The organism is Pseudanabaena sp. FACHB-1998 (genome assembly GCF_014696355.1).
Classification (GTDB): domain Bacteria; phylum Cyanobacteriota; class Cyanobacteriia; order Pseudanabaenales; family Pseudanabaenaceae; genus Pseudanabaena.
Genome location: NZ_JACJQA010000054.1, coordinates 1 through 45,237, shown reverse-complemented (window position 1 = coordinate 45,237; position 45,237 = coordinate 1). Strand labels below are relative to the sequence as shown.

Here is a 45,237-nt window from a genome sequence, read left to right as displayed (position 1 = left end):
AATTCATCTAGCAATTCTTTGCGAATATTCATCGGTTTTTGTGTTAGTTATTGTGTGGCTAGATTATCTCTCTGCATACATCCCAGACTTTACACATTTCACTTTACACTCTCGTCTGGGATTAGAAAAAAGCGTATCAATATGATTGCTGGCTATCGGGATGGACAAATAATTGCTCCCTTCACTATTGAAGGAGCCTGTAATCGCAACGTTTTTGAAATTTGGCTAGTAACTTGTTTAATCCCAAAACTCCAACCCAAGGAGTGGGTAATTATCGATAATGCTACCTTTCATCACGGTGGTAGAATTCGCGAATTAATTGAAGCGGCTGGATGTAAATTAGTCTATCTACCTGCTTATTCTCCTGACCTCAATCGCATTGAAAAATGTTGGGATTGGTTGAAGCATCGAATTGGCAAACTTTTACGCAATTCTGACAATTTACGTGATGCCATGGAATCTGTTCTGGCCGCTTCTGCGTCCTAATACACTTGGCGACAGCTATATAAGGAGGATAGTGGGCTACTCTAATTTCAATACCGATTTCAGTTGCCAATTTCTGTAGAGGCTGTTTTCAAATATTTCTTGACCTTGTTTCCGAGAAATTTGCAGACAGCATCATAATCATGCAAGTTGATCAAGCTGGTTGTCATCGGGCTAAGCGCTTACGTTTGCCAAGCAATATCATTTTTATTTTTCAGCCTGCACATTCTCCCCAATTAAACCCCATTGAGCGAGTTTGGCTTCACTTGAAGCAAGGATTGCGGTTTGCTTTGCCAAAAAATATGAATGAGTTACAGCTTTTTGTTACCATTCGTCTCTCTGAAATGTCTAAATCTGTTATTGCTTCTCTTGTCGGCTGGCTTTCCATTCTTGATGCTCTATCTGTCGCCTCTATTTTGTGATTTGGTATTAAACATTTCTACTTGCTGCTGCAAATCCCCTGATTCATTGAAGTTATCCCAACTGAGATGGTCGAGAAAGGCATGACCATCCACACAACTAACTGAGAGTTTAGCGCCAAACTCCACAGGTGTTCCTGACTTACCTCTGACGATTGGACGCATATGAGGTTGCGTAATGCTGACGATGCGGTCGTCTATGCGATGACAACCTTGCTCGTACATCAATTGTTGTTGCCGATATACTTCACTGACGACTAGTAAGTTCCGATAGAGATTCTTCTTCAATTCTGATAGCTTTGCCCCTGCGGCAATTAGGGTGTCGATATGGGCAAGATTGCGACGGACATATCCCAACTGTGGGTTAGTTGCTTGGGGACTGTCCCCAATAACTTACAGGCTAAGTCAGAGGGACTGGGGTATCCTTTACCGCGCCATACTCTAAAGCTCCATGGTACGCGCCACTCACCATAGACCAAATACAGTACAACCAGATTTAGTCCGCGCTTGCCGTTTAGTATTCTCACCCATGGGTCGGGTTCGTCTTTAGTGGGATTACTCAAATGTAAAAACTTGCCGCATTTTTCTAGGGTGGTCAAGTCTATCAGTATCTTTAATGACCCTCTCTTCGATGGGCGATGCTTGGCGATTTGTGCCAAAATAGCCTGCCTTGTTGCTCGAATTAGTCCTCTGGTTGACCAGTTATAGTGATTGAGAAATCGACTGAGCGCACTTGCTGATTTTATCTGTGTATGTTCTGGATAAGGATGCCCTTGTGCTTCCAGAAATAGCCCTAATATTGCATTAAGACTTGCTTTTTGATACACACTTGGCATCAAACACAGAAGACTATACACTAGCCATTAGGCGTGCTTAACGATGCTTTCCATAATCGTTATTTGAATTTACTACTACGCCCTTTTTTTCACATTTCTGCTCTTTCTACAACCCCTTTTCTTGAATGGTGCAAGATCTCAGTTATACCTCCATGTCCTAGCTTTTTTGCTTCAATAGCTGCATATCTGCGTTGATCTTTCTCGTGCAGTGAATCGTAAAATTTCAACATCTCTATCTCAAGTTCTTCGCTGTAATATCCCAAAATCATTCCTTTTCTTTCTTTATCTGAGCTTATCCTGATTTGCACAAGTTATTTGTTTTTCATTCCTTACACAGATTTTTGGAGGGCTTATGCTCTTGTATTCCCTTCTCAGCGTCACAAGACTGTGGGGAAGGAGTCGGGTAAAACCAATTATATTGAGCGCTTTAACTGTACGATGCGGCAACGTGTCTCTCGCTTAGTTCGTAAAACTCTCTCCTTCTCTAAAAAACTAGAAAATCACATTGGTGCTATCTGGTTCTTTATTCATCACTACAATTCATCCTTACTTGTTTAGGACTACCCGAATTTCATATAGGATCAAATATACAGCACAAGGCGCTATGTAAACTTGATCGATCCACACAGAAGATACTATTGCGCCAATTCAAGGATAAAGTGCAACAGTTTCTGATGAAGCAAAGAATACTTCGTAAGGAGTACGATAGTCAAGAGATTTTCTCGGTCTATGATTTATTAAATTCACCACCTTCTGAAAGTCCTCCTCTTTCACGATTTTAAAGTTCGTACTTTTGGGATAGAACTCTCTAATTAATCCATTGGTATGTTCATTCAATCCACGCTCCCATGAATGATATGGATTCGCAAAGAATGTGTCTATTTGTAGCCTTTTAGATAGCTTCTCATGTCCACAGAATTCTCTTCCATTATCAAAGGTCATTGTCTTTCGAGATGTTGACTCTATAGGCTCAAACAGATTGAATGTCACTCTGTTTATCTCGTACATCGTCTTGTTCTTAGCTAGTCCAGCCAGTAAATACTTCGAGGCTTTATCAACATGTGTAACTACGATACCTGTGTGGTTACAGCCGATTACCGTATCACTTTCCCAATGTCCTATCTCTGTTTTTAAATCTGCAATCTTGGGTCGATTCTCTATCCCAATCCGATTTGGAATCCCACCTCGTTTCTGATTGCGACTTTTGCGTCGTCGTTGTTTTTGCTTCTGCCTCAGATATTGTTGATATATTCCCATCTCTTGATGGTTTGCGTAGATCATCAGATAAATTGTCTCATAGCTGATTTTATCTAGTCCCTCCCTTGCCATTCTCCCTGCTAGTTGCTCTGGGCTGTGGTGTTGCTCTAACCGTTGTTTTACTTCGGCGATCGTCTCAGCACTGAGGCTCTGAAATCTTACCTTTGCTTTCTTCCGCCTTGCTTTCATCAGGGCAACCGCAGTGTCTGGCAAATAGCCAATCTGGCGCTCGTCTGTATTGCGCGATAACTCTCTTGATATCGTACTTTTGTTTCGGTTTAGCCGACGACCGATATCTGATAGGGATAACTTGTCAATTACTCGCAGTTTATACAGTTCACTTCTTTCTATGGTGCTAAGCTGGATATAGCTCATGAGGATCTCCTGATTGTTGTGATTATCATCAGATTATCCTTATGAGTCCCTTTATGCAAAGATCTCTAGGTGTTGCACTTCATCCTTGAATTGGCGTTGTTTCAAGTAATACGATCTAAATACCGAAAAAATCTATGTCTACGAGAGCGATAATTGGTAAACAAATTGATGATGACTCTTATTTATCCGTGTATTTACATCGTGACGGCTATGTTGATTATGCAGGGGTACTCTTGCAAACGCATTATGCAACAACAGAGCAAGTTGATCAGCTTCTAGCTTTAGGTAACATGAGTGTGCTGGGAATCTCGATCAACAATTGCTTATTTTATAACCGCGATACCCAAGAATCATGGGGAACAGAAAAACCCAAACTCAGAAATCTGCAAGAGATTTGTTCCGAAGAGTGGGTATATATTTGGGATGGGACTCAATGGCTGGGCAGTGAATCTAACTCGTTTAATCTTATTCCCATCCAAGAATTATTGGTATCTCAGTTTAGCTAAACCTCTGCATCCTAGTTTTTTATCTACATACTCATGATAGAACAATTATCAAAATTAGCTTTAGTGTAGAGGATGAGAGAAAGATGCCTAGAAAAAAGCCTAAAGGATTTGCAGGAGAAAAATCTAAGCACAACCAAGAAATGCAGAAATTAGATCAAGGCGACAATACAAAAGGCAATAACCCGCCATTCTGGGTTGAGCTTTTCGTTAATGTCATGATGATATCTAAACTCATTTCGGCGATAGCAACATCAAATTTTCGCAAACCCAAAGATCAATAAATGTTTAACTAACAAAGCAGATACCCCTTCAATATATAACAACGCGCCAAGCAAAGCCCTCAAACCTTGAAAACACGTTGGCAACAGTAAGTATAAATACTTATTCGTATAAATCTAATGACAAATAATTGATGATTATTTGCTCTAAGATATTTCTAAGACGAATTGAGGTTTCGATCTTGAAAACGATCGCGTTTGTGATTATGACCATAAGTTTGCCGCAGCGGCAAACTTATGGTATCAACCTCCAAGGCAATGGACTCTAACACATAGCCAGTCTGCATTTCGGTAGTAGATGTCCGCTATATCCAGTCTCCTTAAGCCCTTTAGCCCAGCCACATGCAAAATTTGTCTGTGACTGGAGTGGTAAAATCAGCGATGGGAGTCAAATCTAGATGCAGCAGGCAGATAACACAACGCTACTCAAGGCTTTTGGCAGCTTCTAGAGTTTACGATTTTCGGCAAGCTTATGCTTGTAATTCAAGACTTTCGGCAAACTTATGCTTCCATCTGGGGAGACGAATCTAGGAGAACCCAACGGTAAAATAAGTATTTCAAACTCAGTAGCGGTAAATTTATGGTGCTAATGGCGGCAAGCTTATGGTCATAATCATAGAAGTATCCCCCCTCATTTCCAATATCACTGATGAGGTAGTTGATGAAGTAAAGCAATACGTCCTATAGTCCCCTCAATGCGATCTACACAATCGTATTTCTGGACTGTCTAGTCATCAAAGTCCGAGACAATGGCAGGGTAATTAACAAGTCCCTGTAGGTCGCATTGGTGATGAATATGGATGGATACAAGGAATTACTGGGTATGTGGATTTTCCCCAGGGAGGGTGCTAAATTCTGGTTGTCAGTACTCACCGAAATTTGCAGCCATGGAAAGATATTTTGATTGCTTGCGTCGATGGCTTGACAGGGTTTCCTAATGCCATAGAAACTGTATTTCCTTAGACACAGCTACAGTGAGTTATGTATTGTTCATATGGTGCGTAACTCGGTCGCTTTTGTACCTTGGCAGCAACATAAGCAGGTTTGTGCTGACCTCAAGGCGATTCATGCTAAGGCGACGGAATCGGAGGCAGAGTTTAATCTCGAACTCTTTGCTGAGAAATGGGATAAGCAATATCCATCAATCTCCAAGTGTTGGCACAGTCATTGGGTGAATATTATCTACTTCTTTGCTTTCCTCCTGAGATTCGCAAAGCAATTTATACCACTACCAATGTCATTGAGTCGATGAATAGCAGTTTGAGAAAAGTGATTAAGTCTCAGCAGTTCTTTCTCTCTGATGACGCTGATTTCAAGCTGGTTTATTTAGCGATTTGGAATATTTCTAAGAAGTGTACTATGCCAATTCGTGATTGGAAACCCGCTCTTAATCGCTTTGCTATCCTCTTTGAGGATCATCTTCATATCTAGTTTCTAGACTTTACACACTTTGCTTAACAGTCTCATGGGCGGAGTGAAGCAGCAACCATACTTACATTCTTTCACTACAGAATACTTAATACAACCTGTCTGAAAACTTAACTAATGCATAACCAGTTCTAAACCTTGCTTCGCAGGTTGTACTTGTATTATCTGCATATCTACGTCTTAAGAAATATAGCGATCGCTCGCTACTTAGGATCTATGGAAATGGAGGATTTGAACAAGACGAGATACCAGGATTCTTGACTGACTTTACCCAAGGTAGAAAAGCAAGGTGTCAAACGCTACATGAGAGAAGAATAGTTAAAACTCTCTTTAAATGACATCTATTTCTCAATGCGATCGCAATTCGATCTCTTTATATTTCCGTTTGATCTTATTTGAATTTAAACGTCGTAAACATCATGGCAACTACATCCGTTCGCTTTTCACAATTTAATGCGTCTCTAAATCGCAACGCTGAAGGACAGACAGTTACCGATTTTTCTACACCAAACAATGCACAAGCTAAAGCAGTTGCTGAAATCATTCAGCTTAACAATCCTGACGTGCTGCTGATCAACGAGTTCGATTATTTCGCTGCAAGTCCACTTCAGCCAGTCACACTCCTACAGCAAAACTATCTCGGTGTCAGCCAAAACGGGGCAACACCTGTTAACTATCCTTTCGTTTATATTGCGCCTTCAAATACTGGCATTGCTTCAGGTTTCGACCTCAATAACAATGGCGTTGCGGTTACAACGCCTGGTACAACTGGATATGGTGACGATGCTTTTGGTTTTGGTAACTTTCCCGGACAATTTGGGATGTTGCTATTGTCTAAGTATGAGATCGATACACCGAACATCCGCACTTTCCAGAATTTTCTATGGAAGGATATGCCAGGAAATTTGCTCACAAACGATCCTACGGTTGACAACCCAAATACAACTGTAAATGAGAACCTGAATGGTTTTTATTCTCCTGAAGAGATTGCAGTATTGCGCTTATCCTCTAAGAGTCATTGGGATGTACCAATTAAAGTTAATGGTGAGACTGTCCATTTATTGCTCAGCCATCCTACGCCGCCCACTTTTGACGGTACTGAAGATCGTAATGGTAAGCGCAATGCTGATGAAATTCGTTTTTGGGCAGACTATATTACTCCTGATAAAGGTGGTTATATTTATGATGACAAGGGCAAAACAGGTGGTATTGCGACTGGTTCTAGCTTTGTGATCATGGGCGATCAGAATGCCGATCCTCTGGATGGCGATAGCTTTAATAATGCCATTCGTCAATTGCTACTAAATCCAAACATCAATACCAATTCTGTTCCTGCGAGTCTCGGGGGAATACAGCAAGCTGGATTGCAAGGAAGAGCCAACGTTAATCAAAAGGGAAACCCTGCTTTTGATACGGCTGACTTTGCGGATGGTGCTCCAGGAAATTTGAGAACTGATTATGCTTTACCTTCAACGGATTTGCAAATCACCAATTCGGCTGTCTATTGGCCCCTCAATAGCGATCCTAATTTCGCGCCCGTTGGGACTTTCCCCTTCCCAAGCTCAGACCACCGCTTGATCTATGTAGATGCATTAGTTGGCGCAACTCCTGCGGGCAAGACTGTTACTGAGGCTAAGCTGCTTGGCAATACAACTTTTGCAACTGGCTTTGTACCGACAGGCGCAGCCGCGCAAATTAATGGCGCTAATGTTCCTGTTGGCGGATTGTCGGGCGTGACCTATGACGCGGCTAATAATCGCTACTATGCGATTTCTGACGATCGCTCGTCTAATGCCCGTTTCTACACCTTTACTCTCAATCCTGTAACCAATGCAGTTACCTTTACCAACGTTGTTCAACTCAAGGACATAAACGGTAATCCTTTTGTTGCAAATACCCTCGATCCTGAAGGTATTGCTGTTACCAAGAATGGTACAGTATTTATATCGTCGGAAGGGGAAGCTAATCCTGCTGTCGGTCGCGTTGGTGATCCTTGGATTAAAGAATTTAATCTGGTTACTGGCGTAGAACTGCGATCGCTGCCCGTTCCCAAAAAATTCTTGCCAGTGGTAGTAGACACCAATGGCAGTGGCACTGTCAATGCTGGCGATACGCAGACGGCTGGTGTTCGCAACAACCTTGCTTTTGAAAGCTTGACGCTCGCTCCAAATCAAAAAACTCTATTCACTGCAACTGAAAATGCTCTGTTCCAAGATGGTGTTGAAGCGAATATCAACAATGGTTCGCGATCGCGCATCGTTCAATACAACCTCGTAAGCGGTCAGCCCGAAAAAGAATACTTCTACATCACCGATAAAGTTGCAATTCCTCCAATTCCTGCTAATCAATTTGCTACTAACGGCTTAGTAGATTTATTGGCGATCGACGATCGCGGCACTTTGTTGGCAGTTGAGCGTTCCTTTGCAGTTGGTGCAGTTGGAACCGTTAATAACACTGGCAACACGATCAAAATTTACGAAATCACGCTTCAAGGGGCGACTGACATTAGCTTCAACGATTCATTGTCCAGCTTAACTACCCAGCAACTTGCGGCGATCGCCCCAGTTCAGAAGCGTTTACTGCTCGAACTTGATGATCTTGCCTTGCCAACTGGTACGGACAACATCGAAGGTATTACCTTTGGTCCTAAGCTTGCTGATGGTCGTCAGTCAATTGTGTTAGTCAGCGACAACAACTTTAGCAGCACTCAATTTACCCAAATCCTCATCCTCAGCGCTGATGTGATTCCATCTGTAACGCCTACAGTTGAGACTCGTCCAGCCCTTTTAGATGACGACACTAAGCCATTCAGCCAACGTGCTGATGCTGACGATCCTGCGATTTATGTCAACGCTACCGATTCAAACAAGAGCTTAGTTGTCACTAGCGTCAAGAATGGCGGCTTGCGGATTTACGATCTCGCTGGCAATTTGTTGCAGACGATCAATCCTAGCAATCCTGACATTCGCTACAACAACGTTGACTTGCAGTATGGCTTTACCCTCGGCGGTCAAAAGGTTGATATTGCTGTCGCTAGCGATCGCAATAACGACAAATTGGCGATCTTCAAGATCGATGCCAATGGTACTGGCGGAAATTTCCTAACCAACATTACCGATACCAGCGCTGCTACGATTTTCCAAGGTGCGCCATTTACAGGTTCTTTCTCGGCTTCTTCTCGGAGTGCCTACGGCTTAACGATTTATCGCAGCCCCGTAACTAACGATTATTACGTTTTCACAAGCCGCCGTCAAACTGGGGACATTGCCCAACTCAAGCTTGTAGATAAAGGTAACGGTACGATTGGCTATCAGTTAGTCCGTAACTTCACCGTTCCAACCATCAATGGCATCGACCCTCAAACGGAAGGAATTGTTGTCGATCAAGAGAAAGGCTTCTTGTATATCGGTCAAGAAAACGTCGGTATCTGGAAGTACAATGCCGAACCTAACAGCAGCAATACAGGCACGCTCATCGATAAAGTCAAAGATTTGGGCGGCAAGAACCTGATTGAAGATGTCGAAGGTTTGACTATTTACTACGGTAAGGATGGCACTGGCTATCTGTTTGCTTCGAGTCAAGGTGACAACTCCTTTGCTGCATATGCTCGAGAAGGCAGTAATGAATTCATCGGAAGATTCTCAGTTGGCAACAATGGCAGTATCGACAGCGTTCAAGAGTCTGATGGTGCTGAAGTGATTAACGTACCTTTGGGTAATAACTTCCCATTTGGTGCATTCTTTACCCAAGATGGTAGCAACGATCCTGCTGTATTAGTTGAAGATGATGGCGAACTAGAAAATATCAGCAGCAACTTCAAGTTTGTTCCTTTTGAGAACATTGCTAATGCCTTCTCGACTCCACTTAAAATCGATACCACCAGTTTCGATCCTCGCAATCCTAAAGCAAACTCCTTGTTGAATGGTGTTGCAAGCGGCGATACGACCCAAACTTCCACCGTACTTTGGACTCGCAGCAACTTTACGGGTTCTGTCAAGTTTGAATATTCCACCAAGGCTGACTTCAGCGCGATCGCTGGCACAAAAACAGCTACTGTGACTGATGCGCTTCAACCCGTTAAGGTTGATATTACTGGGCTAACCGCAGGAACTAACTACTTCTATCGCGTCACCGATGCGGCTGGAGATATTGCGACAGGTAAATTCAGTACTGCTGATGCGATCGGTAAGCAATCTGGATTGACCTTTGGTGTCACTGGTGACTGGCGCGGTGAAATCGCTCCTTACCCAGCGATCGCCAACGCAGACGAACGCAACCTCAAGTTCTTCGTAGCACTAGGCGACACCATTTACGCTGACTTCGCATCTCCAGCGCTGAAAGATGCTAATGGCAACGAAAAAGCCCAAGCAACGACATTACAAGATTTCCGTATTAAGCAGGACGAAGTCTACGGCAGTCGCTATGGTCAAAACTATTTTGCCGATTTGCGCGCTTCCACTTCAGTTTTTGCCACCATCGACGATCACGAAGTTGTCAATGACTTCCAAGGTGGTGAGAATCTTGCCAATGCCTCTGCTGAAATCAAGGCTCTGTATGGTGCTACGAGCGGCTTGGTGAATGATTCGCCACTTTACAACAATGGTTTGCAAGCGTTCCAAGAGTACAACCCCATCCAAGATCAGTTCTACGGAGCAACTGGAGACGATCGCACTGCTGGTGAACGCAAACTCTATCGGGCAAATACTTACGGTAGCGATGCAATCAATATCGTTCTTGATGCTCGTTCCTTCCGCGATCCTGGGCTAACTAACGTCACAAACCTCGGCGATCAAGTTCAAGTTGGCAATTTCTTGGCGCAGTCATTCAATCCCGCTCGAACATTTTTAGGCCGAGTCCAAGTTGAAGACCTCAAGCGTGATTTGCTACAAGCGCAAAAAGATGGCGTGACTTGGAAGTTCGTCAACCTTCCAGAACCTGTTCAAAATATTGGTGTATTTGGAGCAAGCGATCGCTACGAGGGCTACGCCGCCGAGCGCACCGAAATCCTCAAGTTCATCAATGAGAACAAAATTAATAACGTTGTCTTCATTGCTGCTGATATTCACGGAACATTGGTAAACAACCTCACCTATCAATTAGGTGCTGGACAAGCCCAAATTGCTACCAATGCTTTTGAAATTACCACTGGTTCTGTCGCATTTGATGCTCCATTTGGCCCTACCGTCGCCGAACTTGCTCTTTCTGCTGAAATCATCACTCCTCAAAGCAAAGCCTTCTACGACTCACTGCCTGTGGCAAATGATGCTGATAGCGCGGTCAATGATAAGGATGACTTTATCAAATCCATTGTCGATGGTGGTTTAGCACCTCTCGGCTACGATCCGCTCGGTCTGAACAACAACCTCGCTCAAGCCAATGGCTTGATTAAGGCAAAACTGTTGCAAGGCGACTATGTTGCAACTCAAACCTACGGCTGGACTGAGTTTAATATCGATCCAACCACTCAGAAACTGACCGTTACCACCTATGGTATCAAGCCTTACACCCGCGCTGAACTCGAAGCCGATCCTAGTTTGATTACTAGTCGCGTGCCTGCGATCGTCAGCCAGTTTGAAGTCGAAGCCAATCAAGTTGTTGCTGATTCTAAACTTGTATCCACAGGTGCAACTCCTAACGACGATCTATTGATTGCCACTAATGGAAACACCTTTGATGGACGTAGCAATATTCTCTTTACTGGAGCAGGTAAAGATGAAGTGGATTTACAGTTTAACGCTTCCTTTGCTGTTGGTAACAACCGAGTAGATCTTGGCAGTGGAAATGACACTATCTTTGTCAGCAAGGACGATCGCGTATTTGGCAGTGAAGGAAATGACACCTTTGATGCAAAAGAAGGAAAAGGCGGCAACCGTATGTCTGGCGGCGCTGGTGATGATACCTTCTTCTTAGGATTTGGCGATCGCGCTCTTGGAGGCGACGGTAAAGACAAGTTCTTCGTTGGTAATGGTGGCAATAACTTGCTGTCTGGAGGTGCGGGTACTGACCAGTTCTGGATTTTTAATAGTTCCGCCCCAACTGCTACCAACACTATCTTGGATTTCCAAGTTGGGACAGATGTAATTGGCTTAAATGCTTCTGGAGCTACCTTCGCTCAATTGACTCGTTCTGGCAATACCATTAGTTTGAATGGCTCAACCCTTGCGACTTTAACTGGCATTGACACGTCTAGCTTGACATCTTCTAGTTTCGTTTTCTTGGGTTAATCTTTCTCGCGTATTTGATTTTGTTATGAACAAAATCAAATACCTTAAGTAGCTAGACATAATTAATTACAAACCAAAACCCGTAAAGTTGCGCCCCTTCGGGGCGCAACTTTACGGGTTTTGGTAATTTATTTTGCACAAGCACTTAGATCGTGTTTTTGTTCCCATCAATACCAACAGATTCGGGAGATGCTTCATGCTTTTCTCAAATTCTGTCGACAACAAGGTGAGCCATTGTTCAAGAGTGCCAACTATCCAGAAATTGTCCCCATCTGGTGATGATGGCATTAAGTATTTGTCGGGGTTGAGTTTGGATATTGGTTAGTTGGTGATCTTTGATCGCTGTTCTGGTTTGTCGCCGATTAGCGATCGCACCACAACTGAGAATGTAATTAGTCCCGCAGGACGTAAAATCATCGTCATTCGGGGATAGATAATGTAGTTGATACTTCTAACTTTTTTCTAGAGCCAACTTGCACTAGTTGTTACATTCAAAATATTATGATCGCAGAGCTTTGGCATCACGATAGGATTGATACGAACGGGATAAAACTGCACTATGTTACCGAGGGTAAAGATGCGCTGTTGTTGTTGCTGTCGATCTGCGCGGTTATAACGATAGTGATAAGCCTCAATCTCAATCTGCTTATGTGATGTCAGAGTTCGTGGAAGATATTAGAGGCTAAAGGTTAGGAGATCGCACTGCAAACTGAAAGAGAAAATCCTAAGATTAATACCTTTATTGCTGTATTCACCTTGCTAGAAACCTTCTGTATCATGACTTTCTGTGGGTAACTTTACAAGCTCATCATCAATAAAAGTATAAGTGCTTGTGCAAAATAAATTACCAAAACCCGTAGATTTGCGCCCCTTCGGGGCGCAAATCTACGGGTTTTGGTTTGTAATTAATTATGCCTAGCTACTTAACTATCAGGACACTATAGCTCCTTAGTACTTTCGCCACTTTATCATTTACTTGGGATTACTTTTAGGATTGCTGTAGATCGTGCGCCAAGCCGTAACTGTGTTTGGACTGACTTCGGCAATAACAGGACTATTTAAAGCCATGCCAGTGTTGCCAGAGGCTACAGATGCCATGTCCTTGACTTCAGAGTTGAGAGTAGCTCGTACAAACACTGATTTTGGTTGAGCCGTCCGAAGTTCCTGCGAGATTTCAGGAGGTAGGGCAAATCCTTCTTTATTTTTAGTCAACTTAAAGACTTTGGAACCAACTTTCAGTTCTAAGTCTTGAGTTGGAACTTGAAATTCAGAAGTAGAAGTTTGACAAGATATTTTAGGGGATGGGGGTTCAGGAGTTGCGACACTACCGACGATACCGCTAAACATATCTAAAGCGCCCCCAATCATGCCGATTGATTCTGCACCAGGAATCATCGAAGCCATAGAAGTTAATGAGGAGAGCGAGCCGATCGCATCAAGGGGTGAGCCACCAGAGTTAACGTTGTTGGGCATGGCGATTTGTGGCATACAGGTGCTGCTAGAGACAAGCACATAGGCTTTTACCAAGGTGGGCGACCATTCCGTAACTAGTACATTTTCACTACTAAGCATTGGCGCTCCCATAACGTTATCTTCCGCATTAACTTCTGGATTAGTATTCTTAGAAGTAGAAACCACTTGGCGCTCGAATACTTTGGTTACATCTCCATCAAATGGATCGCGGATAATGACGACTTTTCCCCAAGGAATTTGCACCTTACGATTTTGTAAATCGAGGGTAGTGATTATACTGGGTGCATTTGCCATACTTGGCTTATTTGTGGCAATTTCTGCTGATTCAGTCTTTTCTAATTGGTTTTGAGATTGTACGGGTTGCGCTAAGGCAATCGTTACACTTCCTACAGAAAGGATGGTAGCTAACTTGGTTAGTTTAGTTAGCTGAGAGAACTGTGACATAGTTATTTTTACACTTACCTATATTCAAGGCGAATAAGAAGTGAAATTTTAGCACAAAATTTTAGCGATCAGCAATTTTTATCTATCCCCCGATAGGGTTATTTATTTTTCGGCTTGTGTTACAAAATGCTAATTTTTTGCTCAAAAAAGCTCCTGCGATCGCAATACCAATAAAGCCTCCGCCAATCGGTACAGGACGAGGTTGCAACCCAACAAAGCGATTGTTCACAATCTGCCCATCCTTAGAATTCACTGTCCAACCTTCTGGCAAGTTGAAGACATTACCCGACTGAGCAAATGACAGGGTATTGAAAAAGTTAGCCACACTAAAAGCATAGGTATTATTGCGTTCTACCGCTTGACCTTGCAACCCAAGACTTAAACTTACACTTTGAGATTTACTGGGATCAAAGGTAAATTGAGGCGTAGTGATCAGGTTGTAGATATTGGGATCGTAATTGGCAAGCAATCCTTCCCGAAAAACTTCGCCATTGACCCGACTAATCCTGCCCTGAGCAGTGACACCATCAAAACCACTGCCCCATTTAAACCCTAAACCAATAGATACAAAATTAGAAGGGAAAGGATTGCTAGGAGCGCCATTGCTATCAAAGCTCCCATCCATAGTGAGATTTAGGGAAGTAGTAATTGTTCGCAAAGTACTAGTCCCTGAAAACACAAGGTCATCTAGGGTGAAAGCCGCACCTGCAAAAGCTCTAGCATCAACTTGATTTGCCAAGGCATAAGCCTGATACTCGGCTTTGAGAACACCAAAACCCGCATAACTCCTTGCACTAGCGCTTCCATTTTGATTGCTAATATTCGCAGAGAAAAGAATAGGATTATCGGCAGTGTTGTTAAATGATTGCCCAAGATTTACGCCATCACGATTGAAGAGAGTCGCTTGGCTTGTCGATGTAAAGCTACTGGCTTCGACGGGTTTAATTGGAGCGATGAGGCATGGAAGATTAATAGAGACGATCGCAGCTATCGCTACGTGATAATTAGCTAATTTGGTAAGCATAGAAAGACCCTGATACGGGAAAGAATATTAGGCTGTGGCTTTAATTTCGTTAAGGAAGGCGGCGTAGGTGCTAGAACGCATAAACTGCAAATAATTTGCTGCCATCTCTTCTGTAATCAATTCGATCATCAAGTTGTTTTCTAGCCAGAATTCAATGAGTTGAAAAGGTCCGCGATCGCAAAATCTCACCAGCCAACCTTCACGAATACCGATTTCCTCAATTTTTGCGCGACTGATGGGAACAGAGATAGCAGCATGAACTGAGTGCAAGGCTGGAGCTTGTTCCATCTCTTTGACCTCACCTTCCGCCAAGCCGGCAAACCATACGGCTTTGTGCGGCATAATTTCGATCGCAGTGCCATAGGCATCATCTGCGATCGAAATGTATGTACCTTGATGAATGGGAAACTCAAAAAATTGTCCATTCATCAATTCCGCAAATACTTTGGCAACTCGAAAGGGATTCGCAACTGCAATGGATAAATGATGAATCATGGTGATTTTCTCCGATATATTAGGTATTAATTAGTAGATATTGTCTAACTCCTCACGTTTTTTAGTATTGCGGAGATCGCTAAATAAAGCTAGGGAAGATAAGGTAACTTAAGAGCTAAAAGTGGTAACTTAAGCAGTAAGTTAATGTTATTTTGCGCCAAATGCTAGAAAAGCGTAATTTGCGGAAAAGAGGTGTCGTCCTTACTCCGCATGGTCAAATTAAATTGCAGCAAGCAAGGCGAGAAAAGGAAATCGCGGAAAATTTTGCCGATCGCTATACCCTTGAAGCAATTAGCGATCGTACAGGTTTATCAATTAAAACCATTACGAAAGTATTGGAAGCAAAAGTGCCTGTTGATAAGCCTACTTTAGAAACTTTTTTTCATGGATTTGGCTTACTTTTAGAGATAGATGATTATCAATTGCCCAATCAGACTAATCAATCTAATCAGGCTCTCGAAAATTTTGATAATGATGAGTTGGTAAGGCCTGACAGTCAGGAACGCTTGTCTTTATCCAAACCCCAAAACTTTACAGAAGTTGATTTTGGTGAATCTCCTGATGTCTCCATGTTTTATGGTAGGCAGCAGGAAATTCAACAATTAATGCAATGGCTAGGTTTAGCGTCAAAGGATCATCTAGCAAAGGATCATCTGGCAAAGAGAGAATCAGTCAAACGCTTAATTGGGATTTTTGGTATGGGTGGCATAGGCAAGACCTCTTTAGTCACTAAGCTTTTACATGAAGTGATCCCACAGCAGCAAAATTCCTCCGAGCCATTTCGTTACATCATTTGGCGATCGCTACGCAATGCGCCGAGTTTCGATACGATTTTAGGAAATTGGCTCGATATTTTATCTGCTCATCAAGAAATTCAGCCTAATTTACCAAAACTATTGGCATATCTGCAAAGGGAACGTTGTCTATTAGTACTAGATAATTTTGAGACCATTTTAGATGGAGGTATTGTTGGCGCTTATCGTCAAGGCTATGAGACTTATGGAGAAATGTTACGGTTAATCGGGGAGACTCCGCACCGCAGTACTCTGATTATTACTAGTCGCGAGAAGGCTAGTGAATTTAATCTTTTAGAAGGAGAAGATCTGCCCGTATGTTCACTCACAATCAATGGTTCAGATCAGGCAAGTCTGGGTTTATTGCAGTCTAAAGGCATTAAGGGAACTCCCGAAGAGTCCAAAATTCTGGGCGATCGCTATGGCAATAGTCCCCTCGCTATAAAAATTATCGCCGCCACAATTCGCGATTTATTTGATGGAGAAATTGCCCTTTTTCTTAAAGAAGATGCCATTCTATTTAGTGGGATTCGCCGCCTCTTAGATCAGCAATTTGCAAGGCTTTCCGCCTTAGAACAAGCGATTATGTTTTGGTTGGCAATTAATCGGGAATGGACAGATATAGATACACTCTGCACCGATTTACTGCCCAAGGTTTCGCGCTCAAAAGTATTAGAGGCGATCGCAAGTTTGTATTGGCGAAATCTCATCGAAAAAAGTTTTGAGAATAATTCAGGACTTTACACCCAGCAACCCATGCTAATGGAATATGTGACCGAACGATTTACCGAACAGGCGGGCAGTGAGCTATTAGATCGGCAGGATTTGACGATTTTGCATCATTACGCCTTTCTCAAAACTACGGTCAAAGAGCATATTCGCTGTAGCCAGAGTCGCCTCATCCTTGAACCAATTGTGCGTCAACTGCAAGCGCGATTAGGTGCTGCCGAAGCGATCGCCCAGCATTTAAAATCCATTCTCCATCAAATTCGTCCGCAAAATCCTACCTCCAATCATCAACCCTTTGCCAGTTATGCCGCAGGCAATCTGCTCAATCTGCTTTGTCATCTCAAACAGGATCTCACGGGTTGTAATTTTGCAGGATTAGCCGTATGGCACGCCTACGCCCCCAACGTGCCGATGCCCCACACCAGCTTTGCCTATGCGGATCTGCAACATACCCAACTAACGGAAACTTTTGGTGCAGTCTTTGCCGTTGCCTATAGTCCCGATGGGCAATTTTTTGCTACAGGAGAATTAAGCGGTTATTTGCGCCTATGGCGGCTGGCTGATGGGCAGTTGGTATGGATGGTGCGGGGTTCTCTCAGTTGGATTCGGACTGTCGCTTTTGCCCCCGATGGACAGACCTTAGCGATCGGTACGGGTGAGCATTCTATTGCTTTTTTTGAAGTTGCCACTGGTAGAGCCTTACAAACCCTATATGGTCATACTGATCAAATCCATGCGATCGCCTTCCATCCGCATCACCCCATCCTCGCCTCCGCCTGTGGCGATCACAGTATTCGCCTCTGGAATATTCAAAAATTTGAATGCTTACATCTTCTCTCTGGACATACCGACCAAGTGCAGAATGTTTGTTGGAACTATGCAGGTGATTTGTTACTTAGCTGTAGTAGCGATCGCACGGTGCGAATTTGGCAATTAGGTTCTCAATGGCAGGAAGTACCCAAGCTAGTCCAAACTATTACCCAATCAACGCATGGAGGGCATAGCGATCAGATTTTTGGCGTAGCTTTTCATCCTGATGGTAACATTTTTGCCAGTGGCAGTGCCGACAACACAGTTAAAATATGGCAGTTGCTCACAAGTCTTTCTCCATCTCCATCCCTAACTCAATCTCAAGATCAATCTCAATCATCAAATCTCTCTATCCAACTTCTCCATACACTCAAAGGACATACCGCCCACATTCTCTTTGTGCAGTTCAGCCCCGACGGGGAAATGTTAGCGACATCTAGCAGTGATACCACGATTCGACTATGGGATACAGCCACAGGAAAGTTATGTAAAACCCTCACTTCCCATGTAAATTGGGTGCGGGCTGTGCAGTTCAGTCCCGATGGGCGCACCCTTTTATCGGGCTGTAGCGATTACACAATTCGCCTATGGGATTGGCGATCAGGCTTAGTTCTAAGAACTTGGATAGGTTATAGCAATTGGATTTGGGACGCGAAATTTAGCAAGGATGGGCAGATGATTGCCTGTGGTGGTGGGGATTGCATGGTGCGGCTATGGGATATAGCGACAGGCAAATGTGTGCGATCGCTAGAAGGTCATAGCACTTGGATTTTAGGAATTGCCTTCGATCACGATCAGGACTTGGTGGCAACGGGTAGCGGTGATAATTCGGTGCGTCTATGGCAAGCTAGCACTGGCAGACAGTTAAAGGTTATGAACGCTCACAAGAGCCAAGTTTTAGCGGTGCAGTTTAGCCCCACTGAGCCAATCCTTGCCAGTAGCAGCAGTGACTACACGATTCGGCTTTGGCAAGTTCCAGAAGGAAACCTATTACGAGTTTTGGAAGGACATCAAGACTGGATTCGTTCGATTGGATTTAGTCATGATGGAATGTGGTTAGCCAGTGCGGGACAGGATGCTACTGTAAAGTTATGGAATGTGGCTACAGGTGCTTGTATTCATACCTTTAGCGATTTTGAAACTTGGGTTTGGGGTGTGGTCTTCCATCCCCATGGCGAACAGCTAGCGATCGCCTCCGCAAATATGATCACCATTTGGAATCTGACCTCTAAGCAATGTATCAAGACTTATACAGCCCTATCAAAATGGATTCGTAGTATTGATATTAGCAACGATGGCAAATGGCTAATTGCAGGGGATCAAGATCGTCTCATTCATCTATGGAACCTCCAAACCGATCAGTTAGTTCGTACCTTGACGGGACATAGCGATCAGGTTTTATCGGTGCAAGTTAGTGCCGATAGTCGCTATATCATCAGTGGCAGTGCTGATGAAACCACAAAAATTTGGGATCTGAAGACGGGGCAATGTTTACAGACTTTTAAAGCTCCTAGGATGTATGAGGGGATGGATCTGACGGGTGTGAAGGGACTCACTCCTGAAGCGATCGCGATGCTGCAATCTCTTGGAGCCTTGAAATCATAATTTGGCATAATTTGGGATTGCTTTAGGCTTACTGACATCTTTTCCCAATTTTTACGAATGCCTCACAAATGAACTCCGATCGCATCACAATTTCAATGGAACAAAGTACATTACTCAGATTCTAAACATCCTGTTATGGCATTCAACTCAGCTATTCCTCGAACTATGCGATCGCGCAAAGCATCGTCAAGCTTGGGATTTTGTAAAGCAACCTCTTGGATGGCGGCTAACCATTGTGCGATCGGGACATTGCTAACGGCGGCGCGTAGTCCCATATTGGTGAGTATGGCAAGGTGAAAGCCTGTCATGTCTTGATCTCCATAGTTATAGAAACCATCCCATAGCTCTAGTTTTTGGGGAGTGTATTCATCGTATTGCTCGAAGGTGATTGGAGTACGATCGAGTTGGGGTTGAGGGAGAGGAGGTTGTGTCATTGTAATCAGTCCGTTTGTTAGTTTGAAATTAGTTGCTAAGTAAAAGAATTAAAGGAATATAAAAAACTATTGCAACCCTAAGCCTTTTATCTCTGAACGCCAGTCTTGGTCATAGCGGAGAGTTATCACATAAAAATTTGCTGTATCTCTTAGATTTTCGCGATCGCGCCGATCTTTTTTTCGTTGTTCGGGAGAGTCGTGAACGGAACCGTCACAGAAAACAGCAATTTTTTCATTTAAGTAAACGAAGTCAGGTTTGATATTTGCTTCTTCAATGAAGTATTGGGCTGCATCAGGTAACTTGTAATGCTGGTCGTAAATTTCCTGAAGAACTTGTCTTTCAAAATCGGAGTTTGGATCTGTTTGGGAAAGTAGGGATTGATATTGTTCTTCTCTGCTGATATCTGAAGAATGACGCTCGATTAGGCTAGTTGTTAACTTATCTAAGTAGTTATGAATTAGATGGCGATCAAACAAGGCATGATCCAATTGGTTACTATAGGACAATAGACATTCATAACAGGCTTTCACACAGTCAGGCTTGTCTTTATCTTCGGTAAAGTGGCAAATATCTAGCGCCTCTCTAGCAATACGTTGGAATGCTTTGGGGTCACTAATGATTTGAGATAGAACACCTGCACCACCTTCGGCAGCTTCCCAGAACAATAAATATTTACCATTCCCAAGACGTTCGGAAGACAACTCATTCTCTTCGAGCATATACACCGCTTGAATAGCTCTCTCTAAGGCATATTGCAAAGTAGCAAGAAATGCCTCCTGCCTTTCTTTAGGCATATTCTGGGGTTCGATCACGAGAATATTGGAGGTTTCTTGTACCTTGAGTAGAACTTGATTATGGGGTAAGTCTTCAGGGTTATTAACCTGATTTTCTTCTGCTTTAATATCACCCCATTCACCTGTTTTAGGATTTAGTTTAAAACCAATCTCTTCGCGGTTATTTTTTAATCCTCGATTGACGCGCCATAAATTGGCAGTTTCTCCATAACTAAGTTTTATCAAGCATTCCCTAGATTGATCGCTTTGAACTGAGACTTTAGCAACTTCGCGCTTATTAGCGGCATAGCGAAAATGGGAAGTCATCGTGTAGCCATATTTTAGGCGTTCTTCTTCATCACAGGTAATGCGTTGACGGCGTTTGGTTGATTCCGTATTCATTTCCAGTAAACGCTGGGTTTTGGCATTTAATCTACCTTTATCTTCAAGTTTTGCACCGCAATTTTCACAGGTTTCTCTTTCCCAGCCAGCTTGTCCTTCGTGGAAGTAACCGCAGGAATAGCAAAAAGCAGCTTGTGTATATTCATCTTGAATGCCACCAACAGATATTTTGGTTTTAGCAATTTGGAATTTACTGCCTTCGTAATAGACAATATTAGAGGGTGCAAACTCACGGATTGCAACACTACGAGGGCGAGAAATGAATCTGCCGCCATCAAAAGGAATGTAGGTGCGAATGGGGCGGCGAGGGAAGTTGTATCCAGGGAGAAAGCCTTCCGTAGCAAAGTATCGGTAAGGTGAAAACTCCTGTTCTGATAAGTTGCGATTTTGGTTACTAGTTGCCCCTATTAGTAAGTTTATTTGTCTTTTGGCTTCAATCTCTAAATTCTCAGCATTGTCTCTCTCGGCATTGCTAATTCCACCTGCGGCAAAGCGATCGCTAATCTTTCTGGATTCTTCCCTTTGCTTGACTGCGGCGGCATATAGATCTCGCCAACGTTGGCAAGCACGGTCGAAGGCGTTAGGGGCATCTTCAAGGGTACGCCGTATCCAGTCGTCATTGTACCAACTAGCACGATTAATATCGGCTTGACAGAATTGATCGGCTAGGACTTCTCGAACAGATTCAATGCATTGTTTTAGCGAATTGCCTGTACTTGTGGATTGAAATCTGGCTCGAATATCGTCATTGAGAGGATAATTTGGCGCATCCATGTTTAGTAACTGATTCATGGAATTTTGCAAATCAACACCAGTTTGTGCTAACCAAATCGCATAAACATGGGACTGCATGAGATCTTGGTTAGCAAGTTCTAGTTTGGGAGGCTCAACTACCCCTGAAACCATTTGTCCTTGACGTTGGTAGAAATATTGATCGTGTCCACTGCCAACGGAGGCATAGCTAATTACGAGAGCTTCTTGATTGCTCCGTCCTGCTCGTCCACTACGCTGAGCATAGTTAGCGGGACTAGGGGGGATATTTCGCATATGTACAACATTGAGGTCAGAGATATCAATTCCTAGCTCCATCGTTGGCGAGCAGAATAGAGCCGCAATTTTGCCATTTCTAAAGTCTTCTTCTCGCTTGGCGCGGTTTTCATTAGTAACTTGTCCTGTATGCTCCCGACCTTCGAGATTTTTAATGCCGCTTGCGTTTCTTGTGTATAGGGTTTGGAAAAATTTATTGGTGTTAGTTTGGTTAGTAGTGCTGCCTTGAAGCCGCTTGGTAGTGAGTAAGCTAACAGGAATTTGATCTAAGGTGACAGCGTGCCATTCAATTTTAGCGAGACAAAGCTGCACGGTTTTAGTATCTCCAGACAGAAATCCTGAAGCTCGTAAAGCTGTGATTAATTTTTCTAGTAATTCTTGATAGGCTAGCTCTGAGAGTGATTCAGTTAACCATGACCATGCAGCACTGCTGCTCAAGAATCGCCCGATCCGACTGCGTTTACTCAGGGCGATCGTCTCCCTTGTATTTGATTTGCTAAATGATTTGCTTTTTGCTTTGCTAGTTGAACTAGTATCATCCTTATCCTTGATGAAGATTGCCGATTTTGCTTTGTAGAGATTTTCATCTAGTTCAAATTTCCAGCGATCGCTAATCGATTGAGTAACTTCTTTGTATAGGCGTTCTACTCGTTCTGCATCTAATAGCTCGGCATCGATCGCTAGTTCGCGCCGCAATAAATCGAGAAGTTCCTTAATCGCAATAAAGCGCTCTTGAGGTGATGCTTTACTGAGGATAGGATGATCAATAGTTTGCCATAGTCCTTCATCATTACAATTTTCTCTTAATCCTTGATATTGAATTTCTAGTAAGCCACATTGTTCTAAGTTCGGTTGTAATAATCGCCAGCCGCGTCGTAGGTCTTCGTAAAGTCGATATTCCAATAGGTTCCGAAAAACTCGCTCATTTCTTTTACTGGTATCAAAGGGGGCTGGTTCTTTAGCATATTCCTCTTCGGGCAAATTCATTTCCTTGAATACAGCTTGAGCCAGAGCCTCATGAGTAAGTAGTTTGGCTTTAGCCAAAGCCGCACATAGAGACGATCGCAGAAATGTAGTTTGCACAAAATCATTGAAATGTCCTGCTTGCAATGAAGCATCTTGACGATTATCGGTAAAGCTCAGAACTTTAGCAGCGTGATTATTTTCACCTAGACTTGCTTTAAGTTCTTCAACAGTGGAAAGACAGAGCAAAGTGGTGGCACTGCTGCGCCCTTCACTGCTGAGTCGAGAGAGCTTGGTAAATTCGGCTTTGCGTCCATCATGCAGAATTTCACAGTTGAGACAAAAGCGAAAAGGCTTTTTGACAAACCAACAGGGAATACCTGCGGTTAATTTATCGGTAATCGTTCCATTGGATAGAATCCGCAGCTTTTGCGGAATGCGATCAATATATTTTTGTTGGGGTTCCCGTCCACCTCTTTTGGTAACTTTAAACCAACTATCAGGTAAGCGATCGCAATCTTCCTCTCTCCATAAATCAGGCTCATCAAGGGTGATATAGCCTTCTTGAATTTCGGTGTTATCGGGGTCAAAGTCGATCGCATTGGGGAGTAGCGGCGTAATTTTATGATTTTCGCGATCGCAACGCACCATGTAGTAATCATGTCCGCATTCGCGACAAAAGACGATGGGGAACAGCAAGCGATCTCCTGTGGTGCTGTATTGTCCGTCAAGGGTAAGGTATCGCTGATCTTTTGGCTCAAGGGTGGCATAGACACTGCCACCTTGGGAGATAAACTGATGCAGTCGAAAAGTTAACCCTTTTGTACGGCTGCCCCATAGCAATACATCGGTAAGTTTTTGTTCGCATTCAGAGATCGGATGTCCTGTCAGTTCAGCGAGTTGCTTTGCACCAGTAGAGATGGCTATCGGGGTACGACGTATGAAATGTCCACTGTCATTTTTCAGTCCAAAGTTCATCTCAATCCAAGCGGGGAGAGGATGTTGGCGAAAGAGGGTTAGATCGATTTGCGGATCTGATGGTTCGGGGAAGGGATTGGCGATCGCCGCTTTTAATTCTTCAAGGTCAGGTTCGGGGCGATCAATGGAACGTTTGAGGGTTTCATCGATCACATGATTGGGTTTGACTTCCGAACCGAAAAGTTTACTGGCGACATCTGAGATCGTCTTGCGGATATCATGGCGATCGCCTTGGGTGGACATGGTGGCGCTTGTGCCGATGTAGATCAGCTTTTGACCGCACCGTTGCTTCAGTTTTCGGATTAGCATTGCTACATCTGCGCCTTGACGACCGCGATAGGTATGCAATTCATCAAGGACAAGAAATCTTAAATTTGGGGATTTGACAAACTTTGCTTCATGGGTACGCGAAAGCATCAGTTCGAGCATTACATAGTTTGTGAGCAGGATTTGCGGCGGATCGTTTTGGATGGCGATCTTTTGAGCTTGGCTTTCCTGACCTGTATATTTTTCAACGCGAATATGGGTATCTGGGACATTTTTGAGAAACTTCTTTAACTCTTCTTCTTGGGAATTAATTAAGGCATTCATGGGATATACCAAAATTGCCCTAACGCCTGTTTGATCAGGATTACGGATTAGGTCGTCAAAAATTGGCACGATGTACGTTAAACTTTTGCCCGATCCTGTGCCTGTGGTGACAACGTAGTTTTCTTGACGATGGGCGATCGCAAAGGCTTGTTCTTGGTGATAGCGAAATTGGAAAGGATGTTTCTGTTTCTCTGAGTCTTCAAAACAAAAATATTTAGCGCAATCAGAATGCAGAATCCCCGATGCAATTAGCTGATCGGTGCTGCGTCCATTTTTGTAAGCAGGGGTAAGTTGGAGTAAGGGTGGTGTCCAGAGATGCCCGTTATCTAATTGTTGTTCGACAAATTCCTTGAGTCGCGGATCGGCAATTTTGAGAAAGCTTTCGATGTAGCTGCGATATTCATTGATGATGCGATCGCGTTGAGCAAAGATATTAAGTGCGTTAGGTTTCATTTTCGATTCTGCATTTACTGATGTTTATTTTTGAAATAGATTTTCAAATGGTTCTGTATTTTTCCAGCGATAGGTGTTGAAGTCTCGATAATCGACGGACAAAATACGACCATGCCCTAGCTCTTCGGCGAGGATAACTAGGGAAGCATCAGCTAAGTCCATTGGTAAGTTTCGATATTTTTCCATAAGCTGTTCGATACGAGGGCAATGGGTTGGATCGAGATCAAATATTTTTACCATTCCTGCTGCAATTTTGCGGATAAAGAGTTTTGGTGCATCTATCCCCACTCTTTTTTGCATGAGGTAACAGGTTTCTGTAACTACACACCAAGTTGTAATAAATTCTTCGTTCTCTAGTTTTTGAAATAGTTGAGTAGCAGATTGATGAGCAGCATCTTTCCGATTTGCCAGAGCTAACCAAAAGCCAGTATCAACGATTAGCATACTTTTGTTCGAGTTCATTACTCAGGTAGGTTTTGTAGTTTTTGGATAGATCTGGCTCTGCTTCCATGCAACCGATAAAGTCTGACCAGTCTTGTTTTGGGGTTGCTAGATTGCTTTGCTGATTTGGTTTGGGGTGGTTTTTCAGTAAATCGATTAAGTTAAAGATAATTTGCTGTGCTTCAGGGGTAAGTTCAGCGATGTCTTGTTGAATCGTGTTTAGGTTGGGCATGGTATGTATTCTCCTGTTTAACTAACGGCAAAATCGGTGTATTTGCGGAGGTTGGGCGGATCGAAGGCGAGGACAATATCTGCTTTGGGAATGCCGAGATCTACTAATTTATTGGCTATGCCAATTTCTGTGCCGTCTTGCTGAATCCAAATTTTGTGGTCAATGATGTCAAGGTGGAGAACAACGCCATAGACTCGTTTGGAGTTGCGCCAACCCACATAGACGAGTTGATAATGGTCGTGTTCGGTGTCAAAGATTGTTTCTGCGCGAATACGAGTATCCCAAACTAGGCTGGCATGTTCTTTGAGGAGGTTTTGGATATGTTGACGGTATTGGGTGAGGGTATCCATTTGACTATGTTCTCCTGTTCAATGTCGTAGGTAATTAGGTAAATGGTGTTCTGTTGAAGTAGTTCTTGGACGAGGGAAGTGGCGAAAAATTTGTCATAGAGGTTTTCGGGGACGGCTAGATAGAGGATACGATCGCTTTCTAGTTTTTGTAGGGCAAGTCTATAGGTTATAAATTGTCCTAATGCTCCATAAAATTCAGAAATTTTAGAAGATCCGAGAAAGCTTTTGATTTCTACAGCAATTTTAGTTTCTCCTAGTTCTGCTGCAAGAATTTTTTCGGCTCCAAGGTCAATTGCTAGGTCAAAGCTGTCTGTTTGCAGTCCATAGGGATCATGGGTTATTTGCCAATTTTCTTTTTCAAGGGCGTGTCTGACAACTTGGTGAAATAGATCGCGGGCTGACATGATTTTCCTCCTAATATCCAAGTTTATCCCATGCTTCTAAAACGAGGCGCTGGGTGCGGTATTCTCCATATTTCTTCATTTCGTTGTTTTTTAGGACTCGAAATGTCTCGCTGGGGAAGTCTGCGCCGTAGATGTCGGCGGGGTCGAGGATGTAGCGCAGTTCGTCACGGGTTAAGCCGTAGAGTTTGGCGTAGTAGGCATCGAGTTCGGCGCGGATTTGGGCGCGGCGGGTTTCGTGCCAGATGAAGGGGGGAAGGGGGATGCCAAGACCCTCACCCCCTGCCCCTCTCCCAGAGGGCGAGGGGTGTAAGAAGTCTTCTTGCTCCCCCTCGCCCCTTGGGAGAGGGGGCTGGGGGGTGAGGGCATCTTGCTCAAAGGCGGCGCGGTTGGCTTGCCATTGTTCTAGGATTAGCTGGCGGAGGTGGGTTTGGTCGGTGGGGTCTGGTGGGGTGGTGAGTTCGAGTTGTTGTTTGCCTGTGATTTCGATCGCTAGATCAAATTTGAGTTGTTGTTTGTCGCTGGCTTGGGTGAGGATGGATGCGCCCTCACCCCCTGCCCCTCTCCCTGAGGGAGAGGGGTGTAAGAAGTTTTCTTTCTCCCCCTCTCCCAAGGGGAGAGGGGGCTGGGGGGTGAGGGGATTCCAAAGGTCGTCGGCGAAGGGTTTGATGTCCCATGCGGTGTAGGTGAGTTCGAGGACGCGGGGGGTGATGTAGTTGATGTCGTTTTGGCTGTAGCGATCGGGGGGTAGGACGGGGAGTTGTTTGAGAATGAAAAGACTAAAGTTATTTCCTCCTAGCTTCTGGCGGGCAATAAAATCGAATAGTAAACTACTAAAATTAGCTAGTAAACAAGAAATTAAAGTTACATTGCTTTGCTCTAAAATTATTAATGGCGCACTATGACCTACACCAACTTTAGGTAACAAACTAAAAATTGTTGTGCGTTCATTTACTGAAGATGTGATACCTCTAAAAACCACCAACCAATCTTTCTTCCAATTACAGTTAGACAGTCGATTTTTTACTTCATTATTACTAATCCAATAACGAGGATTAACTTTAAAACTAGGATCTTGTAAGTTTTCAATGTTAGGAGTAGGAATAATTTTAAAATCTACTTGATCACTATTTAGCATCTCATCAGTATAAAATCCGTAGCGATGATCATAAACGAAAAACATTTTCCCTTCATACAAAGGTAATAAATCATCGCTTGGTCTATTAAAAAACAAATGACTATCAGTATTCATCATAAACATTAACATAGATGAAATTCCCCAAGGGTTAATTTCTGTTTTTTCATTTTCTAAAATAGGAATATTCTGATATATTTTTTTAGTTAATTCTGCATCTGGATTACTACGAAAAACGGGACAAGTAAACGTATTAGGGTTAATAGACCTGTCGGGAAACGAAAGCAAGCTATAAAGGCAACTTCGTATTTATTTCTGTACTTCCATCTATATGTAAATAGAAAAGCTAAAAGTTCAATAAATTGAACCATAAGCGAGGTTTGATATCAGGTATTATCATGCCAAGAGACACATAAAAAAGATGATAAATATTGAAAATATACTCAAACAAGATAGGCAAATACGAGCAACTACAGGATTGAACCAGCAAGCATTCGATGAGTTGTTGCCAAGTTTTGCAGAAGCATATCAGGAAACCCTAGCCAAGAAAAGGCGATGGCGAGCAGCAGGAGGGGGTAGGAAAGCAACACTGAAAACTAGTGCCGACAAATTGTTTTTTATCTTGTTGTACTGCAAATGCTATCCCACATTTGACTTAATGAGTGTTTTATTTGGTTTTGACCGCTCCTGCGCTCACGATTGGGTACATCGACTGATGCCAATCTTGGAAACAGCACTGGGCAAGAGACAAGCATTACCCGAAAGAAAGATTGATAGCATCGAAGAATTTCTAGCAAAGTTTGGCGAAGTCGAAGCAGTAATCATTGACGGTACAGAACGACCAGTGCAACGTCCAAAAGATGCAGCACGACAAAAAGAGCATTACTCAGGAAAAAAAACGGCACACAAGGAAACACACCACAGGTAGCACCCGTAAAAAGCGGATTATTTTACTGAGCAAAGCCAAAGCAGGAAAAGTCCACGATAAGAAGCAACTGGACGAAGAGGACTGGGTAAGCAACATTCCTGATGCCGTAGCGATTGAGGGGGATTTGGGCTATCAAGGATTACAGAACGAGTTTGTAAATGTACATCTGCCGCACAAAAAGCCAAAAGGTCAAGAGTTGACTGAAGCTCAGAAACAGGAAAATCGAGAATTTAGCCGTCAACGAGTCAAATGTGAACATGCCCATGCGGGGATGAAACGATATAATTCTGTAACAGCAACCTATCGTAATCGTATACCTGATTTTGATGACCGTCTCATGTTGATTGCGGCTGGTTTATGGAACTTCTACTTAGATACTGCTTGAAAATAGATAGAAAGAGTAAAATAGAAACTGTGCCTTGCTTTTGTTTCCCAACAACTCTAATCAAGCCAATATCTTTTTTTGACAAAGTAAAATATCTTTTCGCTTCATTCAAATCAGAAATATGATGACAGTGATAAGTAAAAACTGATTCAATCTTTTTTATTTTTTTACCTACTAAAGTTAACAAACAAAAAGCAAATCTATCACCAACATTAGGAAAAATAAAAGCCCAATTAGTAAAGCCGAATAGACTAACTAAAGATTCCTGCTTAATTACATCACCAAAGAACTCTTTTGTTGTGTCGTTTGTAGCAATTCCACTTGGAACAATTATACCAACCCTACCCATATCAGAGATTATTTTTCTAGTTGTTTCTGCAAACACAGCATAAGTATTAATTCTTCCTACCGCAGTTAGAGGAAAACGTCCTGACTCTCGAATAAATTTACTTTGAGCATCAGAATCATGTTGTGCATCTTTAAGTTCTTGGAGTAAATGAGAATTTGTTTGTTGCAATAGTTTTATTAACTTGTCTCTCTCAGCTTTGTTTTTTGCATTGTTAATTTCTACATTTCTTGAAATAAAGAACTCTCTTGGGTCAAGTTGTATCATCTCCCAAGGAGGATTACCGAGAATGCAATCAAAACCATCATTCTCAAACACATCAGGAAACTCTAAAGCCCAATGAAAAAAGCCCTTCTCAGAGGCTAACTGGTTCGCAGCATCAACGATTTCCCTTACTCCTATCGCTGGAAGACCCTCACCCCCAGCCCCTCTCCCAATGGGGGAGAGGGGAGCAAGATCTTCACTCAACAACCGCACCAACGCCGCCGTAGTTGGCAATAACTGCAAATTTTGCTCAGTCAAAGGCATAAAAAACGCTGCCGTCCACAAATTACAAGCCGAACGACTGCGCCACCACTTGCGATCGCGTTGATTAGCCTCATAGCGCTCCTTCTTTTGCTTCACAAACTCAGGCGTATTTTCAGGAATCAGATCTAACTCTTGCCATGCCGATGCGATCGCCGCCAAATCGTTATCTAACTGACCAGCGGTCGAGAGTTGCCCCGTGAGATCCTTGAGCCTTTCCTGCTTATTCGCCTTCTTCTTGATACTAGACAGCACCTTGTCATCCCCCGTCACCGCCTTAAACGCCTCATCAGGAATCCCTTCCTTTAAAACATCCAGATTTAAAACACCCACCAACGAGTTACCGCACTTAATGCGATGGTCAAGGAAATTAAGCGGCATTCCCTTCGCAAAACCCTCAATCCAAAGAGCCACTTTGCAAAGGTCAACGGCTAGGGGATTGATATCCACACCATAAATGCAATGCTGAATCACATCACGGGTCGCCTCACGCAAAGGTTCGGGACTAGGCGCAGCCTCACCCGTCCGCACTTTAGCCAATTCCTTCCCAATCCGCCGTGCTGCTGCCAATAGGAAATGTCCAGACCCACAAGCAGGATCGCAAACTTTGATGGAGAGAAGTGCGGATTCTTGAAGTTGCTGAAGACCCTCACCCCCAGCCCCTCTCCCTGAGGGCGAGGGGGGCAAGAAAGATTGTTTGATAATTTCTAAGGTCTTAGAGAAAGACGTTTCTACTTGTTGACTACTGACACGCACAAAGTGTAACCCAAGAGATTCAAGGAGTCCTTGCCTTTGACGGTCTAGCTCTTGCTGAGATTCATGGATTAGTCCATCAACTTCTACAATTAGATTTTCTTCTCTACAGAAAAAATCAACTATAAATGTGCCAATAGGATGCTGACGACGAAACTTACGATTTTCTAGCTTACGGTTACGAATTGCCTCCCATAAAATTGCTTCACTTTGAGTTGGCTCTTTACGAAATTGTCGCGCCACTTCCTGCATCTTCTTCCGCAAATCATCAGAAATTTCCCAAGAACCCCTCACCCCTACCCCTCTCCCTGAGGGCGAGGGGTTCTGAAATTCGTCTTGCTCCCCCTCGCCCCTAGGGAGAGGGGGCTGGGGGGTGAGGGAATTCTTCGCCTCATTCATCCTTTCTGCAATCACAGGCTCCAAGGCACTCTTCACCAACTGCGCCACAAGCTCCGATGGCGTGTAATAAGCTCCTGTCGTTTTGCGATCGCTACCCGCCACTAACAAAAACTCATACTTACCCTGAGATAAACTCACCTGTGGATGAAAATCTAACAGGCTTTCGTAAACACTACCCAACTCCTCCACATCCAGCGCCGCATAATTAACCCGCCGCAGTTGCGCCTTATCGGTCGGTGCATAGAGCGATAGATTGCGAATGACGACCATGAGATCGTAATTATCTAAGGCACTCACATTTAGCTCTGGCAAAGTCATTGAGCCGAACAAATCACCATTTAGCGGTGATAGCCCCAACAACTCACCGCGCCAATTTTCATCAAAAAGGCAAAAAGTCACCCGCAAACCTTGCCATAGGTCTTGAAATCCCTCGCGGCGAGGAACGATCGCTCTTTCTGCGAGGGCACGTAAACGCTCAATGCTGTAATACTTCTCATAAATCCTTACCTTTTCAGGATCTTCTTCAGTCAGTAACAAATTGCGCGACTCCGCCACCATCAAGAATAAAAGGCGATAGATCAACAACAGAATTTGTCGATAAAAATCGCGATCGCTAATTTCCTTAGCCGCAAACTTATCCCTCAGTGCTTGATTTTTTGGATGCTGTAAGAAACCATTGCCTAGTTTGGCGATCGCTCTTTCGACACCATCTCTTAGGCGATCGCGTACCCTGCCGCCCTGTTGCAAAGTTTCTTGATGATAAAACTCCAAAAGGCACTCATGGGCATCGTCCATTCCCTGCGGTAAACGCGATCGGTGAAACAACCGATAAAACAACCCAAATTCAGCAAAGTTTTCCCCTTCGAGAATTTGCTCTAAATCAAACTCAATATAAGTAAGCCTCGTCATCAAAGAAGAGTCGCGCAACAACCGCCACTGCAAACCATTGGTAGTAATCCCCCATAGATGCTCAGTCCGATTGAGATATTCCTGCATCAGCCCATGAGCCGACAGCCTCGGATTTCCACTCGGCGGCTTCTGGTCAAGTCTTATCCTGCATCCAGTGATGTGAATCGGAGATGTTTCCGTAGTAATTGCTTTAGCAATCCCCCTATCCCCAACTCCCGCCCGATGGGAAATTGCAAAAGTCTGTCCATCGATAACTTCCGCCTCACCTCTAAAAGTGGGCAAATAACCCAAGTTATAAAGTAAAGGCACAACCCAAGCCTTGCGCGTTTCCGTAGTCCCTGACTCCGAGAAACTCGATTCTTCACGGGATTTTTTAAATCCTGCCCAAAACTTTTTCGCCTCACCCCACACCGTCGCAATCTCATCCGCCAGCTTATCCGCTTTCGCCAAGCCAAAGTCTTCAGGCATTTGTCCCTTGACATTGCCCGCAACCAGATCGGAAAGAAAGTCTCCCGCAATCAAGTTACCTTCGATATGCAAACCTGTAGTGTTTTTAACGATTTGAGTAGTGGTCATAATGCTTGATAAACAATTAACTTTAAAGAGATGATTACCCGTAGTAAGGCTTTAGCCTTTGAGTTTGAAGATAGGAAAGGCTAAAGCCTTGACTACGAGAAGAAATAAAATTTCTGAGTTTAGAGTAGGGCGATAAATTCATCTACAGTTAACCCTGCATCTCGGATGATTGATCGCAAGGTTCCTTTAGCAACAGTTTTATGGTTTGGGATAGTTAATTGAGTTGATGGATCTTGTCGGACTAAGGTAATGTGACTCCCCCTTTGCCGATTAACTACAAAATCAATTTTTTCTAATGCCTTGATGCAGTCTGCTCCCGAAACAACAGGCAACTTACTCATAGCGAAATTACCTCAATATTGTCATCGGGAATCGGTTCGCCCCGATCTTGCAAAACTTCAATATGCAGGGCGATCGCTTCTTGGATATTTGCCAAGGCTTCTTCCCTCGTTTCGCCTTGACTAATACAGCCAGTCAAGCTAGGCACTTCAACGATAAAATAGCCATCTTCATCACAATAGAGTAGCACTGTCCTTTTGAGCAAATTGGGATTAATTGCATTGGCTAACATAGCTTTATCCTTGCATTGTAATTAAGTGAAGAGTTTAGCATTTACACCTATTTAAATTTTTCCTGTCCCCCCTCGCCCTTAATGGGAGAGGGGGCTAGGGGGTGAGGGTTTACTTTGGTTTCAAAACATATACTCCGAGCAAATCCATCGGTAACTGAGCCTTCACTTTGACCTGTCCCTCCTTCGTAATTGCTCTAACTCTACGATGAGATTGGGCTAAATCTTGCGATCGCGCCTTCGCAATTAATTCCAATTCCTCCTGTAAATCTTCCATACTTTCTAACAAGTCACGCATATCCGATCGCACTAGTCCCAAACTAGGCGGATCGGCAACAGGTTCAGCAGTTTCTATTAACCTTAAAGCCTCACTTTGCTCTAGCCAAATCGGATTTGAAGTTGAGCCTGTAAAACCAACGACTAAGCATTCTTCAGCTAATAAACTTTTATCCTCTTTAAGTCCTTGTTTAGGGCTGTCAATCAAATGCCGCAAGCGTAATAGTAATAAAGTCGTGCGCTTAGTAACAGCATCCGTAACCGTAAATCCGCATCGCGCCGCCACAGGATTAACGGTATTACTCAAGACATCCTCTAATAGATATCTCGCCAAGCTTTCTACTAAGGGATGATTGCGCCCAATAAATTCCACTCCATCGGGAGTAGGACTAACAAAAGAAAGGCTTAACTTTTGGCGATCGCCTAATGTAGGCGTTAGCATGGACGCAATTTCGGAGGGGATGTTCGGCAATAGCCAACAAGGACGTTTTTGAATGGTTTTGGGAATTAGAGAAGCATTCAAGCGCCCACAAGCCGATCGCACAAAGCGCTCGATTTCTGTCGCACTTCCCAACACGCGATCAGACTCAATTAATTCCTGTTGCACATCTTCCGAAGTAATCGCTCTCTGAGCAAACCTTGTACGGCTAACTTTTTCTTCGGCTTGTTCCCAAATTCGATTCATTTCTGCATCTAGTAGCGCTAACTGTGAACCAGAGTCAAAAATAGAAAGCTGTACGCCTGCCGATTCGTATTCAAATAAGGAGTTAAAAATTCTCTCGGTAATATTGGCATTATCCATTGGTACTGGGACAGTAATTCCCAAAGAGCGATGGATTTTTACTGCCTTGCGAATCAATACTTTTAACACCACATCATCGATGGGGTTGTCCTGTCCACAGAGTAAAGCACATTTGACTTCCGATGCTTTTTGACCATAGCGATCGACTCTACCCTCACGCTGTTCCAGTCGGTTCGGATTCCAAGGTAAGTCATAGTGCAGCACTGCCGAGAAATGCTCTTGCAAGTTCACACCTTCACTGAGGCAATCCGTTGCCACTAAGACTCTTTGTTCGTAGCTTGCTAATTCTTTTAAAAATATCTCCCGTTCATCTTCCGACTGCTCACCCGTAATTGCCAACACCCGCAAGCGATCACCTTTTTTATCAAGCTTTTGCTTCAGCACATCGCCCAGATATTTCGCGACATACTGCGCCGTGGCAATATAGCGACACCAGATAATCGGATGATATCCTTCAGTGAGAAGCGTGAGTACTGTGGCGATCGCCTGTTGCAGTTTGGCATCCTTAGCTCCATAAAGTTTTTCCGCAACTACTACAAATGCTTTGAGCTTACGGCGATCGCTATCTCGATATTGTTGCTGTCCCTGCTCGATCGCTAATGTGGGTTGAGCATCGGCAGACTGTTCCTGTTCTGTCGGATCGTAAATATAGGAGGCCATCAAGTCTTCATCGATTGCTTCTTCCTCTAATTGCTCCCCCACCTCACGTTTTTCCACCTGTTTACTCAAGGTCGCCACCGCCGCCGCAGGTGAAGACATCACACAACGAATCAGCGCCAACGCCGCCCAATAACGTCCCCGCTTTTGGGCATAGGACATTTCATCGGTAACACCCTTAACCAAACCTCGCGCAAAATCATAAACCTCATTAAATAATTCGCGATATTCTCGCGTTAGCTTGTAACTAAGCTCCGTGGATAATCTTTCAGGAAACGGGGTCTCATTGCCTAGCCATTGCTTCACATCAGCGCGACGACGTTGGATAAAATGATTGGCTAATTTAGTCCGTTCTTGTTCCGAGAGATGTTCTAAATTCATCGCCGCAAATTCTGGTTTAACCAAGCCCAAAATCGACAAGAAAGATTCTTCAATACCGCTATGGGGCGTTGCCGATAGCAGCATTAAATGTTGATCCTGCTTTGCCGCAATCTCATTAACTAACTGATGACGCTGCTGTTGCGAAGCACTTTGTCCACTCGGACGCGAACAGGTATGTGCCTCATCGACAATTACCAGATCTGGACAATGAACTAAAAAACTAGCTCTCCGTTTATCGGACTTGGCATAGTCCAAACTAACGATGATATGGGGATAGTAGCCAAATACATGATGATTTCCCGCAGGTAGCGATCGCTCTAATTTTCCCACTGTCCCCGAACGAATCACCACCGCCTCAATATGAAACTTCTCCCGTAATTCCCGTTGCCACTGATCGCATAGGTGCGGCGGACATAAAACAGCGAGTCGCTTAATTTCTTGGCGATCGAGCATTTCCCTTGCTATCAATCCCGCTTCAATCGTCTTGCCAATCCCCACATCATCGGCAATCAACAATCGCACTGTCGACAACCGCAAAGCCATCAACAAAGGAACCATCTGATAAGGACGCGGATAAACCGACAATCTCCCCAAGCTCCGAAAAGGTCCCGCCCCATTCCGCAAACTTAGCCTTGCTGCATCCATCAATAACAAAGCCGCTTGGCGATCTTGAATCGCTTCAGGTTGTGGCGCAGGGAATTCGGCAGACTCAATTATTTCTAATCCCAATTTCTTGAAAACACCGCAAACCTCATCCTCATTACCGCTTAAAGGTCTTAATCTGACCACATCAGCATGATCGGGCGGCAAAACAACCCACTGGCGATCGCGACAAGTAACTACAGAACCAATGTTATAACTAGGCATATTTGAGAAATCCCAAAATTAGAAAACTTTCAAAGAGATTGAGATTTAGTTGGAGCTTGCTTCTTCAGCAGGTTTGGCTTCCTTAGGTTTTTTCTCAAACACTTGGATATTTGGCTCAAGCAAAACAAATCCTGTCCCAGTAGCTTCACCCATCTTGCCCGCAATCGCCGCTACCCACTGTGGATAATTAACTTGTGCGTCTTCCAACTTCTTAAATACTTTGGGTTTTACAGTAACACTAAAGATTTGACCATCACAATCTAAATCAAAGGACTTCCACCCGTTTTTATCAACGGACACATCAGAAGGAAATTCATTAATTTTGATAGTTAATTCCAGTTTTCCTTGTATTGCCATATTTGTACTGTATACCTAGTGAATGATATGTATTCATAACACATTTATTTTCCACATGACTAAAGGTATTCCCGAAAAGTGTAGAAAGTGTGCGATGCTCTCGGCGGCTCAAGCTCAAGAACTTCATGGCAATGATGGCGATCGCTGTTGGAATCCTAATGTTTGCTATAGTCGCCGCTCCTATGCCCGTCATCGCGATCGCCGAAATCTGATTCGCTCTCGTCAACGAGTTGAGGCTAATCAAGACTTAGTTGTGAATATTGATGAGTTTGCATCAGTATTTTGGGCTGTGCTTGTAGTTTATCGACCATCGGGAACTGATACACCAATTCATGCGATCGCTGTTCAAGTTTGGAAAGGGCAAGAAAAGTTTGCGGCGGTTCCACCAATTCATTGTGCGGGGATGGTTGCGACGCAAGTGCATACTTATGTTCAGAAAGCATTGGTTTTGCTAGAGTCAAATTATGGGATTAAGAAATTTGCTAGCCAAGAACGTCTCGATCCTTGGCTTTGTCCTTTGCGTCCTTGCCCTTGTCATCCTAACTAATTTTCAGAGTGGTTATGAAAGTTAAACAGCTTGAGTTGGATTTGTGGGATGTCCTTTCAATCGCTAGACAGACTCCTGAAGATGCGAATTTGCCAAGGGTGTTTGAGCTTTTAGATCTGACTCTGGTCGATCTCGATACGCGATCGCAGTTGCGAGTAGCAGGGGAAGCAGTATGTCAAATTGCTGATTTGTTTTGCGATCGCTCTAATTTTTTATTTGAGGAGTTACATTCTCCTGCGGCAAAGGGTGAGCCGATCATGGCTGATGATGCGTTTGATCGTTATGTACGTCAGTCTATGATGGTTGATTTTGACCAGTTTATTGAAACGTTGCCGAGTCTGAGTAGGAAAATTCCTGAACAGGCAAAAAATGGTAATTCAATTGTTGGCGAAATTGATAAAGAGATTTTGAGTCAATCTTTGGAGCAGGAAAGTTTGCTTAGTTTTGAGGAGGAATTTGAGCGAGCGATTAGTACGGCTCATGCGGAGGATGTATCGAGTTGGGTTGAGGCGATCGGGCATTGCATAGCTAATAATTCTTCTCCTATCCGCTTGATAAACTTACAAGCAAATTTGCCTTTACCAATCGTGGAAATTTGGCTGGGTTTACTTTTGGGCGATTTCAAACTTAAACAACGCGGAAACTTTTATGATTCCAACGAGATTTGGATTAGCTAAGGTGAAAATTGCCATGTACAGCAAGCCAAATACAGGCTGGCTTGACGCTGGTATATTCAACACGATGCTTTGTATGAGCGGGAATGAGCAGATAATCTCCTGCTTTTAGTTTTATTCTCGTATCGTCCGTATAGGAAAGGTCTGCTTCACCTTGCAATAAAATCACCCATTCATCAAGTACTTGGTCATACCATTGCCCAGAGGTCGTAGTTTGTCCTGTGGAAATAATGCGCTCAATCTGGATATTTTTACCAGCAACAATTTGCTCAAATTTTTCTAGCTGAGATACTTCTTGGGATAGTTCGAATATATTCGGCATAGATTCTAGGTTTAAATTTTTTATGCGATCATCAATAATTGAGATGGCAATGAACGATGATATTCAATGTTTAGCTTGATAAGTCGTGCTACGCTCTACAACGAAATACACTTTAAAAAGATTTTGCTTGATTTTTATCATAACGTTATGATAAAAATATTGCCACTTAAAACGAAATAATTTCAGGCTATATTTTCTATAGCTTAAACAATCTAAATAGACGTAAAAACATATCATTTAATTCTTATCATAACGTTATGATAAGAATTATCAGTGCTTAAACCTGCTGAAAATCTCCAGCTATGTTATATAGTTTTTAAAATTTAGCACCCCTAAGACTAGAGTAAATGGAGATAGAATGAGCCGAGTAATCGCGGTATTTAATCAAGCTGGAGGCGTGGGGAAAACAACTGTAGCCCAAAATCTTGGCTACAACCTTGCCAGCAGAGGACATAAAACCCTATTGATAGACATGGACCCTCAAGCATCACTCACCGCATTCATGGGTATTAATACAAGGACATTGAAATTAAGTGTCTATAATTCTTTAATTGCTGAAGATGAAGGAGAATCGCCAATCGCTTTACCAATTATTGGTAATCTTTATTCGATGGATTTATGCCCAGCCAACCTAAATCTTGCAAAAGCCGAGCAGCAGCTAGTTCTTGAGGAATTACGAGAATTTAAGCTCAAAGATGCCATTGAACCTTTCCTTGATATCTATGAATTTATTATCATTGACTGCCCACCAAGTTTAGGCATTTTAAGTGTAATTAGCTTGGTAGCAGCAACCCATGTACTTGTACCAATTCAAACACAATTTAAAGCTTTAATGGGAACTGACCTATTACTTGGCACGATCAAGAAGGTTCAAAAAAGGCTGAATAAAAATCTGAAGTTGGCAGGTTTTTTGCCTACGATGTATGCTTCTTCGACAGCAATGGATCAACAGACATTGTTTGATATTAATGAACAACTTGCGTCTATTGCTCAAGTATTTTCACCACTGCCTCGCGCTACAGCATTAGCAGAAGCAACAAAAGCTCTTAAACCTTTTGGCGCATTTATCAGCAACAACAAAAAGGGAAGCAATGGTACGATTTTAAAAATTTTTGATGAAGTATCTGAGACAATGGAAAAACTATGAGAAAACCACCAACAAAAGTCCAAACTAAACTGTCAAATGTTGCTCTTTTTGATGATGACGACAACGAAAATGATAATATATCAACAGACGGATTAATCTTAATCAGTGATATCTCTTTACCCAAACAGCAACCCCGACGTTATTTTGATCCTGCCAAAATGGTAGAGTTGAAAGAGTCAATTAGTCATCATGGAATTTTAGAGCCAATTATTGTTCGATCTGTAAATACTGGCTATGAATTAGTTGCAGGCGAACGTAGATTTCGTGCAGCGAAGGAATTAGGACTGGAAAAGATTCCTACTGTAATCCATCAGTTAACTGATGAGCAAGCCTATGAAATTGCACTTGTAGAAAATTTACAACGCGAAGATTTAAACCCAGTTGAAGAGACGGAGGCAATACTTCAGATCCTATCGCTCAGATTAGCAATTCCTGAGAAATCAGTAATCTCCAATCTTTACAAAATGCGAGTAACTCCTGAATCAGATCGTGACGACCTTTTATCTGAGATCTCAAATAAAGTTATCAGTATCTTTGAATCATTGCAGACTGTTAAATGGGAGTCATTTGTCGTTAATCGATTGCCTTTACTAAATTTGCCGATAGAAGTACTAGAGTCACTACGCCAAGGACAAATCGAATATACCAAAGCAACCGCGATCGCCACGATTAAGGATGCCGATCTTCGGCAATCATTACTAACTGAAACTATTAACGAGGGTCTATCTCTAGCGCAGATCAAGGAAAAAATTCGCTATATCAAAGCAGGTCAAACTACTGAGAAACCTGTCACATTAAAAACTAGATTTACCACATCTATGCAGAAACTCAAAAAGTCATCGGTCTGGAATGACAAGAAAAAGCAAAAGTCTTTAGAAAAACTTGTAGCTCAGATTGAAGCTTTAATCGAGCAGGAAGAACCCTCATAAACTAATAAATCCAAGGGATTAGCTTTTTTACAGAAGTGCGATAGTTGGAATATGCAGGAAATTTTTCTGTAAGCCACACTTCTTCTTTTCTCGCTTTAGCATCAAAGAAAAGGAATAGAGCGATCGCACCCAGAAAATGTACCCAACTAATTTGCCAACTGGCATAAGTAAAGGCAAGAGAAATAACACCACTATATAAAGGATGTCGCACCAAACTATAGATACCCGTTTGCACTAACTGTCCATCATCCCTAGGATGCGGTAATGGAGTCAGATTTTGACCAAGATCGAAAAGCGATCGCCCTAACAAGATCATTGCGCCAACACCAAAAACAGCAGTTAGCCCTAAACTTACATAGGGCACAACAGGTGAATCTACATTGATGAAACTAGGTTGAGCATTCGGTAAAATTGCAAAGCAGAACAATAAAATACCCTGAGCAATCACCCAGTATTCACCACGTAAACCACGCCACCAATCGCTAGTGATACCCCAATCTGACAATAGTTTCATTAAGTCACTTACCTGAACATTCTCGGTCTAACCAAGTCTATGCTATTAACAACCGATCCCCAATATTGGGAACAACGTTATCAAGAAAATACAGCCCAATGGGATATCGGCATGGCAGCCCCTCCCTTGGCAAGTTTATTAGCATCAAGTGAAGCGCCGATCGCGGGAAAACCCGCAGTAATAGGCTGTGGTCAAGGACATGATGCGATTTTATTTGCCAAACATGGCTTTGATACGATTGGTTTTGACTTTGCGCTAAGCGCAATTGCCCTTGGGCAAAAGCTAAGCCAAACAATGGAAATATCAATGCAATTTCTGCAAAGAGATATTTTTGAATTGCCTCAAGAATTTCCAAACAGTTTCGACTATGCGATCGAACATACTTGCTTCTGCGCGATTCGTCCCGAACAACGCCGCGATTATGTGAAAATGGTGCGGTCAATTTTAAAATCAACGGGAGAATTAATTGCCTTATTCTGGGCGCACAATCAACCTGATGGACCGCCATTCGGCACAACAATTGAGGAAATCCAAGATTTATTCTCAGCTAGTTTTGACACATCCAACATTTCACTAGTGAGCAATTCAATCTCCTCACGCAGTGGAGAAGAATATTTAGCTAAATTTAGGGTTTTAAGATGAGTTCAACTATAGTCAGCTAGAACGCCAAAACAGCTAAATTTAAGAACAACTTATGACGAGCGTCAGCAGAGAGCCGTACCAAAACATGACTATGTAAATAGTTTGGAATATGTTTGGCAAAGAACTCAAAAATCCCAAACAAGGTATCTTTTATCGGTATATCTTCAGCCAAAAATAACTCAGTTGTCCCAGCCCAAAGATCGACAATTGCTAGCTCATGAGAATCATTAAGAGCAAACAGATTTTCATTAAAACTATGGATCAATTGGTTATATAGAGTATCTAATAACGAATTGATCCAATCAAAATGATGTAGCAAAGCACCACGGGAAATATCAAAATACTGGCATAGCTGTCGTTGAGAAGCATTGAGCAAATCAAACCCACCATCGGCAACAGAATCAATCACCTGAGCTACCTTAAGCTGCAAAAGCTCCAAATTAGACATCGCCTTAGCAGTGATATCACCAGATTTGATGAGCGTATGGGGCATATCACCCAAATCAAAATCTGACAAAAAGTAAATAGCATCACCATTCCGAAAGCGATCGCCAGCCTTCCTACCAAAACACTGCATAACGGTAGCCAAAATATGGCGATCGACAAACGCCGCAAAATCGGGATCTTTCTCAGTTGGATGCAAATCCGTCATCGCAACATAATCAGCGCGAAGCATGGCAATATTGGCACAAGGAGTGCCGACAATCACAAAAGTTTTAGCCGCTTTGAAATCATTGGAGCCACGGGAATCACGGAACCAAAAGCCATGAGTATCCGACTTAGCAAACTTTTTAAAATCAATCACCCTAGTCGTGGGATCAAGCTCAGTAAGATGAGCAATAATCGCCTCAACCTTAGCCGTCTTTTCCTCACGACGCTGCATTCCCAAACGTCCTAGATTATTGACCTGAAAAATCGGCGGCATCACCAATTCACCAGATTGCTTAATCGTATGAACAGGAGCATTGAGGCGCATTGCTAGATCTGTGACATCAATCGTGGCATCCAGATAAAGATTAGCAGCCGACTTGTGAGCGATCGCCCGTAAGCGCTCATCGCCCAGAGAAACTGTTAACCTTTCATATTGAATATGCAGATCACCGTGGGAAATAGCCCCAGAGAGAACATCTAAAAACTCCACTAGCCATTGTTTTAGAACCTCATGGTCAATCTTTTGTCTAATTTCATCAGCATGGAAAGTAGTTTCTCGTTTCAGCAAAGCATGAAGTTTCGCTAACTCTCGCTTATCCTTACCCTTAGCATTTTCAAACTCAGAATCGGCAATTCCATCAACCGTATCGAGAATTGATAGATTGGGTTTTAGCAATTCAGCCAGCAAAGTCGTATCAATAATTTCAGGAATAGCCGATTTAATTCCATGAAAATCTAGCCCGTGGTATGACTTATCACCCAGCAACTCATGTAACTTATTCAGCACATCAATAATTTGCTGCTTATGGTCAAGATGAGAACGAGACAAAAGGGCGATCGCTTTATCCACATCATCTCGACTAACCGAAATCTGACGCATAGTTGTCAAACTTTCTGACACCTCTTCCCAGATTAATACAGTCTTTGAATAATCAAACTCATCAGGACTAGGTAAACTCATGGGATGAGAACGTAAAATCTTAGAATTAAAAGCGATCGCCCTTTGATGACGAAACCCAAACCCATCACCCGAACTACCACGACAAGCATTAAGCAAAGGACAAGTCTCACAAATGACCTTAGTATCGGAAATTGCCTTATCGCGCAGAGCCGAAATCGCCCCGGTCCGAGAGCAATTCGCATGAGTATGCAAATCCTCACCCGATTTAGCACGACGTAACTTACCTGACTTGGAAACTAGACCGTTATGACGAGCAGGCAGAATCGCCCAATCCTGCAAAGTGGAAGTCGTGACATTACGCGAATCATTAGATATATAGATAATTCTTTCAACACCATCAAACATTTCAGGACGCAAGCGCCCTGCATCATAACTTTTGCCCGTACCCGTCGCCGAAGCATCAAGGACATGTTTTTGAGTTAGTAATGAATCACGCCAAGATTCTAATCTTGTCCCCGACTCATATTCAAATTGGGGTAAGACCGATTGAGGCGATCGCCTAACTTGAGATTTATTAGTAAAACCCTTGGCAGTCTTCTTTGGAAAAAGCCTATCTTTCAACCATTGAAACGGTGAAAACTTGGGTTTGGTTTGATAATTAGCAATTTGGAAAAACTGCTCAACCGTCAAAAGCTGAATCGCTACCTCACCAGATAACTCATCAATATCATCATCAGTTTTAGTAAACTGACCCCACCAGAGAATGTCAATTGCAAAATCTAGCTCAGCTAGAAAATCAAGATTTTTCTCATGGCGACGCATCACGGACGGATTAGCCGCATCACCCGCATCGATTGCATATTCCAAACGAGTTAACTCAGGTTTAGCCCCAATCGCGTCAAAGTAACTTTGTAAAGTTTCTTTACTAGCGACAAACTGACCACCCGAAGCGCCGATTGCCACACAACCACGCAATTTAGAAGCAAGATAGGGTTTAACGCCAGTACCTTCGACTAAAACTACACGCTGACAATCAACCTGAATATCACCGTGAAAGGCAAGAGGCAATTCACCATTTTGTTGCTGCGCCGAGATGCCAAAAGGCTTATGCCAGCGATAGCGCCCAGAATTTGCATCACGTAAACGGATTTGAAAACCGAGTATTTGTCCTTGAGGATGCTTAATTGGCAGAATATAGCCAGAATTAGTTGATTTAGCCCCTAAATGATTAATCTCAAGCTCAGACAAACCACGGCTAACTAAATCCGCTCTATCTAAACTATCTAAATTAAGTTTGTGTAAATAACCTTGATAAAGGCGATCGCGTTGAGTCACATCAGGCAACTTCGCCAAACCATCTCGCTTCGCCTTTTGCTGAGCCAGCCGCAGTCTTAAATTGCTATTGTGACGCTCTTGGCGCTCCAACTCAGACTCAGGATGCTTGCGGACATACTTACCCGCAAAGTAGCTGCCATTAGTTTCGCCCCAATATTTCCAATCCGTCAGACCAACATCACTGGGATGGGTCATGCACAAAACAAAATCTTGATTATCCGAAGCAATTCTACATTTGCCCTTGATGTCATCGCAGATGGGACAAGGATTATTTGACTTGGCTGGTGAAAACTTACGAGAAGAATACTGATTATTTAAGGAAGCCATTAGTTTTGACCTCCCATGAGCTTGCTAAGGGAGATCTCAACAAAGATCTGCGCCTGCAAGAGTTGCAAAATTAAAAACATCTAGATTGTCCTGATTGTAAGGTTTGTAGCGACTTCAATCAGAAAACAGACAGACTTTTTGAATTCAGTTCAATAATCACTTATTGGTTTTTGCAAAAAATTAAAAAAATTCGCAGCAAAAACTATTGCTAAACTTATATCTTGCGTTAAGATATAGAGAAGCGCTGAACAAAATTGCCGTTCCAAAGCAACATCTGTCCATTTTCGGATATTAAATTTAAAAACCTTCGGGTTTACAAGAAAGCTGGTGAGGTCGAAGTCACTGGCTTTTTTGTATCTGAAGGGGGAAAACTAGGTAAGTAATCTCCTGTAGATAAAAAACTGCAATTTAAGCATACAGCGATCGCTTAAGATCTGATCGACAAAAGATCAAAATTTTATTGAAATAAACCTCAATTTTGCTGACAAGCATCGATACTGTCACCTGTGACACAAATTAGACAGTAATGAGCAAATGTAGATGATGTCATTTATAAAGGTTGCCCGTGTTAGTAGTGTTTTCACTACCATGAAAAGCTTAGTCAGTGGGGAGATAATGGGATGTAGAACTGACTAAAGGAAAAAATTAAGGCTCAATAGGTGAAACGGGGAGGTAAAGCAAGTAGAGATTGAAGCAAAGCACAGAGCAAAGCTTTACCTCTTCTCCTAGCATTATGAACAAACTCAAAGAAGCTCAAATATACAGGCAACTTTTCTTGAGAAATACCACGATGAGGACGTAACCAAGAACGCAAAAGCGACCAAAAGCCTTCCATCGTATTGACATGAACTTCACAAAAGCCATCACCATCTTCATCTCTTGCATATTCACCTACCCCATGACAAACAGTTTTGTGTGCATAGCCCCAATCTTGGAAGGGCAGGGTTATTTCAAGAAAGGTTAGGAGGAACCAGAAAAAGGCTAGTGACAGACGTAGAGGTATTTTGTAATAATTTAATCCAATAAAGTTAAATAAGCCAGAAAATGAGTAATAGTCTAGTTGATTATCTCAAAGAGATACCAGATCCGCGCAAGGCAAAAGGAAGGCGAGATGAATTATGGCAAATCCTGCTGATAG

At 43.0% G+C, this 45,237-nt stretch carries 35 protein-coding genes and 5 pseudogenes; 17 read left to right on the top strand and 23 right to left on the bottom strand.

All coding sequences use genetic code 11. The features are described from left to right. Nucleotides 1-486 (top strand): transposase (locus tag H6F42_RS20880; protein ID WP_206755010.1); only part of this gene is annotated, 486 nt, incomplete at its 5' end. 140 nt (nt 487-626) lie between these two features. Next, nucleotides 627-905, top strand: coding sequence for a transposase (locus H6F42_RS20875; protein WP_242018552.1), 279 nt, complete (start codon nt 627-629; stop codon nt 903-905). A gap of 9 nt (nt 906-914) precedes the next feature. Here the strand turns inward: H6F42_RS20875 and H6F42_RS20870 are convergent. The 3 genes and pseudogenes from H6F42_RS20870 to H6F42_RS20860 all read right to left on the bottom strand — a co-directional run. Continuing rightward, nucleotides 915-1,262, bottom strand: a pseudogene (locus H6F42_RS20870) (IS5 family transposase); the annotation flags it as partial. Beyond that, entirely contained in the window at nt 1,217-1,729 is a 513-nt protein-coding gene (locus H6F42_RS20865) for a hypothetical protein (RefSeq protein WP_190401309.1), read from the bottom strand. The gene H6F42_RS20865 and the pseudogene H6F42_RS20870, both read right to left, overlap by 46 nt. A gap of 98 nt (nt 1,730-1,827) precedes the next feature. Beyond that, nucleotides 1,828-2,046: a hypothetical protein gene (locus tag H6F42_RS20860; protein WP_190401313.1), complete on the bottom strand. Its 219-nt coding sequence runs from the start codon at nt 2,044-2,046 to the stop codon at nt 1,828-1,830. 22 nt (nt 2,047-2,068) lie between these two features. On the opposite strand from H6F42_RS20860, the pseudogene H6F42_RS20855 reads away from it, so the two are divergent. Beyond that, nucleotides 2,069-2,296 (top strand): annotated as a pseudogene (locus H6F42_RS20855) (IS1 family transposase); the annotation flags it as partial. 90 nt (nt 2,297-2,386) lie between these two features. On the opposite strand, the gene H6F42_RS20850 reads toward H6F42_RS20855, so the two are convergent. Further along, nucleotides 2,387-3,370, bottom strand: coding sequence for an IS30 family transposase (locus tag H6F42_RS20850; protein WP_190401308.1), 984 nt, complete (start codon nt 3,368-3,370; stop codon nt 2,387-2,389). 134 nt (nt 3,371-3,504) lie between these two features. On the opposite strand from H6F42_RS20850, the gene H6F42_RS20845 reads away from it, so the two are divergent. From H6F42_RS20845 to H6F42_RS22405, 6 genes and pseudogenes are all read left to right on the top strand, one after another. Next, nucleotides 3,505-3,876 carry a hypothetical protein gene (locus H6F42_RS20845; protein ID WP_190401307.1) on the top strand — a complete coding sequence of 124 codons (372 nt, stop codon included), beginning with the start codon at nt 3,505-3,507 and terminating at the stop codon, nt 3,874-3,876. 83 nt (nt 3,877-3,959) lie between these two features. Further along, complete coding sequence (locus tag H6F42_RS20840) at nt 3,960-4,157, top strand: hypothetical protein (RefSeq protein WP_190401306.1); 198 nt, start codon at nt 3,960-3,962, stop codon at nt 4,155-4,157. A gap of 787 nt (nt 4,158-4,944) precedes the next feature. Then, a pseudogene (locus H6F42_RS22025) lies at nt 4,945-5,406 on the top strand (transposase). Further along, nucleotides 5,307-5,585, top strand: a complete 279-nt coding sequence (locus tag H6F42_RS22410) for a transposase (RefSeq protein ID WP_347272340.1) — start codon at nt 5,307-5,309, stop codon at nt 5,583-5,585. The pseudogene H6F42_RS22025 and the gene H6F42_RS22410 overlap by 100 nt, the downstream one beginning before the upstream one ends. A gap of 416 nt (nt 5,586-6,001) precedes the next feature. Next, entirely contained in the window at nt 6,002-11,806 is a 5,805-nt protein-coding gene (locus H6F42_RS20820) for a phytase (RefSeq protein ID WP_190401302.1), read from the top strand. Nucleotides 11,807-12,307: 501 nt separating this feature from the next. Continuing rightward, a pseudogene (locus H6F42_RS22405) lies at nt 12,308-12,489 on the top strand (alpha/beta hydrolase); the annotation flags it as partial. A gap of 289 nt (nt 12,490-12,778) precedes the next feature. On the opposite strand, the gene H6F42_RS20815 reads toward H6F42_RS22405, so the two are convergent. From H6F42_RS20815 to H6F42_RS20805, 3 genes are all read right to left on the bottom strand, one after another. Next, nucleotides 12,779-13,723, bottom strand: a complete 945-nt coding sequence (locus H6F42_RS20815; protein WP_190401301.1) for a hypothetical protein — start codon at nt 13,721-13,723, stop codon at nt 12,779-12,781. Nucleotides 13,724-13,805: 82 nt separating this feature from the next. Then, nucleotides 13,806-14,747 (bottom strand): hypothetical protein, encoded by a 942-nt coding sequence (locus H6F42_RS20810; protein ID WP_190401300.1) that lies wholly within the window; start codon nt 14,745-14,747, stop codon nt 13,806-13,808. 27 nt (nt 14,748-14,774) lie between these two features. After that, nucleotides 14,775-15,242, bottom strand: a complete 468-nt coding sequence (locus H6F42_RS20805; RefSeq protein WP_190401299.1) for a hypothetical protein — start codon at nt 15,240-15,242, stop codon at nt 14,775-14,777. 161 nt (nt 15,243-15,403) lie between these two features. Here H6F42_RS20805 and H6F42_RS20800 point away from each other — a divergent pair, with 161 nt between their 5' ends. Next, nucleotides 15,404-19,180 carry a WD40 repeat domain-containing protein gene (locus H6F42_RS20800; protein ID WP_190401298.1) on the top strand — a complete coding sequence of 1,259 codons (3,777 nt, stop codon included), beginning with the start codon at nt 15,404-15,406 and terminating at the stop codon, nt 19,178-19,180. Nucleotides 19,181-19,290: 110 nt separating this feature from the next. Here the strand turns inward: H6F42_RS20800 and H6F42_RS20795 are convergent, their stop codons facing one another. From H6F42_RS20795 to H6F42_RS21705, 7 genes are all read right to left on the bottom strand, one after another. Further along, nucleotides 19,291-19,614, bottom strand: coding sequence for a hypothetical protein (locus H6F42_RS20795; RefSeq protein WP_190401297.1), 324 nt, complete (start codon nt 19,612-19,614; stop codon nt 19,291-19,293). Nucleotides 19,615-19,680: 66 nt separating this feature from the next. Next, complete coding sequence (locus tag H6F42_RS20790; protein ID WP_190401296.1) at nt 19,681-24,822, bottom strand: DEAD/DEAH box helicase; 5,142 nt, start codon at nt 24,820-24,822, stop codon at nt 19,681-19,683. A 24-nt stretch (nt 24,823-24,846) separates the two neighbouring features. Further along, on the bottom strand, nt 24,847-25,266 hold the full coding sequence (locus H6F42_RS20785) for a PIN domain-containing protein (RefSeq protein WP_190401295.1): 420 nt from the start codon (nt 25,264-25,266) through the stop codon (nt 24,847-24,849). After that, on the bottom strand, nt 25,253-25,495 hold the full coding sequence (locus H6F42_RS20780; protein WP_190401294.1) for a hypothetical protein: 243 nt from the start codon (nt 25,493-25,495) through the stop codon (nt 25,253-25,255). Before H6F42_RS20780 ends, H6F42_RS20785 begins: the two co-directional genes overlap by 14 nt. 17 nt (nt 25,496-25,512) lie before the next feature. Further along, on the bottom strand, nt 25,513-25,845 hold the full coding sequence (locus tag H6F42_RS20775; protein ID WP_143190456.1) for a XisI protein: 333 nt from the start codon (nt 25,843-25,845) through the stop codon (nt 25,513-25,515). Next, nucleotides 25,782-26,249 carry a XisH family protein gene (locus tag H6F42_RS20770; protein ID WP_190401293.1) on the bottom strand — a complete coding sequence of 156 codons (468 nt, stop codon included), beginning with the start codon at nt 26,247-26,249 and terminating at the stop codon, nt 25,782-25,784. The genes H6F42_RS20775 and H6F42_RS20770 overlap by 64 nt, the downstream gene beginning before the upstream one ends. A 10-nt stretch (nt 26,250-26,259) precedes the next feature. After that, nucleotides 26,260-27,513, bottom strand: coding sequence for a hypothetical protein (locus H6F42_RS21705; RefSeq protein WP_199289226.1), 1,254 nt, complete (start codon nt 27,511-27,513; stop codon nt 26,260-26,262). A 346-nt stretch (nt 27,514-27,859) separates the two neighbouring features. Here H6F42_RS21705 and H6F42_RS22020 point away from each other — a divergent pair, with 346 nt between their 5' ends. Together H6F42_RS22020 and H6F42_RS22015 are read left to right on the top strand one after the other, a co-directional pair. After that, nucleotides 27,860-28,309, top strand: coding sequence for a transposase (locus H6F42_RS22020; protein WP_242018551.1), 450 nt, complete (start codon nt 27,860-27,862; stop codon nt 28,307-28,309). Further along, nucleotides 28,242-28,694, top strand: coding sequence for a transposase family protein (locus H6F42_RS22015; protein WP_242018550.1), 453 nt, complete (start codon nt 28,242-28,244; stop codon nt 28,692-28,694). The genes H6F42_RS22020 and H6F42_RS22015 overlap by 68 nt, the downstream gene beginning before the upstream one ends. On the opposite strand, the gene H6F42_RS21700 is transcribed toward H6F42_RS22015, so the two are convergent. The 5 genes from H6F42_RS21700 to H6F42_RS20735 all read right to left on the bottom strand — a co-directional run bounded on the left by H6F42_RS21700 (nt 28,645) and on the right by H6F42_RS20735 (nt 36,110). Next, nucleotides 28,645-32,202: a DUF559 domain-containing protein gene (locus H6F42_RS21700; RefSeq protein WP_199289224.1), complete on the bottom strand. Its 3,558-nt coding sequence runs from the start codon at nt 32,200-32,202 to the stop codon at nt 28,645-28,647. The genes H6F42_RS22015 and H6F42_RS21700 overlap by 50 nt on opposite strands. 119 nt (nt 32,203-32,321) lie before the next feature. After that, complete coding sequence (locus H6F42_RS20750) at nt 32,322-32,543, bottom strand: type II toxin-antitoxin system HicA family toxin (protein WP_190401292.1); 222 nt, start codon at nt 32,541-32,543, stop codon at nt 32,322-32,324. Further along, on the bottom strand, nt 32,540-32,773 hold the full coding sequence (locus tag H6F42_RS20745) for a type II toxin-antitoxin system HicB family antitoxin (RefSeq protein ID WP_190401291.1): 234 nt from the start codon (nt 32,771-32,773) through the stop codon (nt 32,540-32,542). Before H6F42_RS20745 ends, H6F42_RS20750 begins: the two co-directional genes overlap by 4 nt. A gap of 109 nt (nt 32,774-32,882) precedes the next feature. Next, nucleotides 32,883-35,753: a helicase-related protein gene (locus H6F42_RS20740; RefSeq protein ID WP_190401290.1), complete on the bottom strand. Its 2,871-nt coding sequence runs from the start codon at nt 35,751-35,753 to the stop codon at nt 32,883-32,885. 45 nt (nt 35,754-35,798) lie between these two features. Next, on the bottom strand, nt 35,799-36,110 hold the full coding sequence (locus tag H6F42_RS20735; RefSeq protein ID WP_190401289.1) for a fertility inhibition FinO-like protein: 312 nt from the start codon (nt 36,108-36,110) through the stop codon (nt 35,799-35,801). Between the two features lie 55 nt (nt 36,111-36,165). Between H6F42_RS20735 and H6F42_RS20730 the strand changes: the two genes are divergently transcribed. Then, entirely contained in the window at nt 36,166-36,657 is a 492-nt protein-coding gene (locus tag H6F42_RS20730) for a hypothetical protein (RefSeq protein WP_190401288.1), read from the top strand. Between the two features lie 14 nt (nt 36,658-36,671). Beyond that, nucleotides 36,672-37,334 carry a hypothetical protein gene (locus H6F42_RS20725; RefSeq protein WP_190401287.1) on the top strand — a complete coding sequence of 221 codons (663 nt, stop codon included), beginning with the start codon at nt 36,672-36,674 and terminating at the stop codon, nt 37,332-37,334. Here H6F42_RS20725 and H6F42_RS20720 read toward each other — a convergent pair. After that, entirely contained in the window at nt 37,327-37,653 is a 327-nt protein-coding gene (locus H6F42_RS20720; RefSeq protein WP_190401286.1) for a cupin domain-containing protein, read from the bottom strand. The genes H6F42_RS20725 and H6F42_RS20720 overlap by 8 nt on opposite strands. Before the next feature lie 358 nt (nt 37,654-38,011). Between H6F42_RS20720 and H6F42_RS20715 the strand changes: the two genes are divergently transcribed. Then, a complete protein-coding gene (locus tag H6F42_RS20715) occupies nt 38,012-38,800 on the top strand; it encodes an AAA family ATPase (RefSeq protein ID WP_190401285.1) in 789 nt (262 codons plus the stop codon). Next, on the top strand, nt 38,797-39,729 hold the full coding sequence (locus H6F42_RS20710; RefSeq protein ID WP_190401284.1) for a ParB/RepB/Spo0J family partition protein: 933 nt from the start codon (nt 38,797-38,799) through the stop codon (nt 39,727-39,729). Before H6F42_RS20715 ends, H6F42_RS20710 begins: the two co-directional genes overlap by 4 nt. A 1-nt stretch (nt 39,730) precedes the next feature. Here H6F42_RS20710 and H6F42_RS20705 read toward each other — a convergent pair whose 3' ends face one another. Then, nucleotides 39,731-40,243, bottom strand: a complete 513-nt coding sequence (locus tag H6F42_RS20705; RefSeq protein WP_190401283.1) for an isoprenylcysteine carboxylmethyltransferase family protein — start codon at nt 40,241-40,243, stop codon at nt 39,731-39,733. A gap of 39 nt (nt 40,244-40,282) precedes the next feature. Here H6F42_RS20705 and H6F42_RS20700 point away from each other — a divergent pair, with 39 nt between their 5' ends. Then, on the top strand, nt 40,283-40,885 hold the full coding sequence (locus H6F42_RS20700; RefSeq protein WP_190401282.1) for a methyltransferase domain-containing protein: 603 nt from the start codon (nt 40,283-40,285) through the stop codon (nt 40,883-40,885). Nucleotides 40,886-40,901: 16 nt separating this feature from the next. Here the strand turns inward: H6F42_RS20700 and H6F42_RS20695 are convergent, their stop codons facing one another. Then, on the bottom strand, nt 40,902-44,099 hold the full coding sequence (locus H6F42_RS20695; protein WP_190401281.1) for a hypothetical protein: 3,198 nt from the start codon (nt 44,097-44,099) through the stop codon (nt 40,902-40,904). Between the two features lie 652 nt (nt 44,100-44,751). Further along, a pseudogene (locus H6F42_RS22010) lies at nt 44,752-45,012 on the bottom strand (DDE transposase); the annotation flags it as partial. Nucleotides 45,013-45,237 lie beyond the last annotated feature (225 nt).

What these genes read in the sequence shown, in the direction of transcription:
- H6F42_RS20875 (WP_242018552.1), top strand. Translation starts at nt 627, where the DNA reads ATGCAAGTTGATCAAGCTGGTTGTCATCGGGCTAAGCGCTTACGTTTG.
- H6F42_RS20850 (WP_190401308.1), bottom strand. Translation starts at nt 3,370, where the DNA reads ATGAGCTATATCCAGCTTAGCACCATAGAAAGAAGTGAACTGTATAAA.
- H6F42_RS20845 (WP_190401307.1), top strand. Translation starts at nt 3,505, where the DNA reads ATGTCTACGAGAGCGATAATTGGTAAACAAATTGATGATGACTCTTAT.
- H6F42_RS20840 (WP_190401306.1), top strand. Translation starts at nt 3,960, where the DNA reads ATGCCTAGAAAAAAGCCTAAAGGATTTGCAGGAGAAAAATCTAAGCAC.
- H6F42_RS20820 (WP_190401302.1), top strand. Translation starts at nt 6,002, where the DNA reads ATGGCAACTACATCCGTTCGCTTTTCACAATTTAATGCGTCTCTAAAT.
- H6F42_RS20815 (WP_190401301.1), bottom strand. Translation starts at nt 13,723, where the DNA reads ATGTCACAGTTCTCTCAGCTAACTAAACTAACCAAGTTAGCTACCATC.
- H6F42_RS20810 (WP_190401300.1), bottom strand. Translation starts at nt 14,747, where the DNA reads ATGCTTACCAAATTAGCTAATTATCACGTAGCGATAGCTGCGATCGTC.
- H6F42_RS20805 (WP_190401299.1), bottom strand. Translation starts at nt 15,242, where the DNA reads ATGATTCATCATTTATCCATTGCAGTTGCGAATCCCTTTCGAGTTGCC.
- H6F42_RS20800 (WP_190401298.1), top strand. Translation starts at nt 15,404, where the DNA reads ATGCTAGAAAAGCGTAATTTGCGGAAAAGAGGTGTCGTCCTTACTCCG.
- H6F42_RS20795 (WP_190401297.1), bottom strand. Translation starts at nt 19,614, where the DNA reads ATGACACAACCTCCTCTCCCTCAACCCCAACTCGATCGTACTCCAATC.
- H6F42_RS20790 (WP_190401296.1), bottom strand. Translation starts at nt 24,822, where the DNA reads ATGAAACCTAACGCACTTAATATCTTTGCTCAACGCGATCGCATCATC.
- H6F42_RS20785 (WP_190401295.1), bottom strand. Translation starts at nt 25,266, where the DNA reads ATGCTAATCGTTGATACTGGCTTTTGGTTAGCTCTGGCAAATCGGAAA.
- H6F42_RS20780 (WP_190401294.1), bottom strand. Translation starts at nt 25,495, where the DNA reads ATGCCCAACCTAAACACGATTCAACAAGACATCGCTGAACTTACCCCT.
- H6F42_RS20775 (WP_143190456.1), bottom strand. Translation starts at nt 25,845, where the DNA reads ATGGATACCCTCACCCAATACCGTCAACATATCCAAAACCTCCTCAAA.
- H6F42_RS20770 (WP_190401293.1), bottom strand. Translation starts at nt 26,249, where the DNA reads ATGTCAGCCCGCGATCTATTTCACCAAGTTGTCAGACACGCCCTTGAA.
- H6F42_RS21705 (WP_199289226.1), bottom strand. Translation starts at nt 27,513, where the DNA reads ATGTTAATGTTTATGATGAATACTGATAGTCATTTGTTTTTTAATAGA.
- H6F42_RS22015 (WP_242018550.1), top strand. Translation starts at nt 28,242, where the DNA reads ATGCAGCACGACAAAAAGAGCATTACTCAGGAAAAAAAACGGCACACA.
- H6F42_RS21700 (WP_199289224.1), bottom strand. Translation starts at nt 32,202, where the DNA reads ATGACCACTACTCAAATCGTTAAAAACACTACAGGTTTGCATATCGAA.
- H6F42_RS20750 (WP_190401292.1), bottom strand. Translation starts at nt 32,543, where the DNA reads ATGAGTAAGTTGCCTGTTGTTTCGGGAGCAGACTGCATCAAGGCATTA.
- H6F42_RS20745 (WP_190401291.1), bottom strand. Translation starts at nt 32,773, where the DNA reads ATGTTAGCCAATGCAATTAATCCCAATTTGCTCAAAAGGACAGTGCTA.
- H6F42_RS20740 (WP_190401290.1), bottom strand. Translation starts at nt 35,753, where the DNA reads ATGCCTAGTTATAACATTGGTTCTGTAGTTACTTGTCGCGATCGCCAG.
- H6F42_RS20735 (WP_190401289.1), bottom strand. Translation starts at nt 36,110, where the DNA reads ATGGCAATACAAGGAAAACTGGAATTAACTATCAAAATTAATGAATTT.
- H6F42_RS20730 (WP_190401288.1), top strand. Translation starts at nt 36,166, where the DNA reads ATGACTAAAGGTATTCCCGAAAAGTGTAGAAAGTGTGCGATGCTCTCG.
- H6F42_RS20725 (WP_190401287.1), top strand. Translation starts at nt 36,672, where the DNA reads ATGAAAGTTAAACAGCTTGAGTTGGATTTGTGGGATGTCCTTTCAATC.
- H6F42_RS20720 (WP_190401286.1), bottom strand. Translation starts at nt 37,653, where the DNA reads ATGCCGAATATATTCGAACTATCCCAAGAAGTATCTCAGCTAGAAAAA.
- H6F42_RS20715 (WP_190401285.1), top strand. Translation starts at nt 38,012, where the DNA reads ATGAGCCGAGTAATCGCGGTATTTAATCAAGCTGGAGGCGTGGGGAAA.
- H6F42_RS20710 (WP_190401284.1), top strand. Translation starts at nt 38,797, where the DNA reads ATGAGAAAACCACCAACAAAAGTCCAAACTAAACTGTCAAATGTTGCT.
- H6F42_RS20705 (WP_190401283.1), bottom strand. Translation starts at nt 40,243, where the DNA reads ATGAAACTATTGTCAGATTGGGGTATCACTAGCGATTGGTGGCGTGGT.
- H6F42_RS20700 (WP_190401282.1), top strand. Translation starts at nt 40,283, where the DNA reads ATGCTATTAACAACCGATCCCCAATATTGGGAACAACGTTATCAAGAA.
- H6F42_RS20695 (WP_190401281.1), bottom strand. Translation starts at nt 44,099, where the DNA reads ATGGCTTCCTTAAATAATCAGTATTCTTCTCGTAAGTTTTCACCAGCC.